Raw genomic sequence first — 54,410 nt, 5'->3', positions numbered from 1 at the left:
AAGGCCAAGGGTGCCAAGGTGGTTCTGGGCGGCGCGCGGCATGAGCTGGGCGGGTCGTTCTTTCAGCCCACCGTGCTGACCGGCGTGACCGATGCGATGGCGGTGACCAGCGAGGAAACCTTTGGCCCCGTCGCCCCCCTCTTCAAGTTCGACACCGAAGAGGAAGTGATTGCCAAGGCCAATGACACGATCTTTGGTCTGGCCAGCTATTTCTACGCCCGCGACATCGGCCGCATCACCCGCGTGCAGGAACAGCTTGAATACGGCATGGTCGGCGTGAACACCGGCCTGATTTCCACCGAGGTGGCGCCGTTCGGTGGCGTCAAGCAATCGGGTCTGGGACGCGAAGGCAGCCATCACGGCATGGAGGACTATCTGGAGATGAAATACATCTGCCTGTCGGTCTGATCTGGAAATTCCAAGGAAAACGGGGGCTTCAGCCCCCGTTTTTCATATCTGACGGCCATGGTTTACGCCTTGATAGGTGATAACCAGCCGCCGATTTTGTCTAGCACCGCCTTTCGCCCCATCTGTTTGGTCATGGCCCGCTGCCAAGGGCCGCTGCGAAAGGACAAGATATGTCACACCCTATCTTCAAGACCGCGCTGGCCGCTGCAACCGCGCTTTCCATTGGCCTGACGGCCGCCCCCGCTCTGGCCTGGGGTGACCGCGAGCAAGGCATCGTCACCGGCATCGCCGGGACGCTGCTGTTCCAGCATGTGCAGCGTGATATCCGCGAACATCAGCAACCGCGCCGCTATCAGGGCGACGGCTATTACGAACGGCCCGCCTATGGCTATCGCCAAGCGCCGCGCGAGTATTACCAGCCGCAGCGCATTTCGGTCTATCAGACCACGCTGGGGCAAGCCTTCAACAGCTATTCCTCGTCCGAGCGTCGCGACATCCAGCGCGAGCTGCGCAATCAGGGCTACTACAATGGCCGGGTCGATGGCTCTTTCGGGCCGGGAACCTATGAGGCGGTGAATTCCTATGCCCGCCGCAGCGGCCAGCCGGGGGCCACCCGGTCGATGGCGGCGGCTTACGGGGTTTATGACAGCCTGCTGTACTGACCCTTTTCCCGTTCCCCCTGTAACGAGTGCCAACCGGCGGCTTCCTGCCGCCGGTTTTTTTCATGGCCGGGCCAAGGATTGCCAACTGCCCTGCGTCAAAGCACTGTGATGCTGATGGATACTTCAGATGAGACGCTGGCCGAAGCCGCCCTTGGCGGTGACCGTGCGTCATTTTCAGTCCTGATCGGTCGCCATTACGACCGGATATTCGGTCTGGCCTTTCGGCTGACCGGCAGTCGCGTTGATGCCGAGGATTTGGCGCAGGATATTTGTGCCGCCCTGCCGGTAAAGCTGCGCCATTGGCGGGCCGAGGCGCGCTTTACCACCTGGCTTTATCGCGTTGTCGTCAATGCAGCCCACGACCTGCGCCGCCGTCAGGCCACCCGCACCCGCGCCGCCGATGGCTGGGGCGATTGGGAGATTGCCCGGCAGGACCAGATATCCGAAGAGGCCGAGGCGCTGGACTGGCTGGGAGCGGCAATGGCCCGGCTGACGCCTGAACTGCGCGACACCGTGGCGCTGGTTCTGGGCGAAGAACTGACCCAGGCCGAGGCGGGGCGCGTTCTGGGGATTTCGGAAGGCACGGTTGCCTGGCGCATGGCGCAGGTAAAGCGGCAATTGCGCGCAATGGCCGCCGAGGAGGCGAGATGACCGACGAACTCGACGATCTGAAAGCCGCGATGCAGCGCGCCACCCCGGTGGCCGATGACAAGGCCCGCGCCCGTGCGCTGGCGCAAGCGATGGAAAATTTTGACCGGCTCCAAGGATCGGCCAATGGCTTGCGTTCCAATGGCAACCCGCCCGTGAAGGCGGGGATCTTTGCCGGAGCGTTTTCCATGCTGAATGCCCTGAAATCCCGCCCCCTGCTGACCGCCACCACCTCTGCCGCCGCGCTGATCGCCGGGTTTGTGGTGTTCCTGCCCATTGCCGGGCAATTGCCTGTCTCCGGTGGCAAGCCGGAGGTTGCGCAGACGTCTGACCCCGCGCCGCAGGTCCAACCCGCCAAGCCCAAGGCGCGACCTTCTTTGCCGCCTGAAACCAAGACCGAACCCGCGCTGACCGAAGATCTGGCCGCGCCGAGAAACGCCATTTCCGCGGCGCTGCCCGAGGCCCCACCCCCGCTGGAAGCCGAAGGCCGTCTGCGCATGGAAAGCGACTCTGCCATCGCCGCCGCGCCGATGGCAGAGCGTGCAGTCGGCGGTGCCATGCCCTATCTGGTGGACCCTGCGCCCGTGCCGGTGGAAAATAGCGAGGCCTTCTCGAACGCGCCGGTGAACCCCGTGCATGTGACGGCAGAGGAACCCGTTTCCACCTTTTCCATCGACGTGGACACCGCCTCTTATGCTGTCGTCCGTTCGTCCCTGATGGCGGGGATGTTGCCAGATGCGGATTCGGTTCGGGTCGAGGAAATGGTGAACTATTTTCTCTACAGCTATCCCGCACCCGAGGCGGGGCAAGCCTTTCGCCCGACGGTTACGGTGATGCCGACCCCGTGGAACGCGGGCACGCGGCTGGTGCATATCGGCATTCAGGGCGCGGTGCCTGCCGTGGAACGGCCGCCCCTGAACCTTGTGTTCCTGATCGACACCTCTGGCAGTATGGAAGATGCAAACAAGCTGCCCCTCTTGAAGCAATCCCTTGCGCTGATGCTGCCGCAACTGCACCCTCAGGATCAGGTGGCCATCGTCGCCTATGCCGGGTCGGCGGGGCTGGTGCTGCCCCCCACGGCGGCCAGCGACAAGGCGGCCATTTTGGCGGCGCTGGACAATCTGGATGCCGGTGGTTCAACCGCCGGGGCCGAAGGCATCGCGCTGGCCTATCAGGTGGCCGAAGGCATGAAGGCCAAGGGAGAAGTTTCCCGCGTGCTGCTGGCCACCGATGGTGATTTCAATGTTGGCATCGACGACCCAGCCGACCTGACCAAGATGATTGAAAAACAGCGCGAGACGGGCACCTACCTGTCGGTTCTTGGCTTTGGCCGGGGCAATCTGGATGATGCCACGATGCAGGCGCTGGCCCAGAACGGCAACGGCACCGCCAGCTATATCGACACGCTGAACGAAGCGAGGAAGGTGCTGGTCGATCAGTTGACAGGTGCCCTTTACCCCATTGCCGACAATGTGAAAATTCAGGTCGAATGGAACCCTGCCGCCGTCGCTGAATATCGGCTGATCGGCTATGAAACCCGCGCGCTTGCCCGCGAGGATTTCAATAACGACAAGGTGGATGCGGGCGACATCGGCGCAGGCACACAAGTAACGGCAATCTACGAAGTCACCCCGCCCGGCAGCCCCGCGCTGCTGAACGATCCGCTGCGCTATGGTGCCGCCCCGGCGACGGGCAGCACCGCAGAATTGGGGTTCCTGCGCCTGCGCTCGGTCGCGCCGGGGCAGACGCAAAGCACCCTGCTGGAAACCCCGATCCCGCAGGAAACCGCCGCTCCGTCGCAGGATGCGCAGTTTGCCGTGGCGATTGCAGGCTTTGGCCAGAAACTGCGCGGGGCCAAGTATCTGGGCGACTGGGGCTGGGATCAGATGATCGCGCTGGCCACCAAGGCGCGTGGCGAGGATGCCTTTGGCTACCGCGCCGAGGCGGTGAACCTGATGCGTCTGGCGGAAAGTCTGTCGGCACGCTAACCCGATCACCCTTGCGTGATTTTTGCCGATGCGGGGGATGAACCCCGCATCGGCGGCGTCATTCTGATCAGGTGACCACAAGGGCCACCCGTCCCGGTTTCGGACCTGCGAAACCAAATTGGAGAAAAACCATGATCCGCATTGCGATTGCTGCAACCTGTCTGGCGCTGGCCGGACTGCCCGCATTGGCCGAGACGGGCATCATGAAAACGAATGGCGTGCTGACCGATGCCAAGGGCATGACCCTTTACACCTTTGACAAGGACGAAGGCGGCAAATCGGCCTGCTATGACGCCTGCGCCACCAACTGGCCGCCGTTGCTGGCCGAAAAAGGCGCTGCGGCGACGGGCGACTATGGCCTGACCGAACGCACCGACGGCACGATGCAGTGGACCTATGACGGGATGCCGCTGTATCTGTGGGTCAAGGACACCAAGCCCGGCGACATGACGGGTGATGGCGTCAAAGGCGTCTGGCACGTCGCCAAGTAAGGTAGGAAATGCCGGTTCTGGACGAGATAGAGGCGGCCATCCCCAGCCTGCGGGCCTATGCCCGCGGGCTGCTGCGGGATCGCGACGGGGCCGATGATCTGGTGCAGGACACGCTGGAATCTGCCGTGGCGCATCTGGGCCAATGGCGGGGTGATGGCGCGTTAAGGGGCTGGCTGTTCCGCATTCTGCTGAACCGCTTTCGCGATGGGCTGCGGCGGGGCAGGGGGGCGCCGGTTGTGGCGCTGCTGGCCGAACCCGCCGTTCCACCCGCCGCCGATGGCCGGTTGCAACTGGCCGAGGTTCACGCCGCCATGGGCCGCCTGCCCGAAGACCAACGCGCCGCCCTGCTGCTGGTGGGGTTGGAAGGGATGAGCATTGCCGAGGCGGCAGAGGTTCTGGGCATTGCCCAAGGCACCCTTGCCTCTCGTCTTGGGCGGGCGCGGGCGGCATTGCGGCAGATGACGGGGCGCGACGATGACAGTCGCCCCAGAAAGGGAAATGGGCCGTGAGCGGGCAAGCGATCCTGTCAGACGAAGACCTGCTGTTGCTGCGCCACGGCAATGCGGCAGACCGCGCCACGCTGGCCGGGCATGCGGCAAAGGACGGGCAGGTGGCGGCAAAACTGGCCGAATGGGACCGGCAGGACGCCGCTCTGCGCACGCTTTACGCCCCTGTGGCCGAAGAGCCGGTGCCCCCGCGCCTGATTGCAGCACTGCGCCCGCCGCAGCCTGCCAACCGCACTGCGGCGTGGCAATTCGCGGCGGCAGCGGTGGTGCTACTGGGTCTGGGGTTTGCGGGCGGTTGGGGGATGGCGCGGTTGCAGGCCCCGCAGGGCCAGACATTGGCGATGGCGGCGCTGGGCAGCTATGCGACCTATGCAGTCGAGGTGGCCCATCCGGTCGAGGTGCCCGCCAGCGACGAGGCGCATCTGGTCAAATGGTTGTCCAAACGTCTGGGCCAGCCGATCCGTGTGCCCGATCTGGCGCGCGACGGCTTTCGCCTGATTGGCGGGCGGTTGGTGCCGGGGCAGGCCTCGCCCGCCGGGCTGCTGATGTACGAAGATGCCATGGGCCGCAGGCTGACCATCTATGTCACCCGCGCCGAAGGGGCCGAGACCGATCTGGCCTTTGCCGAGGCGCCGGGCGCGCAGGCCTTTTGGTGGGTGGATCGCGGGTTGGGCTGTGCGCTGGTGGGTGACCTGCCGCGCGATACGCTGCGGCGGCTGGCCTTGCAGGCCTATCACGACCTGACCGAGGTATGAAAAGGCCCGCCGCAGGGTGCGACGGGCCTATCGGGAATGCAGACCAGATCAGACCAGATCAGTTAACGGTTTCCGCCTTCGCCTCTACCTGCTTCACCTCGGTCCGGGTGGGTCCGGCAATCTCGATCCGGCGGGGCTTCAGCGCCTCTGGCGTTTCGCGCACAAGATCGATGTGCAGCATGCCCAGCTCATGCGTGGCGCCGGTGACGCGGACATGATCGGCCAGCGCAAAGCGGCGCTCGAATGCGCGGGTGGCAATGCCGCGATGCAGATAGGCCTTTTCCGACGCTTCGGGTGCTTTGCGGGCCACCACGAACAAGGCCCCCTCTTTCACCTCGACCGACAGCTCCTCGGGCGCAAAGCCCGCAACGGCGATCGAGATACGATAGGCATCTTCGGCGGTTTTTTCGATGTTGTAGGGCGGGTAGCTGGGTTGAACGTCAGCGGTCAGCGCGCGGTCCATCAGGTCGGCGATGCGGTCAAAGCCGACAGTGGCACGGTACAGGGGGGCAAGATCAAAGGTTCGCATGTCATCCTCCGAAAGCGATGTCAGATCGGCCTGCCCCGGCACGGGCACAGGCCACAAGGGTTGCCCCGGCCCATAGCGGCATCCGGGGGTCTCCATGATCTGGGGGTGATTTTGCGGGTTTCAAGCCCCCGCCTGCGCCGCTGGCCTGCGTTATGGTTTGACGAACTTGGCGCCGCCGGTGCCCGACAAAAGCCGCACCTTGCCCGGCTTGCCAAGGCCCAGCTCTGCCTTGAGAAGCGGCAGCGCGGTTTCGATGCCAACCCCCAGCGCGATCTTGCGGCCCTGCGATTCCGCCTTGGCCGAGATCACCGACACCACACGCGGCCCCTCGGGGCCCATCTCGAAGACCGGAGAACCGGAGGCCCCGAAATCGACATCGCAAGACAGCACCAGAATGTCGCCGCCCCGGTCCAGCACCTGGCAACTGCGCTCTAGCGAGGGTGCCTCGGAGCGGTCTTGCGCATAGGAAACCACGCCCACATCGGTGTTGGCATCCGGTTCCGGCCCGGTGGGAAAGGGCTGAACCTGCGGCAGCTTGACCGGCCGGTCCAGTTGCAACAGGGCCACGTCATAGCCCACCCGCTCAAGATCCTCGGCACCGGAATAGACGTAATCTGGATGCACCACGGCGGCGCGCAGATTGCGATAGGCTTCGGCTCGGCCATTGCGCCACCCGGCGCGGAATTCAATGGTTTCAATCGGCAGACGCGCGCCGGTTTCCTTGTCGAACAGGCAATGCGCGGCGGTCAGCACCAAATCTTCGGCGATCAACGTGGCGGTGCAGAACCCCCGGTCGCCAAGCTGCAACCGCCCGACCGCCTGCCAGCCGCGCGAGTCATCGCCCGTCTGCATCGCCACCAGCGGGCTTTGCTGGGCAGTCGAAGGCGCGGCCTGCAACGCCAAAATCAGGCCCAACAAGGGCAAGGTGCGTATCACAGGGAAAACCGCTTTCAACATTTATTGGAACGCTCTGGTTCGGGGTGGCAGATCAGCGCAAGGTCTAAAGCGGCTTTCCGGCGCATTTGTGGCGCCCGCGATTGGTCTCTGTCACTCCAGTCTATGCCAGCCCACTCAGCCCCGCAACGCGCCACGTCGGGGGTGCGGCGTGCAGCCAGCCAGCGTATGTCCCCGCCTTTGTGCCACTTTCAGCCCGCAACGCCGGTCTGAGGCAGAGAGGACAAAGCCCGCGGCCTTGGACCGCCGGTCGCCCAATCGAGCAGTTCCACCGTATGCACCACAGGCACCCCGGTGCCCGACCCGATCTGCATCATGCAGCCGATATTGCCTGCTGCGATAAGATCGGGGGCCTTCGCCTCCAGCGTGGCCACTTTGCGCCGCTTCAACTCTGCGGAAATCTCTGGCTGCAACAGGTTGTAGGTGCCCGCGCTGCCGCAGCACAGATGGCTGTCGGCTGGCTCGACCACCTCGAACCCCACGCGCTTCAGCAAGTCTTTCGGGGCCGTCTTGACCTGCTGGCCATGTTGCAGCGAACAGGCCGCATGATAGGCCACCCGCAGGCCCTTTGGCGTGCCCGGCGGCAGGCCGATTTTCACCAGAACCTCGCTGATGTCTTTCGCCAGCCCTGCCACCTCTGCCGCCTGCGCGGCAAGGGGAGTGCTGCGCAGCATGTGGCCGTAATCCTTCACCGTCGTGCCGCAGCCAGAGGTGTTGATGACGATGAAATCCAGTCCCTTGGCCTTTTCTGCTAAAAAGGCGCGGATATTCGCCCCGGCAAATTCATGCGCTTCGTCCTCGCGGCCCATGTGATGGGTAAGCGCGCCGCAACAGCCCATGCCGGGCGGTATGACCACCTCGCAGCCCAGCCGCCGCAATAGGCGGATCGTGGCATCATTGATATCGGTGTTCAGCGCCTTTTGCGCGCAGCCGGTCATCAGCGCCACGCGGAAGCGCCGCTCTCCATTGGCCGGAAAGGTTTGCGGATTATCGTTGCGGCTGACGGCGGGCACGGTTTTCGGCGCCATGGCCACCATCGCCCGCAACCGGGCATCGGGCAGAAACCGCGCGAAAGGCCGCGCCATCTTGGCCCCCAGCAGCGCCAACCGGAAACGCCCCGGATAAGGCAGCACCTTGGCCAACACCCAGCGCAACATGCGGTCGGTCAGCGGGCGGCGATAGGTCTGTTCCACATGGGCGCGGGCATGGTCGATCAGATGCATGTAATGCACGCCGCTGGGGCAGGTGGTCATGCAGGCAAGGCACGACAGGCAACGATCAATATGCTTGACCGTCTTTTCATCGGCGGGCCGCCCGGTCTCCAGCATCTCCTTGATCAGGTAGATACGACCGCGAGGGCTGTCCAATTCATCGCCCAGCACCTGATAGCTGGGGCACGTGGCGGTGCAGAACCCGCAATGCACGCAGGCGCGCAGAATCTCGTTGGCGCGTTTCAGGCCAGGGTCGGTCAGTTGTTCGGGGGTGAAGTGGGTCTGCATCAGGCGGTGCCTCCGGCGAACAGGCCTCTGGGGTCAAAGCTGGCGCGCAGCCGCGCGGTCAGGGTGGCAACAGCGGGGGCTTCTGGGGGCAGCAAGGGCTGCGCCATGCCGGGCAAGGAGCGCACCAGCGTGGCGTGGCCATGGCCACCCACAGCGCCACGCACATCCGCGTCCGCCTCGGTCAGCAGCCAGACCAGCCCGCCGCCCCAATCGTAAATCGCCTGTGCGGCCCCCAACTGCGCCACGATGCCCGCCGCCGCCGTCGGCTTCACCACCAGCCGCCACACCGCCCCCGGCTTGCCCGCAAACGCCGCCACATTGCGTACATCGCGCCAGATCTTGGTGCTTTCGGTTCCGTCGGCCAATCGCCAATCCCCCGCCAGCGCCGTGCGCAAGGCCCCGGCGCGATAGGCAACCGACCCTGCCAGCCCTTCAACCCGCAGAAATACCCGCCCCCCGGCCCAAGCGGCGCCGCTCAGATCAAACGGTGTTTTCAGCGCGGCATGCAGCAGCGCCAGCCCTGCCACCTCGCCCGCCTCGCAGATCAGCGTCGCCTCGGCCTCCGGCACCGCCTGAACCTTCAGGCTGACCTCGGTGATCACGCCCAAGGCCCCCCGGCTGCCAGCCAGCAGCTTGACCAGATCATAGCCGGTGACATTCTTCATCACCCGCCCGCCGTTCTTCACCACATCGCCGCGCCCATCGACAAAGCGCAAGCCCAGCATCGCATCGCGGCACGCCCCCACCTGCACCCGGCGCGGCCCGCTGGCATTGGCCGCCGCCACCCCGCCAAGGGTTGAACTGCCGCTGCGTCCCAACAGCCCGCGCAAATCCGGCGGCTCAAACGCCAGTCGCTGCCTCTCGCCCGCCAGCAGGGCCTCTACCTCGGCCAAGGGCGTTCCGGCCCCGGCTACCAAGGTCAGCGCCCCCGGTTCATAAAGCCGCACTCCGGCCAGCCCGCCGGTTTCCACCACAGCCCCGGAGACCTCGCCCAGCCGCCGCGTACCGCCGCCGACAATCGCCAGCGGTCCCGCCGCCGCGCGGATCGCCTCACTCACCTCGGCTTCGGACCTCGGGCGCATCGCAGCCCCTTTCATCTTGGCATAAATATCCTCGGGGTCCGGGGGCAGACAGCCCCCGGCGCTTTCAACCTGCGCGCCGCCCGGCGCTTGCATCCAACGGAAACACCTTGGCCGGGTTCAACAGCCAGCGCGGGTCGAACACATCCTTTACGCGCATCTGCACCTCAAGATCGGCGGGCGTATATTGCACCCCCATCAGATCGCGCTTTTCGATGCCCACGCCATGCTCGCCGGTCAGGCAGCCGCCAACCTCGACACACAGCTTCAAGATTTCTGCGCCCAGCGCCTCGCAGGTTTCCAACTGGCCCGGCGTGTTGGCGTTGTAGAGGATCAGGGGGTGCATGTTGCCGTCGCCCGCGTGAAAGACATTCCCGACCTCCAGCCCGAAATCGCGCGACAATTCGCCGATCCGTTTCAGCACATAGGGCAGGCTGGAAACCGGAATTGTCCCGTCCAGGCACATGTAATCATTGATCTGCCCCATCGCGCCAAAGGCCGATTTGCGCCCCAGCCAGATGCGTCTGGCCTGATCTTCATCAGCAGCCTCTCGAAATTCCACCGGGTCATGCGACAGGGCGATGGATTTGATGCGGGCAAGCTGTTCGGCAATTTCGGCGTCAGAGCCTTCGACCTCGATGATCAAAAGCGCCTCGCAATCGGGATAGCCCGCCTTGGCAAAGGCCTCGCAGGCCCGAATACAGGGGCGGTCCATGAATTCGATGGCGACGGGCAGGATGCCCGCCTTGATGATGTCAGACACGCAGGCCCCCGCCACCTCGTTCGAGGCAAAGCCCACCAGCACCGGCCGCGCACCTTCTGGCTTGGGCAGGATGCGCAGGGTGGCCTCGGTCACCACGCCCAACTGCCCCTCGGACCCGCAAACCACGCCCAGCAGGTCAAGGCCCGCCGTTTCGGCCCAAGGGCCGCCCAGTTCCACCACCGTGCCGTCCATCGTGACCAGCGTCACGCCCAACAGATTGTTGGTGGTGACGCCGTATTTCAGGCAATGCGCCCCGCCCGAATTCATCGCCACATTGCCCGCAATCGCACAGGCCAACTGGCTGGACGGATCGGGGGCGTAAAAGAACCCCTCGGCTTCAACAGCGCCGGTCACCGACAGGTTGGTGCGGCCTGATTGCACGCGGATAAAGCGGTTGTCGTAATCGGTCTCCAGCACCGCGTTCATCCGCGCCACGCCCAGAACCACGCTGTCGGCCGTCGGCATCGACCCGCCCGACAGAGAGGTTCCGGCCCCGCGCGGGACCACCTGCACCCGGTTGTCATGGCAGAACCGCAAGGTCGCTGCCACTTCGGCGGTGGTCCGGGGCAAAACCACGGCCAGCGGCGCGCAGCGATAGGCGGCCAAAGCATCGCATTCATAGGCCCGTGTCTCAGCCGGATCATCGATGACGGCATCGCCGGGCAGCAGCGCACGCAGCCCCGCTACGATCTGGTCGCGGCGCGACAGGATGGCCGGGGAAGGGTGCGGCATGTCCATGATGTTCCTCCGTGGTAAGAAATTATAACCAATTATGACGAAATACAAGCCCAACTGCGCTTTCCATTCGGTGCCACCGCGCTTTAGACTGCAAGCATGACAGCATTGATGCAAATCGGCCCCTTTGGCCTGCCTGACCTTTTGGCCTTTGCCCTGCTGCTGGCGGTGTGGCTGGGCGTGGGCTGGTGGATCGAACATCCGCCTGCCGGTCACCCTTCGGTCAGCGTGATCGTTGAACGCTATCGACGCGAATGGATGCAGCAATTCATCACCCGCCAGCCGCGCATCTTTGATGCCAGCATCATCGACAACCTGCGGCAGGGCACGGCGTTCTTTGCCTCGGCCTCGATGATCGCGATTGGCGGCGGGGTGGCGCTGATCGGCAATCCGGGGCCGCTACTGGGGCTGACCCATGATCTGACGCAGACCGCGACAACGCTGGAGTTTCAGTTGCGCATCCTGCCGATGCTGGGGTTTCTGGCCAATGCGTTGCTGAAATTCATCTGGTCGCACAGGCTGTTCGGCTATTGCGCGATTCTGATGGCGGCGGTGCCGAATGACCATACCGACCCGATGGCCGGATTTCGCGCCGCGCAGGCGGCCGAGGTCAACATTCATGCCGCGCGCAATTTCAACCGCGGAATGCGGTCGATCTATTTTGCCCTTGGGGCTTTGGGCGCGCTGATCGGCCCTTGGGTGTTGATTGCGACGACATTGGCGGTGTCTGGCGTGATCGTGAGGCGCGAATTCGCCTCGCAATCGCGCGAGATCATGTTGCGGAAAGGCCCAGCGGAATGACCCGTCCAGACGAGATGGCCACCTTTCTTGCCGAGGCTGCGCTTGCCCTGCGCGCCGCGACCACCGGCCCCGCCGCCCGTGCGGCAGAGCGGTGCATCGCGCTGTGGCAAGGGCGTGAGGGCAAGATTTCAACCACCCTGCCGCAACGTCCACCCGTGTGTGACTGGCTGGCTCCGGCGTTTGCGGCGGCGGCCAACGGGCCGCGTGCCCGGCTGGCGTTTGCCTTTGCCGGGGTGGCCGACCGGCTGGTCTGGGTGCCCAGCACCCGGTCGGGCGGCGCGGCTGATTTTGCCCTGCGCAATGCAAATGCCGGCCTTGTCGGTCAACAGGGCTATGAGCAGCGCGATGATCTGTGGATCGGCGCGACGGTCATGGCGCCCGATACCGCGTACCCGCTGCATTCCCACCCGCCGGAAGAGGTGTATCTGGCCCTGTCACCCGGCGAATGGTGGAATGAGGCGATGGACTGGACCGACCCCGGCCTGAACGGGTCCGTCTATAACCCGCCCGGCATCGGCCACCGGATGCGGTCTGGTGCCGCTCCTTTCCTTGCGCTGTGGTTCCTGCCGCTTTGAAGCGGCGCTTCAGGCGCGCCGTCTGCGCCCTTCAACCAACCAGGCCGCCAGCGCCAAACCGGCGGCCAGCAGCAGATAAAGCCACCCCGGCGCCAGCGGGGATACCCGCAGATCCTCGGTCTGATAGGCCCCGCGCGGGGTGATGCCGATCCAGCCGCGCCCGGCTGCCGGGCGCCCCTCGCGCACGGTGCGCAGTGTGGGCGCGCCGTCTTCAACCCGCAGAACGCCGCCCTGCATCGGGGCCAGCACCGGGGCCAATGCCCCGGCATCGGCCAGTGTTTCCACGAATTCGCGCGGCGCAGGCGGGCCAACCGCGATCACCCGCACCAGATCGCCCTGTTCCAACCGGAACAGGCCAAGACCGGGGGCCTGCCAGGTCGCCTCAAAATGGCCGGGCGATTTTTGCGGCAGGGGCAGGGCGGTCTTGCTGCCATCGGGCGCGATGATCGTCACATCGCCCGGTGGTTCGGCCTTGAGCGTGCGGCGCGTGATGGTCAGCACATCGCCCTTGGCACTGGCCGACAGCGATTCCTCTTCCAACTCGGGCTCTTTCAGCATCCAGTGCGCAAGACGGCGCAACAGTTCCAGTTGCGGCCCGCCGCCTTCGTACCCACGCCCCCAAAGCCAGGCCTGATCGGATGCCAGAACCGCGATGCGGCCCTGATCCACCCGGTCCAGCACCAGCAGGGGTTTGCCCTCTGGCCCCGACATCAGCACCTGACCCGACCTCTGGATCACCTCGATCAGGCGGAACCAGCGGCCCCAGCCGCCTGCGGGGGCCAGCGCCTCCAGCCCCTCGGTCACCGGATGGCGGCGGCCTACATCGGTCAGGGCCGGGCGATAGCCGCCCTCGATCACCTGCGACGTGGGTTCCACCGGCAAAATTTGCGCCAAGGGCGACCGCCACAGGCTGTCCACCTGCCCGAATTCCGGGCCTGCGGCCACCAGAACCGTGCCGCCCTCACGCACATAATTGACCACGTTTTCAATGTATTCCGGTGGCAGGATGCCGCGCATCCGGTAACGGTCAAAAATGATCAGGTCGAAATCCTTGATCTTTTCCACGAACAATTCACGCGTGGGAAAGGCGATCAGCGACAGCTCTTCCACCGGCACGCCATCTTGCTTTTCGGGCGGGCGCAGAATGGTGAAATGCACAAGGTCAACCGAAGGGTCGGATTTCAGCAGGTTACGCCAGACCCGTTCGCCCGCATGAGGTTCGCCCGACACCAGCAGCACGCGCAAGCGGTCGCGCACGCCGTTGATCTGCACGGCGGCGGCATTGTTGCGGTCGGTCAACTCTCCCGCCACCGGCGCGACCGAGAATTGCAGCACGTTCTGGCCCGCATGGGGCAGGGTCACGGGCAGTTCCAGATCCTCATTCACCGGAACGGTGAAGGTGACCGGCTCATCGGCATCAACCGCGATGGTCAGGTCCACATCGGGGCCAAGGCTGGCGGGGGCAGCGCCCTGATCGTCGATCCGCAGCTTTAGCTTGAACTCTTCGCCCAGAATGGCAAAGGCGGGGGCGTTTTCGATCACCAGCCTGCGATCCCAGTCGGTGTTGCGCCCCGTCAGCAGCACATGCAGCGGCGCGGGCAGGGCCGGGGCCAGCCCAAGGTCATGCACCCGCCCGTCGGTCAGCAGAATGGCGCCGGCAATCCGGGCGCGGGGTTCGTTGGCAATGGCATCGGCCAGCGCGGTCATGGCAAGGGTGCCCGCATCCTCTGGCCCGTCGCCAAAGCGGACAATTCGCAGCTCGGTGTTGCCAAGGGCCGCCACTGCCGCCTGCACATCGGCCACCGCCTTTGCCGTCTGCGCCGCGCGGTCGCCCAGATGTTGCGAGGCGCTTTCATCGACCACCAGCAGAACGATGTCATTCAGGGGTTTGCGCAATTCTTCCTGCAAGGTCGGGTTCAACAGCGCCAGCCCCAGAACCGCCGCCGCCAACCCGCGCAGGGGCCAGCCCTTCAGCCCCCGGACCGCGCCAAAGGCCAGCAGCAGCGCCGCCAGACCAACCAGCACCCAGATCAGCGCCAGCGGCACCAGCGGATCAAACACCAAGGTGCGGGTCATTGGCCCAGCCTTTCCAGCAGGGCCGGCACATGGACCTGATCGGATTTATAATTGCCGGTCAGGACATGCATGATGACATTGACGCCAAAGCGGTAGGCGATCTCGCGCTGGTCCTCGCCTGCTTGCCCGCGCCCCACCGGGAACATCGGGCTGCCGTCGCCGTTCACGGCCCAGGCTGCCGCCCAGTCATTGCCGCCGATGATCACCGGCGTCACCCCGTCGTTCAGGTTGCGAAAGGGCATCCCCTCGGCCTGTTCGGCATCGGGGGGGGCCGCCTCGACCCAGAGGTCGGGGGTGTTGAAACGGCCCGGAAAATCTTGCAGCAAATAGAAAGTGCGGGTCAGGACGTGATCTTTCGGCAGGGGTTCCAAGGGCGGAATATCAAGGCTGGCGGCAATGGTTTGCAGCGCCAGCGCCTCGGGTGTCGCACTGCCGCCAAAGCCCGCGATGTCGCCGTCGCGGGTATCGAACAAGATCATCCCGCCGGTGCGCAGAAAGCGGTTCAGCCTTGCATAGGCGGCGGGTGAGGGCAGGGGCTGGTCGGCGGTGACGGGCCAGTAGAGGAAAGGGTAAAAGGACAGATCATCCTTTTCCAGATCAACGCCCATCGGCGGTTCCGGTTCCACCGAAGTGCGCAGCCACAATTGGTCACCCAGGCCACGCAGGCCCGCATCGGCGATGTCATCGACCTGAGGGTTCCCGGTCAGTACATGGGCCAGCACGATGCCGCGCGTCGCCTCGACCGCGCGGGCATCGGCGGCGGGGTCGGGGGTGGTGGGCGTTTGAGCGCGCGCTTGCGGCAGCGGCATCAGCGCCAGCAGAACCAGCACCGCCGCCGCCCGGCCAAGGCGTGGCAAACGGCCCGAAAGGGCAAGCGCCGCCACCACATCAACCGACAAAAGTGCCAAGGCCAACGCCATCAGCCAGCCGCCCAAGGCGCGCGCGCCGGGGGCATCCAGCCCTTCGACCACGGTTCCGGCGGGCCATGTGGCGGCAGTCAGCTTGGCATCGGCGGGCAGGGCGTTCACGGCGATCAGGCGATCCTCGTTCCGGTAAAGGCCGGGGGGCACATCGGCATCGGGGCCGGATGTCAGGGCGGCGGCCAGCGCCTCGCCCTTGATCCCGGCCATCTGGCCTGCATCGGCGGGCTGTCCGTATCCGTCCAGCATTTTCTCGGGCGCCCAGGTCAGCCCGGCAAGGTCTGGCCCACCGGAAACCGCCTCGGCGCGGGTCGAAACCGCCAACCGCTCCAGCATCTGCACGAACAGGCCCGACAGGGGCAGGTTCGACCAATCGGCATTGGCGGTGACGTGAAACAGCACCACCTGGCCCTGTCCCAGCGCCTTGCGGGTTACCAGGGGCGTGCCGTCGGTCAGTTCGGCAATCGTATGATCGGCCAGATCGGGGCCGGGTTGCGCCAGCACCTGCTGTGTCACCGCCAGATCGGCGGGCACAGCCAGCCCGTGAAACGGAGAGCTTTCGGCAAAGGGTGCCAGAGTGCGCGGCTGATCCCAGCTCATCGCGCCGCCGACCGACCGGCCCCCTTCGCGCAGTTGCACCGGCAGCAGAGGGTCATCGCCCGTGGTCACCGGATCGACCGAGGCCAGCCTTGGCCCGGCAAAGCGCAAAAGCAGCCCGCCCTGATCCAGCCAATCCAGCACGCCGTCCTGTTCGGTCTGGGTCAGGCGGGCGATATCGGGCAGGATGATGACATCGGGCTTGGCGGGCAACAGGTCGGACAGCCCGCCCTCAATCACCTCGGCCGTGGGCGCAAGGGCCTGTTTCAGGAAATGGTCGGCCGACAGGATCTGCAAGCCCTCACGCTCGGCGCTGGCGGTGACAATGGCCACCTTGCGCCGTTTCAGGCTGTCATCCGACAGGGCCACGGCACCTGCCGTGCGCTGGCCGATAATTTCGAACCGCGTCAGCCGGTTGCGCAATTCGGGCGGCAGGTCCAGCGCCAGCTCGGCGCGGTCCGCCCCCGGTGCAAAGGCCAGAATGCCGCGCGCCAGTTCGCGGTCCACGCCCGAAGGGTCGGGGCCACGGGCCGAAACCTCAAGGCTGGTTTCCTGCGACACGGGCAGGCGGCTGGCCGACAGCCGCACCTTGCCATCGGCAAAGCGCGCCGGGTGCAACGCATAGACCGGGCGCGGCGAGGCGACGATGGTCACGCTGCCATGCCCGCCCAGCGCAGCCATCAGCGCGGCTTGCCCCGGATGGTCCAGCCCATCGGACAGCCACAAGGTATCAAACCCGCCCTCGGGCAAAATTTTCGCCCAAGCCTCGGCCTTGCCGGGCAGGAAGGGGCGCGGCGCAAGGCCAGCCAGCTTGCCCTGCCAGTCGGCGGGATTGCGAAAGGCGATCAGGTCAGGCGTATCGGTCAGCGTCGCAATGGCAAGGGGGCGGCCCATCCGTGCCGCCTCGTCCATCGCCGCCTGCGCACGGTCGATCCGGCGCGGCCAGTCGCGGGCATCGGCCCAGCCGCCATCCAGCAGCACCAAGAGCGGCCCGGTGCCCGCCTGCCGCGCGGGCGGGTTCACCACCGGCCCGGCAAAGCCGACAATCGCCGCCCCCACTGCCAGCGCGCGCAACGCCAGCAGCCACCACGGCGTCTTGTCGGCCTGCCGCTCATCATCCTGCAAGCCCAACAACAGCGCCACACCGGGAAAGCGGCGGCGGATCGGGGCGGGGGGGATGGCGCGCAACAGCAGCCACAGCACCGGCAGCGCAATCAGCGCGACCAGCAGCCAAGGGGCGGAAAAGGCCAGATTGGCAAACATCAGCGCCCGCCCTCCAGCGCGCTATACAGCCACAAAAGGGCAGATTGCGCCGGGGCGCCGGTGTGGTGGCAGGCATAGTGCCAGCCGGTGGCACGGGCAAGGCCTTGCAACTGGTCCTTGCGTTCGGCCAGCCGCGCCAGATAGCGGGCGCGCAATTCACCCGCACTTTGGGTTTCATGGGTCAGCGTGCCGCCCATCGAATCAAAGATCGTGCGGCCGGAAAACGGGAAATCCTCTTCTGCCGGGTCCAGCACCTGACACAACACACCCCGCACACCCCGTTCCGAGGCTTGGGCCAAAGCCTCCTGCAAGGGGGCCAGTGGGCCAAGGAAATCCGACAGGAACACCGCGCGGCCATGGGCCACCAGCCCAGCGGCATCGGGCACGCCGTAATCTTCCGCGGCGTCATCCGACAGGTTCGCCGCCAGCGGCACCACCTGTGCCCGCCCCGGTTTGGGCGGATCGCCCCCGGCCACACCCACACGCTCGCCCGCGCGCAGCAGCAGAACGCCGGTCGCCAGCGCCAGCAGACGGGCCCGGTTGGCCTTGGTCTCTCGTCCCTTGGCCCCCGAAAACGCCATGGATTTCGCCCGGTCCACCCAAAGTGAGACCGATTGCGCCGCCTGCCATTCACGTTCGCGTACGAAATGCGCATCTGACCGGGCTGATCGGCGCCAGTCGATGCTGCGCGCGGCATCGCCCGCATGGGCGGGGCGATATTGCCAGAACTCATCGCCTTGCCCGGCGCGGCGGCGGCCATGTTCGCCCATCATGACCGTGCGGGCCAGATGGTCCGCCGCAGCCAGAAGGGCGGGCAGCGATTGCCCCAGCGCCTCGGCCTTGGCGCGCAAATCGCCTGTGATCGGGGCGGGCTGGTTCAAGCCGCCGCCTCCAGCCGCAAGACCTGCGAAACGGTGCGCTGGATCAGCCCGGTCAGGGTTTCACCCCGCGCGCGGGCAGCGAAAGACAGGGCCATGCGGTGTTCCAGAACCGGCTGCGCCATGGCGGCAACGTCGGCAATCGACGGGGCAAGACGGCCCTCCAGCAGCGCCCGCGCCCGCACGGTCAGCATAAGGGCCTGCGCCGCGCGCGGCCCCGGTCCCCAGGCCAGCGAGCCTGCCAGCGCCGCCCCTTCGGGTTCGCCCGGACGGCAGGCGCGCACCAGATCCAGAATCGCCTCGACCACCGCCTCGCCCACCGGCATCTGGCGGATGATGCGTTGGGCGGCAATCAGCCCCTCGGCGTCAAACACCGCATGGGCCTCGGCCTCGGTCGCGCCCGTGGTGGCCAGCAGAATCGCCTTTTCGGCGTCGCGGGTCGGGTAATCGACATCGACTTGCAGCAGGAAACGGTCCAACTGCGCCTCTGGCAGGGGGTAGGTGCCCTCCTGCTCGATGGGGTTTTGCGTCGCCAGCACATGGAACGGGCGGCCAAGGGGGCGGTGCTGACCGGCGATGGTCACCTCACGTTCCTGCATCGCTTGCAGCAGCGCCGACTGGGTGCGGGGGGATGCGCGGTTGATTTCATCCGCCATCAGCAACTGACAGAACACCGGCCCTTCCAGAAAACGGAAGGCACGGGCGCCATCGGCAGCGGTTTCAAGGACTTCCGACCCCAGAATATCGGCGGGCATCAGATCTGGCGTGAACTGGATGCGGTTGGCTTTCAGCCCCATCACGGTGGACAGGGTATCCACCAGCAGCGTCTTGCCCAACCCCGGCAGACCCACCAACAGCGCATGGCCGCCACAGATCAGCGCGGCAAGCACCTGATCCACCACCTTTTCCTGCCCGATGAACCGCCCCGCGACCGAAGCCCTTGCCCGGCCCAGCCGTTCGGCAAGGCTTTCGATCTCGGACACGAGCAACTGGGGATCGGACATGACATTTCTCCACTGGGTCTTATATGTTGCCATAAAAGCGAAATCCGGGGTCGGGCACAAATGGCAAACGCCAAAGATGCGCAAATGATTGTGAAGCCGTCGGCGGACGGGCTGGTGGCGTCGGTGAAAGCGGCCTCGAAAAAGGGGCCGCCGCCGGTTCACCTGTGGAATCCGGATTTTTGCGGCGATCTGGACATGCGGATCGCGCGCGACGGAACGTGGTTCTACCTTGGTACGCCGATTGGCCGCGCGCCTTTGGTCAAGCTGTTCTCCTCAATCCTGAAGCTGGAGGACGGGAAATACTACCTTGTCACCCCGGTCGAAAAGGTCGGCATCAAGGTGGATGACGCGCCCCTGCTGGCCGTGGATTTCGAGGTGACGGGCGACGGCCCCACACAGGAGATACGGTTTTTCACCAAGACCGAGGATGAGGTGGTGGCCAGCGCCGAAAACCCCCTTCGCGTCGTGCGAGACCCGGAAACAGGCGAGCCGTCGCCTTACGTTCACGTCCGCCGGGGGCTGGAGGCGCTGATCGACCGCAAAAGCTTTTACCGTCTGGTAGAGCTTGGAACGCAGGAAAGGCTTGACGGCACCGATTGGTTCGGCCTCTGGTCTGGCGGCCAATTCTTTCCGGTGATCCCAACTGCCGAGTTGACCTGATACATGCCCCGATATGCCGCCAACCTGACCATGCTGTTCACCGAAGTTCCGCCGCTTGACCGGCCGGGCCTTGCGGCGCAAGCGGGCTTTGACGGAGCCGAAATCCTGTTTCCCTATGACTTTCCGGTCAAGGAATGGGAGGCGGCACTGGCCGGCCTGCCGCTTGCCGTGATCAACACCCACCCCGGCGATTGGGCCGCAGGCGACCGTGGTTTCGCCGCTGTGCCGGGCGACGAAGGCCGCTTTCGCGACAGCTTTTTGCGTGCCGCCGATGTGGCCACGCGGCTGGGGGCGGGGCGCGTGCATGTGATGGCAGGGGTGGCCAAAGGGCCGCAGGCCGAACAGACCTATAGCGAAAACCTGACATGGGCGGCGACCGAAGCGCCCGATCTGCTGTTGCTGCTGGAACCGATCAACCCTGATGACATGCCCGGCTATTTCCTGAACGATTTCGATCAGGCGGCGCGGATTCTGGATGATCTTGGGTTGCCGCAGGTGGGTCTGCAATTCGATCTGTGGCACGCCGCGCGCATCCACGGCAACGCCGAGGCGGTGTGGCACCGCCACCGCGACCATATCGCCCATGTCCAGATCGCCGGGTTCCCGGCCCGCAATGAGCCGGGCGGCGGCGGGTTCGACCTGACCGCGCTTTGCACCGAACTGGACGAGGCGGGCTATGACGGCTGGGTTTCCGCCGAATACCGCCCGGCGCGGGCCACGGTGCATGGGTTGGGCTGGCTTTCCGCCCTTCAGGCACGGACCAAGCCCATCGGCGGGTGATTTGAGGGGGGGCGGCCATCCGCCGCCTTGCCATTTTGCGCCGCTGGCCCCAGATAGGCGAGAAAGCTCAGGAGGCTGCCATGAACCCCGGCAACAAGTTCTTTGATGACATCTCCAAGGTGATGACCTCGGCCATGGGCGTGGCCCAAGGGGCCAAGACCGAAGCCGAAACCGCGATGAAAAGCTGGATGGACCGCTGGCTGGCCGACCGCGATTTCGTGACACGGGAAGAGTTTGATGCCGTGCGCGCAATGGCCCAGAAAGCACGCGAGGAAAATGCAGCGCTGGAGGCCCGGATTGCCGCGCTGGAGGCGAAACTGGCCAAGTAACGGCCAGTTCTCGCGCATCTGGCAGCTAGGTTTCGGCGGCCCCATGCCGGACAGTTGGGGCGCAGATTATAATCGGCGAAGCGGCCCCCATCTTTCATAAAGCGCCCAAAGCGCGAACAGGAGGATGACATGCAACAGCAAGCCTTGATGACCGAAACCGCCCGCAGCATTCGTGCGATGGTATCCAGTGTCGATGTGAACGGAACCAGCGTGTTCAGCCCGTCTGGCGACCACCTTGGCCATATCGCCCATCTGATGATCGACAAGGCCAGCGGGCAGATTGGCTATGCCGTGATGGCCTTCGGCGGATTTCTGGGGCTGGGGCAGGACGAAACGCCCGTGCCTTGGCGCAAGCTGCGGTTTGACACCAATCTTGGCGGCTATGTGACCGACATCACCCGCGACCAATTGTCAAACGCACCAAAGCCGCCTGCCAATTGGTCGGAAAGCCACGAATGGCGCAAGCAAAGCTATGATTACTATGGGCAGGGGTATTACTGGTAAGGTCGCCCCCGACCTGTTGGCCCCGCGCCGATTGGGCGGGGTTCAATGTTTCAGGCGCCCCCAAAGATCATATTCCCCAGCCTCTTCCACTTCGACCGTCACCAGATCGCCAGCCGACAACCCCTCGAAACCCTCATCAATGAACAGGTTGCCGTCTATCTCGGGCGCATCGGATTTGGTGCGGCAGGTGGCGCCGTCTTCATCGACCTCATCAACGATGACCTGAATTGTCTGGCCCACCTTGGCGGCCAGCTTCGCCTCGGAAATCGCTTGCGCCTTGGCCATGAAACGGTCCCAGCGATCTTGCTTGACCTCATCGGGCACATGGTCGGGCAGAGCATTGCTGCGCGCCCCGGCGACGTTTTCGTATTGAAAACAGCCCACGCGGTCCAGTTGCGCCTCGTCCAGCCAGTCGAGCAGGGTCTGAAACTCGGCCTCCGTCTCGCCCGGATAGCCGACGATGAAGGTGGATCGCAGGGTGATCTCGGGGCAATCGCGGCGCCAGGCGGAGATTTCGTCCAGCGTTTTGGCCGAGGCCGCCGGGCGGGCCATGCGTTTCAGAACGTCTGGGTGGGCGTGCTGGAACGGGATGTCGAGGTAGGGCAGCACCAGCCCCTCGGCCATCAGCGGAATCAGGTTGCGCACATGGGGGTAGGGATAGACGTAGTGCAGCCGCACCCAAGCCCCCAGCGACCCCAGATCACGGGCAAGGTCGGTGATATGGGCGCGGTGTTCGCGCCCGTCGCGGCCCGATGTGGTGGCGTGCTTCAGGTCCAGCCCATAGGCCGAGGTGTCTTGGCTGATGACCAGCAGTTCCTTGACCCCAGCCTCCACCAGCTTTTCCGCCTCTCTCATCACCGCATGGGCGGGACGGGACACCAGTTTGCCGCGCATGTCGGGGATGATGCAGAACTTGCAGGCGTGATTGCAGCCTTCGGAGATTTTCAGATAGCTGTAATGGCGCGGTGTCAGGCTGACGCCGGTTGCCGGAAGCAGGTCAATGAACGGATCGGGCGCGGGGGGGACCGCCTTGTGAACCGCGTCCAGAACCGCTTCGTACTGGTGCGGCCCGGTGACGGCCATCACCTTGGGGTGGGCGCCGGTGATGTATTCGGGGTCTGCCCCCAGACAGCCGGTGACCAGAACCTTGCCGTTTTCGCGCAGCGCCTCGCCAATCGCATCAAGGCTTTCGGCCTTGGCTGAATCCAGAAAGCCGCAGGTGTTCACGATCACCGCATCGGCCCCCTTGTAATCGGGGCTGATCGCATAGCCCTCTGCCCGCAGGCGGGTCAGAATGCGTTCGCTGTCGACCAGTGCCTTGGGGCAGCCAAGGCTGACCATGCCGATGGTCGGCTGGCCCTCGCGCCGCAGGGTGTCGGGCACAAAGCTGCGGGCAAGATCGGGGCGGAGGTTGGGCGGGTTCTGGGACATTGGCAGCATATAGCCGCGAATCGGTCTGGCGTTAAGGGGAGGGATTTCGCGCGTGAAGCGATAGGCATCCTATTGATATCATATATAAATTATAATATTTTACCCCGTTTTCGGGCCTGCTAGGCCGCGAGCGGTTCTCTCCCGAAGCGGGTTTTGCTGGTTGATGCGATTCTGCCCTCCCGCAACGCACGGAAAGGCAAGGCGGGGCAGACCGGCAGCATGACGAGCCGAGTGCAGCTGCTCTGGCTGCGCGATAGGCAAAAAATACCCCTATGACGGGTAGAAGGCAAAAAAGACTCGCTTCAATTGTGTGCTCATGGCGTTATGGTGCCAGCGAATTAACCATTTTTCATGCAATTGATGCGGTGAGGGAAACAATGAAGATTTTAGCTGTGGCGGCGGCAATGGCGCTGGTAGGGCTGGCGCAGGCAAAGGCTGCGGTGGTCGATGTGGTCTACGCTTCTGGGCCGCTGGCGGTTCAGAAAAGCTGCCTTACCTACTATCTGGAGGATACCTGCCAAGGCCCCGCGATGGCCGGGCCCTTTGCCATGCAATGGGCGCTGCATGTTGCGGTTGAAACGGCAGAGCTGACCTTTCTGAACGGCAGTGCGCATGTCGAATGGGATGGTGTAGCACCCAAGATTGCAGAGCCGGGCATCTATCGCTGGACCGGCACGGATTGGGCCGCTGAGGCGGCGACACCAGGCTATGGCTTTGCGTTGCTGCTTCTGGGTTTTGATCTGAGCGATACGGGCGTGGCAAGCAACTGGCAGATTTCGTCAGAGGTCTATCAGGATTTCGGAACCTGGTATCTGGATGCCTGGGGCGGCACGGCAACTGCGACGCTGTGGCAGCATGAGGATGGTGATCTGGCTGTTATGGCGCGGTATGCCGCCGAGGGCATCGCCCCGGTGCCCCTGCCCGCAAGCGCGCCGTTGCTGGGTGGCGCGCTGATGCTGATGGCCGCCTATCGGCGGAGCCGGGCGCGCGGATAAGTTTGTCGGCGGCACGCGCCGGGCTATAACTGAACCCAAGGCCCGGCGGGTTTTGGGTCAGGTATGTCAGGAGGGTGTGTGATGCGCTGGATTTTTCGGCTGCTGGGCGCGGTTTTGGTGCTGGCTGTGCTGGGGGTGGCGGCGGTGTTTCTGCTGCCCGCCGAAAAGATCGCCGGGGTGGCGCTGGGCAAGCTGGAAACGCTGACCGGGCGCAAGGTGACGCTGGAGGGCTCGGTTCGCCCCTCGGTCTGGCCGGTTCTGGGGGTGGAAACCGGGCCGGTCAGCATGGCCAATGCCGATTGGTCGGAGGAAGGGCCGATGTTCCGCGCCGAGGCGCTGGAGATTGGCGTCGATCTGGCGGCGCTGATCGGAGGCGAGGTCAAGATCACCAAAATCGCGGCGACCGGGCCCAAGCTGGTGCTGGAGCGGGCCAAGGACGGGCGCGAAAACTGGGTGTTCGGTGGCCGCAATGGTGGCAGCGTAACCACCGAGACCCCCGGTGTGGGTCAGCCCTTCACACTGGACAAAGGCGTGATTTCGGATGGCGCCTTGATCTTTGTTGATCATGGCACCGGCCAGCGGTTTGATCTGACCAACATGGGTATGACGCTGGCGGTGCCCGAGTACGAGGGCAAGGCCACGGTTGAAATGACTGCGACGCGGGGTGGGCAAGCCTTTGCGTTGAATGCAGAAATTGGTGCGTTCCGTAGTTTTCTGGATGGCAAGCTGGGCACGTTGCGCGCCGATTGGTCGGCGGGCAGGGCGAAGGCATCGTTCGAGGGCCGGGCGGGGTGGAACCCGATGGCGGCAGAAGGAGCGCTAAAGGCCGATCTGGGCGCGCTGACCGAGGTTTCGGCGGTGGCGGGCGTGCCTGCGCCCCGTCTGCCTAAGGGTCTGGGCGCGGAAGAGGTTGCGCTGGCCGGGCAGGTTACGCTGACCGAGGCGGGGTCGGTGCATCTGCGAAAGGGCAAGGTCACGCTGGACGGGGCACCCCTGTCGGTTGATGCCGACATGACGACAGCGGGCCCGCGACCGAAACTATCGGCGCAGGTCACCGCCGGGGCGCTGGATCTGAGCGGAATGACCGGCGGCTCTGGTGGCGGGGCACAGGGCGGGGCCAAGGCCACCGGCTGGCCCAAGGACCGGATTGATGCCAGCGGTCTGGGCGCGCTGGACGCCGAGGTGGCGCTGACGGCTGACAGTCTGGATCTGGGGCTGGCCAAGTTTGGCGCGGTGCAGGCGATGGTGACGATTGACCGGGCGCGGGCGGTGTTCGACCTGCGGCGTGCGACGGGATACGATGGCACGGTTGCCGGGCAATTCGTGGTCAATGCGCGCAAGGGTCTGTCGGTCGGCGGTGATCTGACCTTTGCCGGATTGCAGTTGCAGCCGCTGTTACAGGACTTTGGCGGCTATGACCGACTGATCGGGACGGGCGATTTGCGGGTGAAATTTCTTGGCTCGGGCGGGTCAGTCGATGCGATCATGCACAGCCTTGAGGGGGAGGGCAGCCTTTCACTGACCAAGGGCGAGTTGCGGGGGCTGGATGTCGCGGGGATGCTGCGCACGCTGGACACCGGCTACGTCGGCGAGGGGCAGAAGACGATTTTTGATTCGGTCGCGGGCAGTTTCGTGATGCGCGGCGGCGATCTGTTCAACGACGATCTGGCGTTGCTGTCGCCCTATGTCACGGCCAGCGGGCAGGGTCGGGTGGGCCTTGGCGCACGCGATCTGGAATACCGGATCAAGGCGACCGCGCTGGCCGATGATCAGGGGCAGGGCGGGCTGACCGCGCCCCTGCTGATCAGCGGCACCTGGGCCAAGCCGAAGTTCTCGCTGGATCTGGAGGCTTTGGCGCAAGAGCGGCTGGATGAACAGAAAGCCAAGCTGGAGGCCGAAGCCGAGGCGAGGGCGGCGGAATTGCGGGCCAAGGCCAAGGAAAAGCTGAAGGACGAGCTGGGGATCGAGCAATTGCCTGACGAAAGCCTGGAAGATGCGGCAAAGCGCAAGCTGAACGAGGCCGTGTCGGACGAGGCGCAAAAGGCGCTTGAGGATCTGTTGGGCGGCAATTAGGCCCAAAATGGAAAACGCCGCCCGGCTGGGCGGCGTTTTCGCTCCAAGTACTTCGGCCCGTGTCCTGCGATCAGCGGCGGCGGTCGCGCCGCGCGCTCATCGGTTGGAAGGCCACGCCGACATGCGCCTCGCAATAGGGTTTTCCGGGTAGGCTGGGCAGGCCACAGAACCAGAAATCATCGGTGGCGGGGTCGCCGATCGGCCATTTGCAGGTGCGTTCGGTCAGTTCCATCAGCGTCAGCTTGCGGGCACGCTTTTCCACCTCGCGCACCGAAGCCAGAGCCTCGGGGCTGATTTCGTTGATCGAGGGTTGCGGCGGCAGGGGCTGACCGGCGGGCACGATGGCCTTGCGGATCGGCAGGGGGGTGACGTTGCCCGACGGCGCGGCAGCAGCGGCGGGTTGCGGCACTGCGGGGCGTTCTGGCGCGGGCCGCGCGGCGGCCGGTTCAGGCGCGGGGCGGGCAGCGGCGGGTTCGGGGGCGGCGCGCGCAGGCGGCTCTGCCCGCGCGGCGGCGGTGGCCGGTGCTTCGGGCGCCTCGTCCCGCTCTGTCGCGCCATCACCGGCGCGGTTCGACAGGCCCAGGCGGTGGACCTTGCCGATCACCGCATTGCGGGTGACACCGCCCAGTTCCTTGGCGATCTGGCTGGCGGATTGGCCTTCGGCCCACATCCGCTTCAAAAGCTCGACGCGCTCGTCGGTCCAGGACATGACAAACTCCGGGGGTTCTGGCCTTTTGGGGGCCGTTCTAGTGGTAGCGTCACCGGATACATGGCGGCGGGCAGAGAATCAAGCGCAGGGCTTGCAGCGCGGCCTGCGATATCGCACAGGGGAAGAGAAGGGAACCAAGATGCACGATTACCGAACCCAGCGCGCCGATACGTTCGAGACCTTTCGCCTGGTCAGCAAAGGCGTCCGCGTGCCCCCCACTGCGGTGGTGGTGTTTCAGTTCGTGGCCGAAGATACCGACACCGACTGGAAGGGTGTGGAAAAGGCGCTGCGGGCCAAGGGCTACAAGACCTATAACGACGGCACGGTGCTGGAGGCGCGGGTTGGCCCGATTGCGGTGAACCCCGAGACGATCTGGGATTGGGAGCGCCGCGCGACCGAGATCGTGCTGCCGTTCAACTTCTGGCCAGATGGCTGGGAACTGGCCGACTGATCAGGCCGCGACAGGCGCAGATGCCACGGCGGGGCGGGTCAGCAAAGCGCGCCACACCAGCACCAAAAGCGCGATATGTCCCAGTGACCCCAGCGAAATGGCGGTATCGATGCCCTTTTGCGAGGCCAGATGCTGCCCGCTGGTCAGCGCAGCATATTGCCCCCAGCCACAGCACAGCCAGGTAAAGGCGAACAGCCCGCGCCGCCCCCACAGGCCCAGCCGGTCTGACAGCTCGGGCAACAAAAGGCCAAGGCCAAGGATCAGGATCGGCATGTCGTAATCGTAGTTGTAAGGGCTGATGCCCATGCTGGCGATCAGCGTGACGCCCAGCACACGGCCCGCAGGCCAGCCCATCCGCGAAGCGGCGATGATGCTGCCGACCGAGATCAGCGCGGCCCCCGCCTGCATGGCCAGCGCAAGGCTGGCGTTCACGCCAAAGGTGGCCAGCATCGCGTAAAGCGAGGTCATGCGGTACAGGGGATAATAGCCCAGCTTCAGCCCGTCGGCCGCAGTCGCCGTGCCATCAAGAAAGGCGCGCCAGACCGCTGGCCCCAGAATCGCCGTGGCCAGCGCCGATGTCAGACCAATCACCGCGAAAGTCACCGCCACCAGCCGCCAGCGCCCGGAGACAACGGCCAGAATGCCGGACCCAAGCGCCAAATGCGGCTTGATCACCATCAGACCCAGCGCCACCCCGGCGCGGCTGCGGTGCCCCAGCCAGCCCAGCGCGAACAGCCCCATCAACGTGCCGGTCAGAAAGCCGTTCTGGCCGACGGCTGCGGTGATCAGGAACGCAGGCAGGCCCAGAAACAGCGCATCGTTCAGCGAGGGGCCGGCTATGCGGCGCAGGACCAGCAGATAGGTGGCAAAGGTTCCTGCGGTGAACAGCAGATAAGACAGCCCTCGTGGCAGAAAGGTCAGCGCCATCGACACAAGGTCAAACTGGGGCGGATAGGTCCAGGGCATCCAGATTTCCTGCCCCGCCAGCGCGCTTTGCCGCCCCAGCATGGCAACCTTGTCATAGGCTGCCACGATCTGGCCTTCACGCCCCATCTGGCCCGCGATGTAAAAGGCGTCAAAATCCAGCACGGTCTGCCCCGCACCAAGGGTGGGCACCTGAATGGCCAGAACCACGATCAGCACAAGGCACAGCGCGACCACGCCCGCCCCGATCAGAGGCGAGGCAAAAAGGGCGGGGGACGTGGGCCGGTCGGTCACAGTTTCAGCCTTTTAAAGATCGGTTCGGGGATGTTGCGGATGATCGCCATGACCAGTTGCCACACGGGTTTGACATAGATGACGTTGCGTTTGCGGGCAACGGCGCGGTGGATCGCCTCGGCAACCTGATCGGGCTGGGCGGTGAGCTTGGCGGGCAGGTCCATGCCTGCGGTCATCTTGGTATCCACAAATCCGGGCAGGACGGTCACGACATGAACGCCCTTTTTCGCCAGCCGGTTGCGCAGGCCCGACAGCCAGGCGGTAAAGCCTGCCTTGGCCGAACCATAGATGTAATTCGTCGCCCGCCCCCGGTCGCCCGCGACCGAGCTGATGCCGACGAGGGTGCCATTGCCCCGCGCCTCCATCCGGTTGGCGATTTCGCCCAAGATCGCGGCGGGGCCTTCGAAATTCGTGCGCAGGACAACGGCGGCGGCTTGCGCATCCCGTTCGCTGGCGGCTTGCTCACCCATCAGGCCGATGGCGGAAACCGCCACGACGGGCAGGGGGCCAAGGCTGTCGAGAAAGGCGGCGTGGCTGGCGGTGTCCAGCACGTCGAACTCGGCCAGCGTGACGGCGACCGAATGGCGCAGCGTCAGGTCGGCCTTGGCATCGGCAAGGCTTGCGCTGTCGCGGGCTGCAAGCACAATCGGGTGCCCCTCGGCAGCAAAGCGGCGGGCGACGGCAAGGCCGATGTCGGAACGCGCACCAAGGATCAGAACGGCGGGTCGGGTCACAGATATAGCCTTTCGGATTGCAGCGAGGCGAAGCGGCGGGTCAGCCCCTCGGCGCTGCGAAGCTGGTGGAAACGGTCGGCGCGCGGATCGGACTGGCGCAGGGTGTCGGCGGTCAGCCGCGCATCCTTGGCAAGGTAATAGCGGCCGCCATGGGCAAGGGTGATCTGGTCCAGCCGTCGCAGCAGGGCAAAAGTGGCGCGGCTGGCGGGGAAATCGAGGGCAAGGGTATGCCCCTCCATCGGGAAGGACATCATGCCCCGCCCCTGCGGGCCAAGGCGTTTCAGCACGGCCAGAAACGAGGCGAGGCCGGAGGCGGAGATGGCTTCCAGCAGCTCCCGCAGACCCGCGCTTGCATTGGCAAGCGGCAGAACCGTTTGATATTGCACGAAGCCCCGGCGGCCATACATGCGGTTCCACGACAGGATGGAATCAAGCGGATAGAAATATTCGTCCCAGCCGGTGACAGAATGGCCCGCCTTGGCGGCCCCGCGTTTGTAGTAGAGGTGGTTGAAGGCCCGCACCGTATGGCGGTTCAGCGCAAAGCCCGGCGCGTTGAACGGCATGGTGCGTTTCTTGCGGGCAGGGGGCGCGAAAGGGGCGGCGCGGTGGTGCTGGGGCAGGTCGCCCACCGTCGCATGTTCGCCAAGGGTGATCAGCGACCGGCCAAGGCTGTCGCCCGTGGCAAGGCAGTCGATCCAGGCGACGGAATAGGTGGACTGCTGATGCGCCTCAAACGCGGCGAGCGTCTCGGTCAGGTTGGCGGTGGGAATGGTTTCCTGACGGATGAACCCGGTTTCCACCCGGCGCAGCCGAAAGGCGGCGCGCAGGACAACGCCGGTCAGGCCCATGCCGCCCAGGGTGGCGGCGAACAGGTCGGAATTGTCCAAGGGGCCACAGCGGCGCACCTGCCCGTCCGCGCCCATCAGGTCGATCCAATCGACAAAGGCGCCGAAACTGCCGTGCAGGTGGTGGTTCTTGCCATGAACATCGGCGGCGATCATGCCGCCAAGGGTGACAAAGCGGGTGCCCGGCGTGACCCAGGGAAACCAGCCGCGCGGCAGGAAGGTGGTGATGATGTCATCCAGCATCACGCCCGCCTCGGCCACCAGTTGCCCGGATTCAGGCTCGAAACCCAGCATTCGGTCAAAGCCGCGCATGTCCACGGTATTGCCGCCCGACATGGCGCTGTCGCCATAAGACCGGCCATTGCCGCGCGCGATCAGGCCGCCCTCGGCTACGCGGGCGCGCAGGGTTTCCTCATCCCGCGGTTTCGTGACGCGGCAGTCTTGCGGATTGTGGCGGCCCCAGCCCGACAGTTTCATGCCAGCGCCTGCGCGGTGAAGACAAACCGGCGGTCGAGCGCATATTTGACCGCGTAGCCGATGCCAAGGCCCAGAACCGCCCCAACCTCGCGGGCCATCTGGCTCTGGCCGATGTGCCAGAACGCAGCCTCAAAACCCCAAAAGATCAGCGTCGTTGCAACGCCCATAAGGGTGTAAAGCGAAAAGCGGCGCGAATGGGCGGCAATGCCAGAGCTGCGGTCGTCAAAGATCCAGCGCTTGTCTAGGGCGTACTTCACCACCAGCCCAAGGCCGGTGCCCGCCACCATCGCCAGCAACAGCGCGCCGCCAAGCCCCAGAACCACGCGCTGCGCGGCCAGATTGGCAAGCGTGGCCAGCACGGCAAAAGCCGCATAGCGCAGTGCTAGGGTGGCAGTCATCAGCCAATCCCCCCCACCGCACCCAGCGCGATGATGGCGGTGACGGTGGCAAAGCAAAGCTGGCTGGTGCGGTCGGTCACGGCGAAAACCACCGGGTCATCGTGCATCTGGCCGCGATGGGTCAGCATCACCAGACGGTTGACCCAATAGAACATCACCAGACACACGCCCCACAGCATCGGCGGATTGGCATAAAGCTCCAGCACCGCAGGCGAGTTGATGTAAAGGCCCAGAACCAGGATCGAGACATAGCCCGAAGCGGTCGCCATGGCGGTGACCACGGGCAGGTCAGCCCCGGTATAGCCGCGCCCATGGGCTTTCTCGCGGCCCGAGGCAACCACATCGACCAGTTCCGCCTGCCGCTTGACCGCCGCCAGCGAGAAGAAGAAGAACCCCGAAAATGCCAGCAGCCAGACCGAAATCGGGATGCCCGCCGACACGCCGCCCGCGACGATCCGCGCGGTGTAAAGCCCTGCCAGCATGACGATATCGATGATCGGCTGGCGTTTCAGTGCCAGCGAATAGGCCATCGTGGCCATGTAATAGCCCAAGACCGCCAGCACGAACATCTTGCCCAAGGCCAAAGACAGCCCCAGCCCGATGAACAGCAGCGCGGGCGCAAGCAGCGTGCCATGCGACAGGGGCAGCGCGCCCGAGGCGAAGGGGCGGTTTTTCTTGCGTGGATGGGCGCGGTCGGCGGCAAGGTCCAACAGGTCATTCAGCACATAGACGCTGCTGGCGACAAAGCTGAAGGCGACAAAGGCAAGGGCGGCCAGCGCAAGGCTTTGGCCGTTGATCTGGTGGGCTGCCAGCAGGGGCAGGAAGACCAGCAGGTTTTTCAGCCATTGATGCGGGCGCATGACGCGCAAGGATGCGCTGGCCACCGGCATGTTGGCCGGCAGATCGACAATCTCGCGGCCAAAGGCCGCGACGCGGGCGCGCAGGGCGGCGGGAACACCTACCATGATGGCGCAGGCGGCACGCTCCCACACCGGCAGGTCGGCCTGCGCATCGCCGATATAGTCAAAGCCACGGCGGCCATAGCGCGCCTCGAGGAAACTGGCCTTGTTCTCGCCCTTCAGGTTCAGCACGGCGTCCGATCCATGCACCTCGTCAAACAGGCCCAGATGTTCGGCGATCTGGTCGGCCACCTGCTGATTCGCCGCCGTGACAAGCGCGGTGCGCCCACCGCCCGCACGCCAGCGCGCGATGTAATCCAGCACCGAAGGGTTATAGGGCAGCGACCCCACATCCACCGGCCCGACCTGCGACATGCGCTGTTTCAGGGCGGCGCGGCCAGCAATCAGGCTATGAGCCGCCTCGAACGGGGTGCGCCAATTGCGCGAAACGCCCGACCAGAAGGTTTCGAACAGCATATCCGACCGGATCAGCGTTCCGTCCAGATCAACAACCAAGGTGCGTTCGGCCGCCATGTCTCACCCCTGAAAACCGAAAGGGGCAAGCAGAATGCCCCTTCTCTTTGGGGGAACCATTGTTTCCGAAAGGGGCCAAATCTTGACCGAATTTCAGCAACGCCGGGGTTTCACGATTTGACCGGAATTCCACCGATCCAAGTGGCGCGGATCGCCCGATCATCGCCCATCATGATGGTGGGAAAAATCGCCTGCCAGATGTCACCCGCGCGCCGTGTGGCCTGTTCGATGGCGGGGGTCGAGGCGAGGTCGATCACCACCAGATCGGCCTCCAGCCCCGGGGCGATATTGCCGATCAGGTGGTCAGCCCGCAGCGCCTGGGCCGAACCTTGGGTGGCCAGCCACCAAAGCTGCGCGGGGTGCAGCGCGCTGCCCTTCAACTGCGCCACCTCATAGGCCGCCGCCATGGTGTGCAGCATGGAAAACGACGATCCGCCGCCCGTGTCGGTGGCCAAACCGATGCGCTGACCCTCGGCCTTCAGCCCCGCCATGTCGAACAGGCCCGATCCGATGAAGGTGTTCGAGGTCGGACAGTGGATCAGGCTGGCCCCCGTTTCCTTCAGCCGGGCGCGTTCGCGGGGGGTCAGGTGAATCGCATGGCCGAAAATCGCCCCTTCGGCCAGCAAACCTTGCGCTTCGTAGGTGTCCAGATAGTCGCGCGATTGCGGAAACAGGCCCTGCACCCAGTCAATCTCGTCCGTCTGTTCCGACAGGTGGGTCTGCATCAGGCAATCGGGGTATTCGCGCCACAGCCCGCCAAGGGCTGCCAGTTGCTCGGGCGTTGAGGTTGGCGAAAAGCGCGGGGTGATGACATAGGACAGCCGGTCAACGCCGTGCCACTTTTCCAGCAGGGCGCGGCTGTCGTCATAGGCCGATTGCGGGGTATCGCGCAGCCCTTCGGGGGCGTTGCGGTCCATGCAGGTCTTGCCCGCCCAGATCCGCATGTTGCGGGTTTGGGCGGCGGTGAAGATGGCATCCACGCTGGCCGGATGGATCGTGGCATAGGTGCAGAATGAGGTCGTGCCATGGGCCAGCGCGATGCCGGTATAGCGGGCGGCGATGTCGGCGGCATAGGCGGGGTCGGAAAACCGCATCTCCTCGGGGAAGGTATACATGTTCAGCCAGTCGATCAGTCGTTTGCCCCAAGAGGCGATGATCGCGGTTTGTGGATAATGCACATGGGCATCGACAAACCCGGCCGAGATCAGCGCGCGGCCGTAATCGCTGACCTGCGCTTGCGGATAGGCGGCGCGCAGCGCATCGGCAGTGCCGGTGGCGCGGATTTTGCCGTCTTGCACCAGAACCGCACCATGGGATTCGTGATGCGCGGCCTCTGGCCCCAGAGCGAAGGGGTCGCCGGTAAAGGACAGCACCTGCCCAAGAAGTAGATCGGCCATCAATGCCTCCGTTTGGTCAGGGCCACCCTAACCACGGATCGGTTTCGGGTAAATTTCCCATCGCCCCCTGTTTCCCGGAAACAGCTTTCGCTAAGCATGTGGCAATCGGAGGGCGGCGCATGACAGAAGAACAGGCAATCCGGGAAGAAGACGGGCTGGAGCCAGAGCGCGTCGAGGCGATTCTTGAGGCGGTGGAGGCGGGCGATGGCGCGGGCGTGACCCGGCTGTTGGAACCGCTGCACGCCGCCGATATTGCCGACCTTCTGGAACAGATCAGCCCGTCGGAGCGCAGCGCGCTGCTGGCGCTGTCTTCGGGCGAGATCGACGGCGACGTCCTGTCGGAAATTGACGAGTCGATCCGCGAAGAGGTGATCGAGGCGCTGCCCGACAATGTCGTGGCCGACGCCGTCCGAGAGCTGGAATCCGATGACGTCGTGGACATTCTGGAGGATCTGGACGCCCCACAGGTCGGCCGCATCCTGTCTGCGCTGGACCGCGCCGACCGGGTGGCGGTGGAACAGGCGCTGTCTTATCCCGAACATTCTGCCGGGCGACTGATGCAGCGCGAGGTGGTGGTGGCACCTGCCCATTGGACGGTGGGCGAGGCGATCGACTTTCTGCGCGGGGCCGACCATCTGCCAGACCAGTTTTACCACGTCATCCTGACCGATCCGCGCATGAAGCCCGTGGGTTACGTCACGCTGGGGCGCATCCTGTCCTCGGCCCGAGAGGCGCGTCTGACCACGATTGTCGAAGACAGTTTCCGCACCGTCGAGGCAGCGGACCCAGAGGCCGACGTGGCCTATATCTTCAACCAGTATCACCTGATTTCCTGCCCGGTGGTCGATGCCGATGGCCGTCTGGTGGGCGTGATCACCATCGACGATGCGATGAACGTGCTGGATGAAGAGCATGAGGAAGACATGCTGCTGCTGGCGGGCGTGGGCGAAGAAAGCTCTATCAGCGATGGTGCGCTGGAGACGGTGAAACAGCGGCTGCCGTGGCTGGTGGTGAACCTGTTCACCGCCTCGATTTCCGCCTTCGTGATTTCGCAGTTCGAATCGACGATTGCGGCGCTGGTATCGCTGGCTGCCGTGATGCCGATTGTTTCATCCACCGGGGGGATTGGTGGCACCCAATCGTTGGCCGTGGCGGTGCGGGCCTTGGCGACGCGCGATCTGACGGCGTCGAACGCCAAGCGCGTGGTGTTGCGCGAATTGGGGGCCGGGGTGATGAACGGTCTGGGCTTGGCGCTGATCCTTGGGTTCGGCGGGGCGCTGGTTTACGGCGATGTGCGGTTGGGCATCGTGCTGGGGCTGGCGATGATCACCAACCAGATCGTGGCGGCGATGGGCGGCGTTCTTGTGCCGCTTTCGTTAGAGCGGTGGGGCCTTGACCCTGCTTTGGCTTCGGGGACGTTCGTCACGACACTGACGGATGTGATGGGATATCTGGCCTTTCTGGGCCTTGCGACATGGTTGATGCTATGACCGATCTGACAGTGCTGAAGGCGGCGGCCCGCAAGGCGGGCTTTGCCGCAAGAAAAGAGGCATTTGCCAAGGGGCAGGGGCAAGCCGCTGAAATACTGGCGGATTTTCTGGCAAGTCATGCCGGAAAGCCCTTGGCCGGTTACATGGCGATGCGGACCGAGATTGATCCTTTGCCCGCGATGGCGGCGCATCAGGGGGCTGTTGGCGTGCCGGTCATTCTGGGGGCGGGGCAGCCGGTAAAGTTCCGTGAATGGTCGCCCGGCTGCGCAATGGTGGCGGGCGAATTCGGTGCGTTTATTCCCGCCGAAGGGCTGTGGGTCGAACCCGAAGTGGTGATCGTGCCGATGGTGGCCTTTGATGCACTGGGTTACCGGCTGGGCTATGGCGGCGGGTTTTATGACCGTACGTTGGAGGGGTTGCGGGCCAAGCGGCCCACGTTGGCCGTGGGGTTCGCCTTTGCCGCGCAGGAAATGGATGCGGTGCCGATTGAAGCGACCGACCAGCGGTTGGATGCGGTGGTGACAGAACAAGGCGTGCGGTGGTTCGGGGAATAACGATGCGGTTCGTGCTGGTGGTGATTGTGGGTTTGACGGCAGGCCATGCAACGGCGGCCTGTTTGCCCGAGGGGCAACTGGCCAAGGTGGTTCATTTTTCTGGTGGGGCCGTGCTGAACCAGATTTCGGTCAAGGATAGCGTGCTGGATTACACCGCCGTAGCCGAGGGCAAGGAAAGCCGGGTGCGGGCCGCGCGGGGCCTTTATCCGCTGCAACAAAGCACCGGCGCCAATGCAATGTCGATGGACTGGGGCGCCCAGCCGCTGCTGCCGGTCGAGGTGCTGCCGGTTGGCGAAGAGGTGTCCGTCGAGGCGATTATAGATGGCAAAGAAAGCGACGTGCTGCGCGCGGCCTATCTGTCGCATGGCGAGGAAACCGTCATGGTAGGCGAATGCGCCTATCGGACGATCCACCTGACGCGGACCTTTTACCGCAAAGACGTGGCCTTTGTGAAAGGCGACCTATGGCTGGACCCGGTTCGCCTTATCGCATTGCGGACCGAGCTTGACCTGCTGAACAAGGATGGCAGCGTACTGCGCCACCAGTCCACCCAGGCCGAAAGCCTGGAGTGAACTGACGGGCGCTTACTTGGCGATTTTTTCGTCGCGCACGAACATGTTGCCCCAGGCCCGGTCGATCAGATCGGGTGTCATCTGGTTGGGGATGCCCTCGAACTCGCACATTGCGATCATCTGGTCGATCAGGAAGACCGGCTGATAATTCGCGAAATTGTTGTTGATGGTCGGGTATTTGGTTTTCAAAAGGTGCAACAGGGCCGCTTCGTTCAGCGGCATCTTCTTTTTCTTGGCGATCATGGCAAAGATTTTCAGGAACATCTCCTGATTGGGGCCATCGATCTTGATCTTGAAGAAAATCCGCCGCAGGGCCGCGCCGTCAAAGATTTCGTTGGGGTGGAAGTTGGTCGAGAAAATCACCAGCGTGTCGAAGGGCACGGTGAACTTCTCGCCCGATTGCAGGGCCAGAATGTCGCGCGCCTCTTCCAAGGGAACGATCCAGCGGTTGACGATTTTCTGTGGCGGTTCCGACTGTCGGCCAAGGTCGTCGATGATGAAGATGCCGCCGGTCGCCTTGAGTTGCAGCGGCGCCTGATAGGTGCGGGCGGTCGGATTATACTTCAGGTCCAGCATGTCGAGCGTCAGTTCCCCGCCCGTGATCACACTTGGCCTTTCGCAATAGACATAGCGGGCGTCATAGCGCGCGCCGGTGCGGCGCAGGACGGTGGGGTCATCCATCGGCTCTTCGGCCTTGGAATGCACGATAGGATCGTAAACGGTGATCACCTGACCGGAATATTCGATCGCACGGGGCACATAGATCTTGTCGCCCAAAGCGGCGCGGATACCGTTGGAGATGGAAGATTTTCCATTGCCGGGCGGGCCATACATCAGGATTGATCGGCCAGAGGTCACCGCAGGGCCAAGGTTTCCGATCAGATCGGGTGGCAGGATCAGATGGCCCATGCCTTTCAGCAGTTCGGGCCGCGTCAGCTTGATGTCGCGCACCGACTGGCGCTTCATCTGTTCGGCATAAAGCGCCAGCGGCACCGGCAGCGCGCCGTAATATTCCGATTGTGACAGCGCATCCAGCGCGCGGGCCTTGCCACCCTCGGTCAGCTGATAGCCCATCTCGTTGCCGGATGTGGCGTGCAGCGTGCCGGTTGCCTCCAACATCCGCTGGCCGCGTGCAATGTCGATCAGCTCTTGCGTCAGCACCACGGGCAGGGCGATGGTACGCGAGATTTCGCTGGCCAAAGACAGGTTGGTGCGGAACATCGTCTTCAGCAGGATTTCCCGCATCATCACCATCGAAAGCCCGGTTTCTGCCAGGCTTTTGGGTTGTGGCGGCGGGGTAACCCCCGAGGTCGGCGGCGTGACTTGCACGTTCATTGTGGGCATCCCAGCGTTTGCCACCTATTGGCGGCAGGGCGTCAACAATGAAGGGAATCCCTTAGAAAAGTGGCTTAAGTGCGGCCAGAAGAAAGAAGATCAGTGTTCCCGCCAATGCGAGGCCCATCGGAAAATCCTTGTGGGTCCAGCTTGCCCAGTCCTCGGTGGCGCGGCGGATCGGCGGGATCAGGCGGGCAAGTCGGTGGCTGGCAAAGGCGCCAAGCAGGCAGGCAGCGTAAAGCCCAAGGATAAACCGTATGTCGCCAAAGGCGAAGAACGGCGCCATGACGGCGGCGAATTTCGCATCGCCCGCGCCCATCAGGTTGATCTGGTTGGCGATGAAGCCCGCAACCAGAACCATTGCGCCGACGCCCAAGGCCCAAAGGTAGGCCTTGAACGGCAACAGCAGCAGGCCAAGGATCAGGAACACCAGCCCCAGTGCCAGAACGGCCTTGTTGGGGATTTTCATGAACTTCATGTCGGACCATGCCACCCACACGCCGATGGCAATGGCAAAGGGCAGGAAGACAAGAGCGGCGGTGGGGGAAAGCCCGGTGATCATCAGCCTTGTCCATCCAGTGCGGCAAGGCTGCGGGTCGCGGCCTCGAAATGTTGGGGGCTGGTGTCGATGGCGTCCTGCAACAGACCCTTGCCAACGGCGATGTCGCCCTTTTTGATCGCGGTAAGCGCCAGCGTGTACAGCAATTGCGCCCGTTCGCTTTGCGTCATGTCCACCACAGGCATGTCGTATTTGCGCTGCGCACCGCGGGCCAGAACCAGATTGTTCTTGGCGGTGAACAGGGTGGGTTCATAGGTCAGGGCCTCTCCGAACAGCTTTTCGGCACCGGGGTAATCGCCGCGCGACAGTTTGGAAAAGCCCCAGTTGTTCAGCACGCCGGCAGGTTTTGTGGTCAGCCCGGTGGCGACCTCGTAAAAGCTGTCGGCCTTTTTCCAGTTCTTTTTGGAATCGGCGACCATCGCCTCCAGCCGGTAGCGTTCAAAGGTCTCGTAGGTCGGAGGGATGAGGTTCAGCTCTGCCTCGGCGCGGGGCCAGTTGTTGGTGCGGATCAGCGCATCAACCAGACCAAGGCGGTCTTCGGGTGTGGCACCGGGCATCGTCAGAACCTGGGTCCAGGTGGCGGCGCCCTCGGTCGGTTTGTTGGCGCGCACCAGCGATTTCGCTAGCCCGCGTTTCAGGTCGATCCGGTCGGGGTTTTGCTGCGACGAGCGGGCGAAATAAGCCACGGCTTCGTTCGGGTCACCCACGGTCAGCATGATGTCCGACAGGTTCGATTCGTCGATGACGTTGACGTCCTTGATGGCGCGCTGAACCTCAGCGTCGCTGGGGCCCTTGCCACAGGCCGCAAGGGCCAGAAGGCACGAAAGCCCCATGGCCACCGACAGGCGGCCCACGGAAACGGGTTGGCGCATTTTGCGTCCTTTTCACTGCTCGTCTGCTGCGGCTTGCCGCCTAGAGCTGCGACAGGAGGACGTATTCGCCATACCCGCGCCGAACCAGGTTGTACCGCGGTTCTTCGTTTTCGCCGTCAGAATAGCTGGTTTTCTCGGTCTCGGCGATAGCGACGCGCAGATTTTGGCGGATGGCGTCCGTTTGGCCACTATCCAGTTGGAATGCCTGCTGAAAGACGACCCGTGCCTCGCCAAATTTGTTCTCTTCCATCAAGACCACGCCCAGATTGTTCAGGGCGGGCACAAAGGCGGGGTCGGCGTCGGTCGCGCGGCGCAGCACCTTTTCGGCCTGCCCCAGACGCCCCAGTTTCAGGTTGGCGGACCCGATGGCCGACAGCACATCGGCGTTCATGCCGTGCTGTGCGGCGGCGCGATAATAAGAGGTCAGCGCCAGATCATACTCGCCAGCTTCCATCAGGCGGTGGCCCACCAGCAGGCCATCAACCCCCTCTTTTCGCGGGTCAAATCCGGGCGCAGTGCTGCCGGTGCGGTCGGTATTGCCCAGACCATTTCCCAAGGAGCAGGCCGCCAGAAGAGGCAAAACCACAATCAGCCGACCGGCCTTTGAAAACACTTAATTCAAGCCCCCACCCCCCAGAACCTTTGCGATGCCTGCAACTGAGGGGCCAATGAGAATGATCATCAAGGGCGGCACCGTAAACATCATTGTGCCCAGCGTCAGCTTGGTCGGCAAGGTGTTTGCTTTCTCTTCGGCGCGCATAACGCGCTTGTCCCGCATTTCGGCGGAATAAATCCGAAGCGCCTCGGCGATCGAGGTGCCGAAGGTGGCCGATTGCACAAGGGTCGTCACAAAGCTGGCCACGTCAGGCACGCCCACCCGTTCGGCCATGTCTTTAAGAACCTGAACCCGTTCCTTGCCTGCCTTGGTTTCCTGCGAGACGATTTCAAACTCATCGGCAAGGGCCGGGTAACCGGCGCGGCTTTCGCGGGCGACGCGGTTGATCGACTGGTCCAGCGACTGGCCCGCCTCGACGCAGACCAGCATCATGTCAAGCGCATCGGGAAAGCCCTGGATGATTTCGACCTGACGGGTTTGCACCCGGCGCTGAACCCAATATTGCGGCAGGTAATAGCCAGCAGCACCGGGGCCAAGCGTGGCCATGATCATGAACTGGGTGCTGACTTCCTGATGGGCCGAAACCAGCATCGAGTAAACCACGCCCAGCAGCAGCATGCCGATCCCCAAGGCAAACTGGGCAAAGTGGAACATCCGCACCGCATTTTTCGACCGATAGCCCGCGCGCATCATGCGCAGCTTTGATGCGGTCATCTGCTCGACATCCTGTGGTTCCAGGAAGCCTGCGAATTTCTCCAGCTTGTCCACCTTGTCGCCGCCACGGCGCAGATCCGGCCCGGCAGCCTTGCTGGATTTGCCGCCGGATTCGCGCTGTTCCTTCAGCTTGGCCAGCGGGTCCGCCTGCTTTTTCAGCATCATCGGCAGGGTGGCGATGATCAGGATCAGGCCCAGAAGGCCAACCGCCAACAGCGGGCCAAGCGGGCCGAACTGGTCGGTCAGAGGTTGGAAGAGGCCGGACAGGAATTCCATGATCCACTAGACCTTGATGTTGACCATGATCTTCATGAAGATCACGTTGATGACCAGAAATGCCCCGACGACCAGCGCCATCGGAATGAAATAGGGCGAGTCCTTCACCCCGTCGTAATAGTCGGGTTTCAGCATCTGGATCATCAGAAGCGCGCCGATGGGAAAGCCCGACAGGAACATGCCCGACCATTTCGCCTCGGCCGTGATGGCCTTGACGCGGCGGAACAATTTGAAGCGGGCGCGGATTACCTTAGCGAGACCATCAAGGATCTCGGCCAGGTTGCCGCCCGACTGCTGCTGAATGGTCACTGCCACCGCAAGAAAGCGCAAATCCTGATTATCCATCCGCTCGGCAAAGGCCTTGAGCGATTCGGCCACGTCCCGGCCATAGGCGGCCTCGTCGGCTATCAGGCCGAATTCGGTGCCAAGGGGGTCGGGCACTTCCTTGGCCACGATACCGATGGCGTTGGAAAACGGGTGGCCGACGCGCAACGACCGCACCATCAGTTCCACCGCATCGGGGAGCTGTTCTTCCAGCAAGGAAATGCGCTTTTTGGCTTTGCGGTTGACCCAAGTGTAAACCCCGCCAATCCCCATACCGACCGCCACCAGAATCCGCACCGGCGTGCCGGCGGCGGTGCCTATGGTCAGACCCAGATAGGCAATAATGCCGACCAGACCCATCACCATGATCAACTGGCGGGGCGTAAAGGCGATGTTGGCCTTTTGCGCCCGGTCGGCCAGAATTGAGTAAAGCGGGATGCCCTTGGAGTTGAGGTGCTGGCTCATCTCCTTGCGGAGCTGTTCCAGAACCTCTTCGCGGTTATGGTTTTTTTCCAGCAGCGCAAGGCGGCGCGACATCCGGCTGTTCAGGCTGATCGATTTGCCGAAAACCGTCAGATACAGGCCCTCGACCAGAACGACGACGGCGACGAAGATCAGGATATAGATGAGAGGGGCTGCGGAAAGCTGCATGGTCGCACCTAGATGATCGGTTCATAGATCGAAGCCGGCAGGTCATAGCCCCACTGGCGAAAGCGGTCAGAATAGTGGCTGCGCACGCCGGTCGCGTTGAAGCGGCCAATGATCTTGCCACTCGGCTCGACCCCCAGGCGCTCGTAGCGGAAGATTTCCTGCATCGAGATCACCTCGCCTTCCATGCCGGTGATTTCTGTCACCGACACCATGCGACGAGAGCCGTCTTGCAGGCGGTTTGCCTGCACGATCAGGTTGACGGCGGCGGCGATCTGGCTGCGTACGGCTTTCAGCGGCATTTCGATACCGGCCATGGCGACCATGTTTTCCAGACGCGAAATGCCATCACGGGCAGAGTTTGCGTGGATCGTGGTCATCGACCCGTCGTGGCCGGTGTTCATGGCCTGCAACATGTCGATCACTTCTTCGCCGCGCGTTTCGCCAACGATGATACGGTCAGGGCGCATCCGAAGGGCGTTGCGCAAACAGTCGCGCTGGGTGACGGCGCCCTTGCCTTCCACGTTCGGAGGGCGGCTTTCCATCCGACCGACATGAACCTGTTGCAGTTGCAATTCGGCGGTATCTTCGATGGTCAGCACCCGTTCGCGGTTGTCGATGAACGACGACAGCGCATTCAGCGTGGTGGTTTTCCCCGAGCCCGTACCGCCCGACACGATCACATTCAGGCGGGTGGAAACGGCGGCCTGCAAATACAGGCCCATCTCTTCGGTAAAGGCACCAAAGCGGACCAGATCGGGGATGCCCAGCTTTTCTTTTTTGAATTTCCGAATCGAAACAAGGCTGCCGTCCACCGCGACGGGGGGCACCATGCAGTTGAAACGGCTGCCATCGGCCAGACGGGCGTCGCAATAGGGGTTCGATTCGTCAACCCGGCGACCCACGGCAGACACGATCTTGTCGATGATCCGCAGAAGGTGGCGTTCGTTCTTAAAGGTGATGTCGGTCAGTTCCAGCTTGCCCGCGCGTTCGACGAACACGCGGTTCGGGCCGTTGACCAGAATATCGTTGACTGATTCATCTTTCAGCAACGGCTCCAGTGGGCCAAGGCCCATCACCTCGTCATACAGTTCCTGATTCAGGGTGGCGCGGTCGTCCTTGTTAAGGGCAACCGACATCTCGTCCAGCGCCTCGGCGGCGATCGAGGCGATTTCCTGTTTCAGACTGCCTTCGGTGGCATGTTCAAGGGCAGCAAGGTTCAGGTTGTCCAGGAGGCGCTTGTGTAGTTCGGTCTTCAGTTCCTGAAGGCGGTCCTTGCGCTTTTTCTCTTTGTCTTGTGCGGCCACTTCGGCGGGCAGGCGCGGGGTGGCAACTCCGGCGGGGCGGGCAAAACCCGCCTTGGGGGCTGCGGTGGCCGCAGTTGCACCGGGCCGCGCCGCAGCCGGGCTGGCTTGCGTAACCGCTGCCGTTGTTGCCGGACGCGCCGGTGCCCCGTCGGGTTTCTTGAACCGTGAAAACATTTATGCCCCCAAAAATGTGCCGTGATCGAAATACTCGATCAGGCCTTGCCGGATTCCACGGCCTTGTTCAGTTCGTACAAAGATTTCGCCAGCTTCTGGATGTCGCGGCGCAAGACGTTCTTGCCCGCGCTTTCAGCCAGCGGCAGGCCATGGTCATTGGCTTGCGTGACCTGGGCACCGCCATCGGACAGTTGCACCTCAAAGCTGATATCCAGGCTTTCAGCCATGCGCTTGACCCGGCTTTTCGCCGACAGGTCGGTGAATTTCGGTGCGCGGTTCAGCACATAGCGCAGCTTTTCATGCGGCAGCCCTTCGGCCTTGAGTGCGCGCACCAGCCGCAGCACGTTCTGGGCAGAGCGCAGGTCAAGCTCCAGCAGCGCAAAGTACACATGCGCGCGGGCGAGAACCGCCTCGGTCCAAGCGACGATAGTTTTCGGCATGTCGATGATGACGAAATCGAAATTTGCCTGCGCCATGTCGATGATGCGGCCAATGTCATCGGGTGTGACGATATCCAGTGGCAGCATGTCCGGCGGCGCGGTCAGCACATGCAGGCGGTCGTTGAAGGTCAGCATGGCATGCAGCAGGGCATCGCTGTCCAACTGGCCTGCTTCCGACAGAACCTCGAACACGGTTTCCTTGCGCGGCAGGTCCAGATAGGTCGCGGCAGAGCCATACTGAAAGTCAAAGTCGATCAGGCAGACCCGCGGGCCACCGCTTTTCTCGATGCTGGCCAGTTCCCACGCCAGGTTGGTGGCAAAGGTCGAGGCGCCGCAACCACCCGCCAGGCCATGGACCGGCAGAACCACGGCGTTACGGTCACCCTTGGCCTTGAAGGTCGGGTGCTGACCTTCGGTCGCTTCGGCTTGTGCTGAAGCGGAGGCGGATGCCCCGGCAGCAGCAGCCTCGGCGGCGGCAGGCTGTGGCGCAGGTTTGCGAATGCGCTCGATCGCTTCGTGCAGGGCGCCGGGCGGCAGCGGATAGGGCACAAAGTCATCGGCCCCCAGTCGCAACATCTGATGCAGCGCAATCGGGCTGACCTGATCGGCAATCAGGATTACTTTGATCGAAATTTCCTTGGCGGCCTTGATGATGCCGGTGATCTTGTCCAGATCGGCCTCATCCTGATCGTTCACGGCAAGGGCAATGAATTCCATCCCCGATGCGTCGGGTTGGCCGAGGAAAAGGGTCGCATCTTCAAAGCTCAGGTCGCCCCAGGCTTCGCCAAGTTCCTTCTCCATCTCGTCGATCAGAAGATCGAAGTTCTGGACGTCACGCGATACCGTGCAGGCCAGAAGCGGCGCCGGTTCAGGTTGCAAACTAGCCACGCTCGTCATCTCGCCTCGTGTCCTTCCATGTACGGCCCAAGGCTGCCCGATGGCAGTGCCCCGAAGGCCGGCCGCAGATCCATGCGGCAGACTGATCCCATTGATGCGAACCTGTCGGGGGAAGTTGGCGAGATTGGGGCTAAAAAATCGTCAATCTTTGAATTTTAACGGTTTGAGATCAAATGTCAGAAACGAAAAGGGCCGCCGAAGCGGCCCTGACCAGATTTGCGCAGCGATTCTGCTACTTGCTGGGGTCGACCTGAGTCTGAACCTGCGCATTTTCGGGATGCACCCGCACGCCCAGTTCCAGGTAGTTGCGCATGATGATCGCGGCGTATTTGCCGTTGATGACCATGGCATTGTTTTCAACAAAGCCCGACACTTCGGTGACCGTGCGGCGATTGCGCTGCTCGGGTCCGGGGGTCTGGATGACGGGACGGGTCTTGCCATAGGACACCACCGCCTCCAGTCGCGAGGTGCTGATGCCTTCGCTGGCCAGATAGGCGACAACTGCCTTGGCCCGACGCAGGCCAAGCGCCTTGTTATAGGCGTTCGACCCGACCAGATCGGTGTGACCGTAAACGCGGAACCGCACTTCGGGGAACTGGCGTATCCAGTTCGCCTGCTGATGCAGCACCGCGCGGGTTTCCTGGGTCAGCTCGGATGAGTTGAAGGCGAAGGTGATGGTGGTCGGCACTTCGTTGGCAAAACGCTGGCCCAGGGCGACCTGAGCATCGATCTTGCCGGTCATCACCAGTTCGTTGTTCATCGTGGGGTTGCCGAAGGTGCCGTTGTCTACGTCAGAGCCAAGCTCGCTGTAGAATTCGGATGGATCGCAGGCAGCAAGGCCCATGACCATAAGGGCAGCAGAGGCAGAGAGGAAAAGCCGCGTGCGCATCATCTGCCTTACTCCATCACATAGCCATAGGAGCCGGAAAAGTCCTGTTTGGCGACTTCGCCCGCAGCACCCTTCTGCTTGCCCACGACATTGCCGAACAGGAAGAAATCCTTTTCCGACGGCAGTTTCACGCGGTCGGTCGGCAGGGCCAACGCCTCGCCACGGGTCGGGCTGACCAGATGCGGTGTGACGATGATCACCAGTTCCGACTGATTGCGTTCGTATTCAGAGCTGCGGAACAACGCGCCCAGCACCGGAATATCGCCCAGCCACGGCACTTGACCCTTCAGGTTGCGGAAGTCGTCCTGCAACAGACCGGCGATGGCAAAACTTTCGCCATCGCGCATTTCGACAGTGGTCGAGGTTTCGCGGCGTTTGAAGGCGTTCAGGCTGAACCCGTTCGATTGCAGCGAGACAGAGGTGTCGATCGACGAAACGGCAGCGTTGATCGTCAGGTTGATCTGATCACCATCGACCACGACGGGGGTGAAGTTCAGCTCAACACCAAAGGGCTTGTATTCCACCGCAAGGCCGCCATTTCCGTCCACCACCGGGATCGGATATTCGCCACCGGCAAGGAACTTGGCCTCTTGCCCAGACAGGGCGGTCAGGTTCGGTTCAGCCAGCGTGCGCACGGCACCCTTGGATTCCAGCGCCTCTAGCAGCACGGCAAATTCAAGCGAGCCTGCGGTGAAGCCCAGGCTCATCCGGCCAAAGGCCTCGTTCGGCGAGGTGATCGTATCGCCGTTGAGCAGACCGGCCAGCTTGCTGCCATCGGACAGCACGCCCGACCCGGCCGTGATACCGGCATCGGTGCCACCCGCCACGCCCAGCGAGGCGCGCAGGTTCTTGGAGACAGAGCGCTGCATTTCGGCAAAGCGCACCTTCAGCATCACCTGCTGCGTGCCACCCACCGTCATCAGGTTTGACACCCGCTCTGGCGCATAGCGGTTGGCCAGATCCAGCGCGCGGTCCAGCTTCGCGGTAGAAGAGACGGTGCCCGACAGCACGATGCCGTCATTTGCGGTCCGCACCTCGATCCGTTCGCCCGGCAAAATCTGTTGCAGGCGTTCCTTGAATTCGGCGATGTCGGGGGTGACGTGAACATCGATGTTGGTCAGCAGCTTGCCGTCGGCGCCCAACAGCGTCAGCGTCGTGCGGCCCGGCGTCTTGCCCAGAACGTAAATCGATTTCTCGGACAGGGTAGAGATGTCGGCGATGCCGGGGTTGGCAATCGAAAGCTCGGCAAACGGCGTGTCGCTTTCAACGACGACCGCGCGGTTCATCGGCACGTTCAGTGGCGCGCTTTCGCCCCCCGTCAGAACCCGAAGGGTCGGACCTGCCGCAACCGTCATCGGCGCAGCCGCCAGCGCAAGCCCAAACATGGCTGCCGTCACTAGGCTTCGAATCTGCATGTGATCTGCCCTTTCGATCACGCCTCATTGCGGGTCTTTTCGCCCGTTCGTTCAACAATACTGCCGGAGTTGCGCTTTTTTTGCAAGAATCAAACGGTTGTCGGCGTTTCCTGATGTGGATAACTGGCAACAGCGCAATCGGTCGCGCAAGGCCGTGCGGCCCTCTACAGCATATGGGGCCACATCTTGCGATGCGGCCCCCAGCCATTCAAGACCTTCAGTTGGTGCAGGGGATCGGAATATCCACCACATCTGCGCCCTTGCGGGTGCGGATGGTGCAGACCTTTTCCTGAACCGGAGCAGGGGCGGGGGCGGCGTCGGTCATGCCAAGCAGTTTCTTGCCATCCACCTCTACCATGCCGTTTGCGGAGGTATCGCCGATGCCGACCAGCGACATGACCAGACGGCCGGTCGCTTGCGCCTGCGCCAGACGGGCCACCTGTTCGGGGGTCGCGGCCACGGTCATTGTGCGGTTGGTGATCTGGCCTTCGCTGGCGGCCTGCTTGTCCTTGCGGTCCACCGCAATCACCTTCATGCCGCTTTCGATCAGGCGGGTAATGTCGCCTTGCGTGCCCTCGGCCGTGCCGGTCCAGTAGATGTCCACATGGTCGCTGGGTTGCAGGAAGTCGGCGGCATCGACGCGGATTGCAAAAGCCCGCATCCCTTTTTCAAGGTTGCCTGTCAGGCCGGGTGACACGCCCGGATCGGTGACGGTCACGGCCAGAAGGGGTTCGAATTTTTCAATGTCGCGGGTGATGAAGCGGTCACCCTTGGCGTTTTCGGGAAACAGCGCGGCTTCCTCGGTAAACGCGCCTTCTGGCAAGGCGTTGTTTTGCCAGTAGACCAGTTGCACATCTTCTTTGGCGAGGGTTTCGCCATAGGCCTTGGCTTTGGTCACGACATAAATCTTGGACAGACCGCCGGTTTCAGCAATCAGCGCCTGTTCGCGTTGCGCGGCGCTTTGTTGCTGATTGATATAGTTTTTTGCCAGAAAGACGGCGGCACCCGCAAGAGCGACACCGACAATCAGCACCAGTCCAAAAATCATACGCATCTTATTCGTGCCTTTGCCTGCTCAGGTCTGCTTGTCGCACGGTTGCTATGGGTTGCTGCCGTAACCGACGTTGACCGACGTAATATAGTCTGCGGTTCCCTGTGAAACGCTGCCCGTTCCGTAGGCGATCGGCGTCAGAACCAGTATGGCCATGCCGACGATGGCAGCGGTCAACACAACCCAGTCGACTGTTACGGCCCCCGACTCATCGGACAGCAGAAAGTGTTTTGCTGCGTTCATCATGCCGTGGCATCTCCTGCGACGATGGGTTCAACGGTGGGGCGACTGGTACAACACATCGGTACATAGGGTGGTCAAGGAATACGGCGCTGAAATGGCGGTTCTGCGAAAGTCTCTAGACCTTTGCAAAGCCGCCGGGACGGTTTTCTGACCGGGGCCGGTGGCGCGTTTTCGGCATCTGGGTCCGCGATGCACACCCGGCTTAGCAAAAGGCCGCCCTCAAACGAAGGCGGCCCATTTTGTAAGACCGTTGCCGGAATTACGGGTTGGTGCCGTAGCCAGCGTTGGTCGAGGTCAGCTGGGCGTTGATCTTGGTCGACAGGCCGGTGATGCCGCCGCCAACGGTGTTCATGACAACGATGCCCAAGCCAACGATTGCAGCGGTCAGCACAACCCAGTCAACGGTCACGGCACCGGATTCGTCGTTCTTGAAAGACTTGAAGATGTTCAGCAGTTTCATGGTGTACCCTTTCTTGGGTGATGATGATCTGGTCTCACCGGTGCGACGTTTTCTTTGCTTCGGGTCTCTGGTCCGTCGCCATCGCATCGGCTTGAGACGAATACACCCCTCTTTCGTGGCCCAAGTTTGGAAAGAGATGGGCAGTTTTGCCGTAATTTAAGAAAACGGTAAGAATCTGTGTATCATTATGAAAATAAACAAAACATTTCTGTGTTCGGTGGATTTTCAGGGTGGGCAGGCGTGTCCTTGTCGCCAGATCTGGCCACATTTGATATCTTCAGGTTGCGAAATGCTGGTGCAAGGTGCCGGATTCGGGAAGAATGGGGCCAACAAGAACGAAGCAGGCATCCAACGCGATGCGAATATTGGCAGGCACCGTTTCGGCGATTCTTCTGGTTGGCTTGGCCCATGGGGCAGGGGCTGAATCGACTGTGCCCACCGATTTCACGTTCAAGCGGGTCAAGGTGGGGCAGGGCCTGCCGGGCAAGCGGATCACCGTGCAGATCGATCCTGCCGAACAGGCGCGCCTGTTGGCCACGCTGCCCAAGGTTGACCCCGATGGCGTTGATGTACCCGCCGCCGACCCCAAGGCACCCGAGGGGCCGATGCAACCCGCCGCACCCGCCGGTGCCTCTTATGACTGGTTCTGGAACACTGTGCCCGTCGCGCGCGATCAAGTGGACGGGCGTTTTGTGCTGGCGATGGCCACCCTGTCACAAGGCCCGGCGGGCGCGCAGGTGGCAGCCCCCCGGATGCAGCATATGCAAGAGATTGCCGACAGCTATGGCACTGAGATTCTGAAGGCCACCATCGGCACCGAGGTGTCGCCTGCACTGGTTCTAGCGGTGATTGGCGTGGAAAGTGCGGGCAAGCCCAAGGCGTTGTCTACTGCGGGGGCCGTGGGGCTGATGCAGTTGATCCCCGATACAGCCAGCCGCTTTGGCGTGACCGACTCCACCGATCCGGGCCAGAACATCAAGGGCGGCGTCGCCTATCTGGACTGGTTGATGAAGCGGTTCAACCGCGATCCGCTGATGGTGATTGCCGCCTATAACGCCGGTGAGGGCGCGGTGGATGCCAACAACGGCGTGCCGCCCTTTGCCGAAACCCGCGACTATGTGCCCAAGGTGCTGGCCGCCTGGCAGGTGGCGCAGGGCCTGTGCCTGACGCCGCCCGAACTGGTGACCGACCCTTGTGTGTTCAAGGTGATCAGCGCCGATGCAGCGGCAGGGGCACCGAAGGGCTAGCGCTGCGGCCAAGCCCCCCACCCAACAAGGGGGAGGGGGCCGTGAGTGATCTACGCTCCGCGTTAAACCGCGAAAACATCCGCCCATTCGGGGTGCTTCTTGCGCGTCGCATTCACAAAGGGGCAAAGCGGCATCACCTTGTACCCGTTGGCCCGCGCATCTGCGACCAGCGCCTCGACCAGTTTCAGGCCAACACCCTGACCGCGAAACGCATCCGGCACGCCGGTATGATCGGCGATGATCAGCGTGGGGGTGGTGACGGAAAAGGTCAGTTCCGCCTCGGCCCCGTCGGCCCGGATGACGAAGCGGCCCTTGGTGGGGCCGCTTTCCTTTTCAACGATGAAATCAGTCAACGAGCGTTGCCTCGGTTGCGGCGCGCAGTTCGGCCTCGGTCACGCCCTCGGCGCATTCGACGATGCGCAGCCCACCCGGCACCACATCCAGCACGCCCAGATTGGTGATGATGCGGTCCACCACCGCCTTGCCGGTCAGGGGCAGGGTGCAGGCCTTCAGCACCTTTGATTCGCCGTGTTTCGAGGTGTGGTCCATCACCACCACGACGCGGCCCACACCGGCCACAAGGTCCATCGCGCCGCCCATGCCTTTAACCAGCTTGCCGGGGATCATCCAGTTCGCCAGATCGCCGTTCTCGGCCACCTCCATCGCGCCAAGGATCGCCATGGCGATCTTGCCGCCGCGGATCATGGCGAAAGACTGTGCGCTATCGAAATAGGCGGTCTGCGGCAGTTCGGTGATGGTCTGCTTGCCTGCATTGATCAGGTCGGCATCTTCCTCGCCCTCAAACGGGAACGGCCCCATGCCCAGCATGCCATTTTCCGATTGCAGCGTCACCTCGATGCCCGCCGGGATGTAGTTGGAAACCAGCGTCGGAATCCCGATGCCAAGGTTCACATACCAGCCGTCTTGCAGTTCCTGAGCGGCGCGCGCCGCCATCTGGTTGCGGTCCCATGACATCAGACGGCCTCCCGCTTTGAGATTATTAGATATTCTTCCTGCTCTTGACCCACGGATCGGCCGACCATCACCTCGCACCCGGCCTCAGTGGCGAGTGCGTTGATATCTATTGGGGATCCGTACTGATGTACCATGTCGTCGAATACTTCCATGGGGATATGAAGTTTCCCATCTAAGCCAGAGAAAAGTTCCAAAAGAACCGCATTAAAATCCATGGCTTAAACCTCCCGCTTGCGGACAGTCCGCTGTTCGATGCGTTTTTCGTGATCGCCCTTGATCAGGCGATGCACATAGATGCCGGGCAGGTGGATCGTATCGGGGTCAAGGCTGCCCAGCGGCACAATCTCTTCGACCTCGGCGATGCAGACCTTGCCTGCCGTCGCGGCGGGAGGGTTGAAGTTGCGCGCCGTCTTGCGGAAGACGAGGTTGCCCGAAGGGTCGGCCTTCCACGCCTTGACGATAGAGATGTCGGTGACGATGCCGGTTTCCAGAATATACTCCTGACCGTTGAAGACCTTCACATCCTTGCCCTCGGCAATCACGGTGCCGACGCCGGTCTTGGTGTAAAAGCCCGGAATGCCCGCGCCGCCCGCCCGCAACCGTTCGGCCAGCGTGCCTTGGGGGTTGAACTCCAGCTCCAGCTCGCCCGACAGATATTGGCGCATGAATTCGGCATTCTCGCCCACATAGGACGAGATCATTTTCTTGACCTGCTTGGTCGCCAGCAGCACGCCAAGGCCAAAGCCATCCACGCCCGCGTTGTTTGACGCGATGGTCAGATCCTTGGTGCCCGCATCGCGGATCGCGGCAATCAGCAGTTCGGGAATACCGCACAGGCCAAAGCCCCCGGCGGCAATCGTCATGCCATCAAACAGCAGGCCATCCAGCGCCGTTCGGGCATCGGGGTAGATTTTCTTCATGGGCAAGCTCCTCCCGACCCAGCCGTTGAATATGGGGGGCGGTCGAGGGTGATCCTGAGAGATTGCCATCTCGGGCACCATCCGTAAGAATACTTAGATGGCTAAGTAGAGAGGCATGATGCGCGATCCTGAGCGGCTGGCATTTCAACACGCCCCCGACGCAACACTGATCCTGGCGGACCGGGTGATCCTGCGCGCCAGCCTGCGGGTTGAGGCGGTGTTCGGCTGGGCCCCGCGCGAGGTGGAGGGGCAGTCGATCCGCCTGCTTTACCCGGGCCAGACGGATTACGAGGTGATCGGCGCACGGGCTCGGCAAGCGATGCAGGAAACCGCCGTCTATCATGACGAACGCTTCATGCGCCGCAAAGACGGGCAGGTGGTGTGGATGGAGGGGCGCGGCACAGCACTGGACCGGGACGACCCGCAGCGGTTGGCAATCTGGACCTATCGGCCACTGGAAGGGCAGCCGGGGCCAGACAGCGCCCTGACCGCCACCGAAAAGCGCATCGCCCGCTATCTGGTGAACGGCTTCACCAGCAAAGAGATCGCCCTGACGCTGGACTGTTCCCCCCGCACGGTCGAGGTGCATCGCGCCAACATGACCCGCAAGATGAAGGTCAGGAACAGCGCGGAACTGGTCAGCCGGTTGCTGGCAGCGGTGGGCAGCGCCGAGGGGTAACGCCCTGCCAGCCGCAATATCGCTGCCAACCCTTTTCCCCGCCGCTTGGCGCGGATATGGTCAGCGCTCTGGGCCCGCGTGGTGGAATGGTAGACGCAGGGGACTTAAAATCCCTAGCCGCAAGGCGTGCCGGTTCAAGTCCGGCCGCGGGCACCAGATTGAATTTACTAGACTTTCTGCCAATATTTTGACCCCTTCTTGATTGCGAATCTGAACTGTAGCCCACAGGGCAAGCCCACATTCACGTTTCGTTTCTGTTCTGGTCCCGATGGCGTTGGGCGGCCATCGAGAGGCGCTTCTTGCTGGCTTTGGCGCGGTAGTACGCCACCATTTCTGCGGATTGGTTTGTCACGGCTTGGATTTCAGCGTCGCTGCACCCAGCCTCAGCAAGCTGGATGATCGCCAGCTTCCGCAAGCCGTGCAGGCTGTACGGCTTGGCATTCTCTCCGAGCTTTTCGCGCCACCGGCGGAACTGATGCTCTACGGCGCTGTAGCCTTTTTCTTCTGTCAAATTCTTGGGCAGGATGTATGCGCCACGTTTCCTTGTGCTGGCGATGAACGTGCGCAGCCGATCTGGGCAGTAGACTTCGCAACGAACATTGTTCTTCTCGTCGAGAACCCACATCCACTCCCCTTTGAAATCAGCGTGGCGCATCTTGATCGCGGCACTCGGTCGCTGTCCGGTTCCCAGAATGAGCTCGGCCGCCGCCTGGACATCAGATGGCGCGGACGGCAGGGCATTCACCATCCATTCCGGCCAAGGCTCAAACTCTCGCTGTTTGCCGAACAGGTCGATGCCCGCGGCTGGATTTTCACCGATGGCCCAGTCGATCTTGGTTTTTCCATAGTTCCACAGGAGACGGATCACCTGGAGCATGTGGTCGGCCTTACGGGGCGTCTCCGACAGCTTGTCATGGATGGCCCGCACATCTTGCCGTGATGTCCTGCGCACGTCCTTGTCGGCATTCTTGACGAGAAGAGCGTCCATGGTGCGGCGATAGCTGGTCTTGGTCCCTTCGCTTAGTTTTCGCTGAATCCTGGGGTCTGAACGCCAAGCGGTTACCAGCGCCTTCCAACTCGTGGCTGGGGCTTTGGGTTTCTGGTTCGGATGCTGTCCGCGCTCGCACATCCAGTATAGGCGATCCAGCTCTTGCGGGTCGCCTTTCCAGTCCAATGTGATCACCCGCTCTCGACGCTTGCCGCCGTCCGTGAACGTAACCCGGTGTCTTGGAACGAGGTCACCCCGAGCCGTCTCTTTCCACTCCAAGTGGGGCTTCTCGATCCTTCGGGTCAAATTTCGAGGCCCTCCTGCGGCCTTGCGGCTTTGCCATCCGCGACAGCTTTAAGCTCTTCAAATGACCAGCGATCCATGCCCATCACTTGCTTCGGCTCGGGGAAGAACCCAAGGGCAACGCCCTTTCTGAACTCAGTGGGTTTCATGTCGAAAAGACCAGCCGCTCGGCGATCTCCAACCATTAGGGGAGGGTGGTCATGTGCCATCGACATCCTCCCCCTCAAGAATCTGGAAAAGTTCCTCTAGAACATCGCCAAAGAATTGCTCCACCGGCAGAACGACGATGGGGCGCCTGGTCCAGTCGCTGCCCTGACCACGATCCGTGGCCGACAGTGTTAGTATGTCACGTTCAAACAGCGTCATGACCGGGGTCCGGCCGTCATCTCCCAGATGCAGCACAAGATTCGTCTCGCGCTTGAATCCGTCTTCTGTCCTGTGAAGGTGCTTGTTATCGCGCCGCAGCCAGGCGGCGCAGTGCTCCATTACATGCTTCGCAATGGGCAGCGATGCCGAAGGATCAGTTCCCAAAAGCTTGTTCATGTCGCCGATTACCTTGAGCTGTACGATGTCCAGCGCGGTGAACATGATCCGGCCGAGGCGATTTTTGGCCCCGACTGAAATGACATCCCGGCGCATCCAGTTGCGAATATCGAGTTCCGTGTTTCCGGAAACGCGAGCAGCTTCGGCAACGGTGAACGCTGGTTCGGTAGGGGAGAATGGGGTGTTGCCGAAGGCTGTCATTGGATGGCTCCTTGTGTCTATAGACAATTGCATGTGTCATATGACAAATGCAAGCCATCAAATTTGATCTGAACGGGGTCGCGCAAACCTTACCCATCACATGCCCGCTAGCCATCTGACTTCTTGCCAAAATGCATCGCCCCAAGATGGCTG

The 54,410-nt window shown here is 63.3% G+C and carries 59 protein-coding genes and 1 tRNA gene (2 of these 60 running past the window's edge); 22 read left to right on the top strand and 38 right to left on the bottom strand.

Annotation, left to right across the window (positions count from 1 at the left end):
- The 7 genes from JI744_RS12150 to JI744_RS12120 all read left to right on the top strand — a co-directional run.
- Positions 1–408 carry the 3' end of an NAD-dependent succinate-semialdehyde dehydrogenase gene (locus JI744_RS12150; protein WP_202661292.1) on the top strand. Its footprint begins 1,071 nt before the window's first position, so 408 of the gene's 1,479 nt are visible here — the last part of the coding sequence; the start codon falls outside the window, past its left edge; the stop codon is at positions 406–408.
- A 170-nt stretch (positions 409–578) separates the two neighbouring features.
- Positions 579–1,070, top strand: a complete 492-nt coding sequence (locus JI744_RS12145; protein WP_202661290.1) for a peptidoglycan-binding domain-containing protein — start codon at positions 579–581, stop codon at positions 1,068–1,070.
- Between the two features lie 114 nt (positions 1,071–1,184).
- Positions 1,185–1,721 carry an RNA polymerase sigma factor gene (locus JI744_RS12140; protein WP_202661279.1) on the top strand — a complete coding sequence of 179 codons (537 nt, stop codon included), beginning with the start codon at positions 1,185–1,187 and terminating at the stop codon, positions 1,719–1,721.
- A complete protein-coding gene (locus JI744_RS12135) occupies positions 1,718–3,706 on the top strand; it encodes a YfbK domain-containing protein (RefSeq protein ID WP_202661277.1) in 1,989 nt (662 codons plus the stop codon). Before JI744_RS12140 ends, JI744_RS12135 begins: the two co-directional genes overlap by 4 nt.
- A 131-nt stretch (positions 3,707–3,837) precedes the next feature.
- Positions 3,838–4,197: a COG4315 family predicted lipoprotein gene (locus JI744_RS12130; protein ID WP_202661275.1), complete on the top strand. Its 360-nt coding sequence runs from the start codon at positions 3,838–3,840 to the stop codon at positions 4,195–4,197.
- 8 nt (positions 4,198–4,205) lie between these two features.
- The gene (locus JI744_RS12125; protein WP_202661273.1) at positions 4,206–4,706 is read left to right on the top strand and encodes a sigma-70 family RNA polymerase sigma factor; all 501 of its coding nucleotides are present in this window, start codon (positions 4,206–4,208) and stop codon (positions 4,704–4,706) included.
- Positions 4,703–5,458 carry an anti-sigma factor family protein gene (locus JI744_RS12120; protein WP_202661271.1) on the top strand — a complete coding sequence of 252 codons (756 nt, stop codon included), beginning with the start codon at positions 4,703–4,705 and terminating at the stop codon, positions 5,456–5,458. The genes JI744_RS12125 and JI744_RS12120 overlap by 4 nt, the downstream gene beginning before the upstream one ends.
- 58 nt (positions 5,459–5,516) lie before the next feature.
- Here the strand turns inward: JI744_RS12120 and JI744_RS12115 are convergent, their stop codons facing one another.
- The 5 genes from JI744_RS12115 to JI744_RS12095 all read right to left on the bottom strand — a co-directional run bounded on the left by JI744_RS12115 (position 5,517) and on the right by JI744_RS12095 (position 11,020).
- Positions 5,517–5,987, bottom strand: coding sequence for an Hsp20 family protein (locus tag JI744_RS12115; RefSeq protein ID WP_202661496.1), 471 nt, complete (start codon positions 5,985–5,987; stop codon positions 5,517–5,519).
- Between the two features lie 150 nt (positions 5,988–6,137).
- Positions 6,138–6,920 carry a trypsin-like serine peptidase gene (locus JI744_RS12110; protein WP_202661495.1) on the bottom strand — a complete coding sequence of 261 codons (783 nt, stop codon included), beginning with the start codon at positions 6,918–6,920 and terminating at the stop codon, positions 6,138–6,140.
- Positions 6,921–7,132: 212 nt separating this feature from the next.
- Positions 7,133–8,440 (bottom strand): glycolate oxidase subunit GlcF, encoded by a 1,308-nt coding sequence (gene glcF, locus JI744_RS12105; protein ID WP_202661269.1) that lies wholly within the window; start codon positions 8,438–8,440, stop codon positions 7,133–7,135.
- On the bottom strand, positions 8,440–9,522 hold the full coding sequence (locus JI744_RS12100; RefSeq protein ID WP_202661494.1) for an FAD-binding protein: 1,083 nt from the start codon (positions 9,520–9,522) through the stop codon (positions 8,440–8,442). Before JI744_RS12100 ends, glcF begins: the two co-directional genes overlap by 1 nt.
- Positions 9,523–9,586: 64 nt before the next feature.
- A complete protein-coding gene (locus tag JI744_RS12095; protein WP_202661267.1) occupies positions 9,587–11,020 on the bottom strand; it encodes an FAD-linked oxidase C-terminal domain-containing protein in 1,434 nt (477 codons plus the stop codon).
- A gap of 96 nt (positions 11,021–11,116) precedes the next feature.
- Between JI744_RS12095 and JI744_RS12090 the strand changes: the two genes are divergently transcribed.
- Positions 11,117–11,818 (top strand): DUF599 domain-containing protein, encoded by a 702-nt coding sequence (locus JI744_RS12090; protein ID WP_202661265.1) that lies wholly within the window; start codon positions 11,117–11,119, stop codon positions 11,816–11,818.
- The gene (locus JI744_RS12085; protein WP_202661263.1) at positions 11,815–12,393 is read left to right on the top strand and encodes a dimethylsulfonioproprionate lyase family protein; all 579 of its coding nucleotides are present in this window, start codon (positions 11,815–11,817) and stop codon (positions 12,391–12,393) included. Before JI744_RS12090 ends, JI744_RS12085 begins: the two co-directional genes overlap by 4 nt.
- A gap of 9 nt (positions 12,394–12,402) precedes the next feature.
- On the opposite strand, the gene JI744_RS12080 is transcribed toward JI744_RS12085, so the two are convergent.
- The 4 genes from JI744_RS12080 to JI744_RS12065 are packed head-to-tail and all read right to left on the bottom strand — an operon-like array spanning position 12,403 to position 19,131.
- Positions 12,403–14,469 (bottom strand): hypothetical protein, encoded by a 2,067-nt coding sequence (locus JI744_RS12080; RefSeq protein WP_202661261.1) that lies wholly within the window; start codon positions 14,467–14,469, stop codon positions 12,403–12,405.
- Positions 14,466–17,249 (bottom strand): DUF4159 domain-containing protein, encoded by a 2,784-nt coding sequence (locus tag JI744_RS12075; protein WP_202661259.1) that lies wholly within the window; start codon positions 17,247–17,249, stop codon positions 14,466–14,468. The genes JI744_RS12080 and JI744_RS12075 overlap by 4 nt, the downstream gene beginning before the upstream one ends.
- Positions 17,249–18,130: a DUF58 domain-containing protein gene (locus tag JI744_RS12070; protein WP_236019407.1), complete on the bottom strand. Its 882-nt coding sequence runs from the start codon at positions 18,128–18,130 to the stop codon at positions 17,249–17,251. The genes JI744_RS12075 and JI744_RS12070 overlap by 1 nt, the downstream gene beginning before the upstream one ends.
- Entirely contained in the window at positions 18,127–19,131 is a 1,005-nt protein-coding gene (locus JI744_RS12065; protein ID WP_202661257.1) for an AAA family ATPase, read from the bottom strand. Before JI744_RS12065 ends, JI744_RS12070 begins: the two co-directional genes overlap by 4 nt.
- A gap of 60 nt (positions 19,132–19,191) precedes the next feature.
- On the opposite strand from JI744_RS12065, the gene JI744_RS12060 reads away from it, so the two are divergent.
- The 4 genes from JI744_RS12060 to JI744_RS12045 all read left to right on the top strand — a co-directional run bounded on the left by JI744_RS12060 (position 19,192) and on the right by JI744_RS12045 (position 21,404).
- Positions 19,192–19,791, top strand: coding sequence for a DUF1285 domain-containing protein (locus JI744_RS12060; protein ID WP_236019406.1), 600 nt, complete (start codon positions 19,192–19,194; stop codon positions 19,789–19,791).
- Between the two features lie 3 nt (positions 19,792–19,794).
- On the top strand, positions 19,795–20,571 hold the full coding sequence (locus JI744_RS12055) for a hydroxypyruvate isomerase family protein (RefSeq protein ID WP_202661255.1): 777 nt from the start codon (positions 19,795–19,797) through the stop codon (positions 20,569–20,571).
- 80 nt (positions 20,572–20,651) lie between these two features.
- Positions 20,652–20,900, top strand: a complete 249-nt coding sequence (locus JI744_RS12050; RefSeq protein WP_202661253.1) for an accessory factor UbiK family protein — start codon at positions 20,652–20,654, stop codon at positions 20,898–20,900.
- Between the two features lie 129 nt (positions 20,901–21,029).
- The gene (locus JI744_RS12045) at positions 21,030–21,404 is read left to right on the top strand and encodes a PRC-barrel domain-containing protein (protein ID WP_236019405.1); all 375 of its coding nucleotides are present in this window, start codon (positions 21,030–21,032) and stop codon (positions 21,402–21,404) included.
- A gap of 42 nt (positions 21,405–21,446) precedes the next feature.
- Here the strand turns inward: JI744_RS12045 and rimO are convergent, their stop codons facing one another.
- The gene (gene rimO / locus JI744_RS12040) at positions 21,447–22,835 is read right to left on the bottom strand and encodes a 30S ribosomal protein S12 methylthiotransferase RimO (protein ID WP_202661250.1); all 1,389 of its coding nucleotides are present in this window, start codon (positions 22,833–22,835) and stop codon (positions 21,447–21,449) included.
- A 377-nt stretch (positions 22,836–23,212) separates the two neighbouring features.
- On the opposite strand from rimO, the gene JI744_RS12035 reads away from it, so the two are divergent.
- Positions 23,213–23,830, top strand: a complete 618-nt coding sequence (locus JI744_RS12035; protein WP_202661241.1) for a hypothetical protein — start codon at positions 23,213–23,215, stop codon at positions 23,828–23,830.
- Positions 23,831–23,911: 81 nt separating this feature from the next.
- Positions 23,912–25,903, top strand: coding sequence for an AsmA family protein (locus JI744_RS12030; RefSeq protein WP_202661239.1), 1,992 nt, complete (start codon positions 23,912–23,914; stop codon positions 25,901–25,903).
- A 70-nt stretch (positions 25,904–25,973) separates the two neighbouring features.
- On the opposite strand, the gene JI744_RS12025 is transcribed toward JI744_RS12030, so the two are convergent.
- On the bottom strand, positions 25,974–26,612 hold the full coding sequence (locus tag JI744_RS12025; protein ID WP_202661230.1) for a GcrA family cell cycle regulator: 639 nt from the start codon (positions 26,610–26,612) through the stop codon (positions 25,974–25,976).
- Positions 26,613–26,751: 139 nt separating this feature from the next.
- On the opposite strand from JI744_RS12025, the gene JI744_RS12020 reads away from it, so the two are divergent.
- Positions 26,752–27,063: a hypothetical protein gene (locus tag JI744_RS12020; protein ID WP_202661228.1), complete on the top strand. Its 312-nt coding sequence runs from the start codon at positions 26,752–26,754 to the stop codon at positions 27,061–27,063.
- On the opposite strand, the gene JI744_RS12015 is transcribed toward JI744_RS12020, so the two are convergent.
- The 6 genes from JI744_RS12015 to guaD form a co-directional block, all read right to left on the bottom strand.
- Positions 27,064–28,281, bottom strand: coding sequence for a glycosyltransferase family 87 protein (locus tag JI744_RS12015; protein ID WP_202661226.1), 1,218 nt, complete (start codon positions 28,279–28,281; stop codon positions 27,064–27,066). It lies immediately after the preceding gene.
- The gene (locus JI744_RS12010; RefSeq protein WP_202661224.1) at positions 28,278–29,015 is read right to left on the bottom strand and encodes an SDR family oxidoreductase; all 738 of its coding nucleotides are present in this window, start codon (positions 29,013–29,015) and stop codon (positions 28,278–28,280) included. Before JI744_RS12010 ends, JI744_RS12015 begins: the two co-directional genes overlap by 4 nt.
- Positions 29,012–30,337, bottom strand: a complete 1,326-nt coding sequence (locus JI744_RS12005; RefSeq protein ID WP_202661222.1) for an FAD-binding oxidoreductase — start codon at positions 30,335–30,337, stop codon at positions 29,012–29,014. Before JI744_RS12005 ends, JI744_RS12010 begins: the two co-directional genes overlap by 4 nt.
- Positions 30,334–30,735, bottom strand: coding sequence for a GtrA family protein (locus tag JI744_RS12000; protein ID WP_202661220.1), 402 nt, complete (start codon positions 30,733–30,735; stop codon positions 30,334–30,336). Before JI744_RS12000 ends, JI744_RS12005 begins: the two co-directional genes overlap by 4 nt.
- Complete coding sequence (locus tag JI744_RS11995) at positions 30,735–32,168, bottom strand: UbiA family prenyltransferase (RefSeq protein WP_202661218.1); 1,434 nt, start codon at positions 32,166–32,168, stop codon at positions 30,735–30,737. Before JI744_RS11995 ends, JI744_RS12000 begins: the two co-directional genes overlap by 1 nt.
- A 110-nt stretch (positions 32,169–32,278) precedes the next feature.
- Positions 32,279–33,565, bottom strand: coding sequence for a guanine deaminase (guaD, locus tag JI744_RS11990; RefSeq protein ID WP_202661216.1), 1,287 nt, complete (start codon positions 33,563–33,565; stop codon positions 32,279–32,281).
- A gap of 119 nt (positions 33,566–33,684) precedes the next feature.
- Between guaD and mgtE the strand changes: the two genes are divergently transcribed.
- From mgtE to JI744_RS11975, 3 genes are read left to right on the top strand one after another with little or no spacing between them, the layout of a single operon-like run.
- On the top strand, positions 33,685–35,055 hold the full coding sequence (mgtE, locus tag JI744_RS11985) for a magnesium transporter (RefSeq protein ID WP_202661214.1): 1,371 nt from the start codon (positions 33,685–33,687) through the stop codon (positions 35,053–35,055).
- Positions 35,052–35,609 carry a 5-formyltetrahydrofolate cyclo-ligase gene (locus JI744_RS11980; protein WP_202661207.1) on the top strand — a complete coding sequence of 186 codons (558 nt, stop codon included), beginning with the start codon at positions 35,052–35,054 and terminating at the stop codon, positions 35,607–35,609. Before mgtE ends, JI744_RS11980 begins: the two co-directional genes overlap by 4 nt.
- 2 nt (positions 35,610–35,611) lie before the next feature.
- Positions 35,612–36,181 (top strand): hypothetical protein, encoded by a 570-nt coding sequence (locus JI744_RS11975; RefSeq protein WP_202661205.1) that lies wholly within the window; start codon positions 35,612–35,614, stop codon positions 36,179–36,181.
- A gap of 12 nt (positions 36,182–36,193) precedes the next feature.
- On the opposite strand, the gene JI744_RS11970 is transcribed toward JI744_RS11975, so the two are convergent.
- The 13 genes from JI744_RS11970 to JI744_RS11910 all read right to left on the bottom strand — a co-directional run bounded on the left by JI744_RS11970 (position 36,194) and on the right by JI744_RS11910 (position 48,401).
- A complete protein-coding gene (locus JI744_RS11970; RefSeq protein ID WP_202661490.1) occupies positions 36,194–37,516 on the bottom strand; it encodes an ATPase in 1,323 nt (440 codons plus the stop codon).
- A 61-nt stretch (positions 37,517–37,577) separates the two neighbouring features.
- The gene (locus JI744_RS11965; RefSeq protein WP_202661203.1) at positions 37,578–38,078 is read right to left on the bottom strand and encodes a prepilin peptidase; all 501 of its coding nucleotides are present in this window, start codon (positions 38,076–38,078) and stop codon (positions 37,578–37,580) included.
- Entirely contained in the window at positions 38,078–38,947 is an 870-nt protein-coding gene (locus tag JI744_RS11960; RefSeq protein WP_407927589.1) for a tetratricopeptide repeat protein, read from the bottom strand. The genes JI744_RS11965 and JI744_RS11960 overlap by 1 nt, the downstream gene beginning before the upstream one ends.
- Before the next feature lie 40 nt (positions 38,948–38,987).
- The gene (locus tag JI744_RS11955) at positions 38,988–39,539 is read right to left on the bottom strand and encodes a tetratricopeptide repeat protein (protein WP_407927592.1); all 552 of its coding nucleotides are present in this window, start codon (positions 39,537–39,539) and stop codon (positions 38,988–38,990) included.
- A gap of 21 nt (positions 39,540–39,560) precedes the next feature.
- Complete coding sequence (locus JI744_RS11950; RefSeq protein WP_202661201.1) at positions 39,561–40,553, bottom strand: type II secretion system F family protein; 993 nt, start codon at positions 40,551–40,553, stop codon at positions 39,561–39,563.
- A 6-nt stretch (positions 40,554–40,559) separates the two neighbouring features.
- Entirely contained in the window at positions 40,560–41,528 is a 969-nt protein-coding gene (locus JI744_RS11945) for a type II secretion system F family protein (RefSeq protein WP_202661199.1), read from the bottom strand.
- 8 nt (positions 41,529–41,536) lie between these two features.
- Positions 41,537–43,006, bottom strand: a complete 1,470-nt coding sequence (locus JI744_RS11940) for a CpaF family protein (protein ID WP_202661189.1) — start codon at positions 43,004–43,006, stop codon at positions 41,537–41,539.
- A gap of 38 nt (positions 43,007–43,044) precedes the next feature.
- The gene (locus JI744_RS11935; protein ID WP_202661187.1) at positions 43,045–44,343 is read right to left on the bottom strand and encodes an AAA family ATPase; all 1,299 of its coding nucleotides are present in this window, start codon (positions 44,341–44,343) and stop codon (positions 43,045–43,047) included.
- Positions 44,344–44,575: 232 nt separating this feature from the next.
- Positions 44,576–45,232: an OmpA family protein gene (locus JI744_RS11930; protein WP_407927587.1), complete on the bottom strand. Its 657-nt coding sequence runs from the start codon at positions 45,230–45,232 to the stop codon at positions 44,576–44,578.
- An 8-nt stretch (positions 45,233–45,240) separates the two neighbouring features.
- The gene (locus JI744_RS11925) at positions 45,241–46,647 is read right to left on the bottom strand and encodes a type II and III secretion system protein family protein (RefSeq protein WP_202661185.1); all 1,407 of its coding nucleotides are present in this window, start codon (positions 46,645–46,647) and stop codon (positions 45,241–45,243) included.
- Between the two features lie 217 nt (positions 46,648–46,864).
- Positions 46,865–47,701 (bottom strand): Flp pilus assembly protein CpaB, encoded by an 837-nt coding sequence (gene cpaB, locus JI744_RS11920; protein ID WP_202661183.1) that lies wholly within the window; start codon positions 47,699–47,701, stop codon positions 46,865–46,867.
- Positions 47,702–47,746: 45 nt separating this feature from the next.
- Complete coding sequence (locus JI744_RS11915) at positions 47,747–47,944, bottom strand: hypothetical protein (RefSeq protein WP_202661181.1); 198 nt, start codon at positions 47,942–47,944, stop codon at positions 47,747–47,749.
- Positions 47,945–48,200: 256 nt separating this feature from the next.
- Complete coding sequence (locus JI744_RS11910) at positions 48,201–48,401, bottom strand: Flp family type IVb pilin (protein ID WP_202661179.1); 201 nt, start codon at positions 48,399–48,401, stop codon at positions 48,201–48,203.
- Between the two features lie 356 nt (positions 48,402–48,757).
- On the opposite strand from JI744_RS11910, the gene JI744_RS11905 reads away from it, so the two are divergent.
- Positions 48,758–49,648, top strand: coding sequence for a lytic transglycosylase domain-containing protein (locus JI744_RS11905; protein WP_202661177.1), 891 nt, complete (start codon positions 48,758–48,760; stop codon positions 49,646–49,648).
- A gap of 62 nt (positions 49,649–49,710) precedes the next feature.
- Here JI744_RS11905 and JI744_RS11900 read toward each other — a convergent pair whose 3' ends face one another.
- From JI744_RS11900 to JI744_RS11885, 4 genes are read right to left on the bottom strand one after another with little or no spacing between them, the layout of a single operon-like run.
- Positions 49,711–50,001 (bottom strand): GNAT family N-acetyltransferase, encoded by a 291-nt coding sequence (locus tag JI744_RS11900; RefSeq protein WP_202661175.1) that lies wholly within the window; start codon positions 49,999–50,001, stop codon positions 49,711–49,713.
- Positions 49,994–50,623 carry a 3-oxoacid CoA-transferase subunit B gene (locus JI744_RS11895; protein WP_202661173.1) on the bottom strand — a complete coding sequence of 210 codons (630 nt, stop codon included), beginning with the start codon at positions 50,621–50,623 and terminating at the stop codon, positions 49,994–49,996. The genes JI744_RS11900 and JI744_RS11895 overlap by 8 nt, the downstream gene beginning before the upstream one ends.
- Positions 50,623–50,838, bottom strand: coding sequence for a hypothetical protein (locus JI744_RS11890; RefSeq protein WP_202661171.1), 216 nt, complete (start codon positions 50,836–50,838; stop codon positions 50,623–50,625). The genes JI744_RS11895 and JI744_RS11890 overlap by 1 nt, the downstream gene beginning before the upstream one ends.
- Positions 50,839–50,841: 3 nt before the next feature.
- Entirely contained in the window at positions 50,842–51,543 is a 702-nt protein-coding gene (locus JI744_RS11885; protein ID WP_202661169.1) for a CoA transferase subunit A, read from the bottom strand.
- Between the two features lie 118 nt (positions 51,544–51,661).
- On the opposite strand from JI744_RS11885, the gene JI744_RS11880 reads away from it, so the two are divergent.
- Positions 51,662–52,222, top strand: coding sequence for a LuxR C-terminal-related transcriptional regulator (locus JI744_RS11880; protein WP_236019404.1), 561 nt, complete (start codon positions 51,662–51,664; stop codon positions 52,220–52,222).
- A 72-nt stretch (positions 52,223–52,294) separates the two neighbouring features.
- Positions 52,295–52,378, top strand: a tRNA-Leu gene (locus tag JI744_RS11875).
- Between the two features lie 85 nt (positions 52,379–52,463).
- Here the strand turns inward: JI744_RS11875 and JI744_RS11870 are convergent.
- The 4 genes from JI744_RS11870 to JI744_RS11855 form a co-directional block, all read right to left on the bottom strand.
- Positions 52,464–53,405: a tyrosine-type recombinase/integrase gene (locus JI744_RS11870; protein WP_202661165.1), complete on the bottom strand. Its 942-nt coding sequence runs from the start codon at positions 53,403–53,405 to the stop codon at positions 52,464–52,466.
- Positions 53,406–53,512: 107 nt separating this feature from the next.
- On the bottom strand, positions 53,513–53,662 hold the full coding sequence (locus JI744_RS11865) for a hypothetical protein (RefSeq protein ID WP_236019403.1): 150 nt from the start codon (positions 53,660–53,662) through the stop codon (positions 53,513–53,515).
- Between the two features lie 49 nt (positions 53,663–53,711).
- Positions 53,712–54,257, bottom strand: coding sequence for a MerR family transcriptional regulator (locus tag JI744_RS11860; RefSeq protein ID WP_202661154.1), 546 nt, complete (start codon positions 54,255–54,257; stop codon positions 53,712–53,714).
- Positions 54,258–54,364: 107 nt separating this feature from the next.
- Positions 54,365–54,410, bottom strand: partial view of a hypothetical protein gene (locus tag JI744_RS11855; RefSeq protein WP_202661152.1) — the end only. Its footprint extends 215 nt past the window's final position; 46 of the gene's 261 nt are visible here — the last part of the coding sequence; the start codon falls outside the window, past its right edge; the stop codon is at positions 54,365–54,367.

It is taken from the genome of Fuscibacter oryzae (assembly GCF_016765795.1).
GTDB lineage: Bacteria > Pseudomonadota > Alphaproteobacteria > Rhodobacterales > Rhodobacteraceae > Fuscibacter > Fuscibacter oryzae.
This window is presented reverse-complemented; position numbering and strand designations above follow the sequence as displayed.

What these genes read in the sequence shown, in the direction of transcription:
- JI744_RS12145 (WP_202661290.1), top strand. Translation starts at nt 579, where the DNA reads ATGTCACACCCTATCTTCAAGACCGCGCTGGCCGCTGCAACCGCGCTT.
- JI744_RS12140 (WP_202661279.1), top strand. Translation starts at nt 1,185, where the DNA reads ATGGATACTTCAGATGAGACGCTGGCCGAAGCCGCCCTTGGCGGTGAC.
- JI744_RS12135 (WP_202661277.1), top strand. Translation starts at nt 1,718, where the DNA reads ATGACCGACGAACTCGACGATCTGAAAGCCGCGATGCAGCGCGCCACC.
- JI744_RS12130 (WP_202661275.1), top strand. Translation starts at nt 3,838, where the DNA reads ATGATCCGCATTGCGATTGCTGCAACCTGTCTGGCGCTGGCCGGACTG.
- JI744_RS12125 (WP_202661273.1), top strand. Translation starts at nt 4,206, where the DNA reads ATGCCGGTTCTGGACGAGATAGAGGCGGCCATCCCCAGCCTGCGGGCC.
- JI744_RS12115 (WP_202661496.1), bottom strand. Translation starts at nt 5,987, where the DNA reads ATGCGAACCTTTGATCTTGCCCCCCTGTACCGTGCCACTGTCGGCTTT.
- glcF (WP_202661269.1), bottom strand. Translation starts at nt 8,440, where the DNA reads ATGCAGACCCACTTCACCCCCGAACAACTGACCGACCCTGGCCTGAAA.
- JI744_RS12100 (WP_202661494.1), bottom strand. Translation starts at nt 9,522, where the DNA reads ATGCGCCCGAGGTCCGAAGCCGAGGTGAGTGAGGCGATCCGCGCGGCG.
- JI744_RS12095 (WP_202661267.1), bottom strand. Translation starts at nt 11,020, where the DNA reads ATGGACATGCCGCACCCTTCCCCGGCCATCCTGTCGCGCCGCGACCAG.
- JI744_RS12090 (WP_202661265.1), top strand. Translation starts at nt 11,117, where the DNA reads ATGACAGCATTGATGCAAATCGGCCCCTTTGGCCTGCCTGACCTTTTG.
- JI744_RS12085 (WP_202661263.1), top strand. Translation starts at nt 11,815, where the DNA reads ATGACCCGTCCAGACGAGATGGCCACCTTTCTTGCCGAGGCTGCGCTT.
- JI744_RS12080 (WP_202661261.1), bottom strand. Translation starts at nt 14,469, where the DNA reads ATGACCCGCACCTTGGTGTTTGATCCGCTGGTGCCGCTGGCGCTGATC.
- JI744_RS12075 (WP_202661259.1), bottom strand. Translation starts at nt 17,249, where the DNA reads ATGTTTGCCAATCTGGCCTTTTCCGCCCCTTGGCTGCTGGTCGCGCTG.
- JI744_RS12065 (WP_202661257.1), bottom strand. Translation starts at nt 19,131, where the DNA reads ATGTCCGATCCCCAGTTGCTCGTGTCCGAGATCGAAAGCCTTGCCGAA.
- JI744_RS12060 (WP_236019406.1), top strand. Translation starts at nt 19,192, where the DNA reads ATGGCAAACGCCAAAGATGCGCAAATGATTGTGAAGCCGTCGGCGGAC.
- JI744_RS12055 (WP_202661255.1), top strand. Translation starts at nt 19,795, where the DNA reads ATGCCCCGATATGCCGCCAACCTGACCATGCTGTTCACCGAAGTTCCG.
- JI744_RS12050 (WP_202661253.1), top strand. Translation starts at nt 20,652, where the DNA reads ATGAACCCCGGCAACAAGTTCTTTGATGACATCTCCAAGGTGATGACC.
- JI744_RS12045 (WP_236019405.1), top strand. Translation starts at nt 21,030, where the DNA reads ATGCAACAGCAAGCCTTGATGACCGAAACCGCCCGCAGCATTCGTGCG.
- rimO (WP_202661250.1), bottom strand. Translation starts at nt 22,835, where the DNA reads ATGTCCCAGAACCCGCCCAACCTCCGCCCCGATCTTGCCCGCAGCTTT.
- JI744_RS12035 (WP_202661241.1), top strand. Translation starts at nt 23,213, where the DNA reads ATGAAGATTTTAGCTGTGGCGGCGGCAATGGCGCTGGTAGGGCTGGCG.
- JI744_RS12030 (WP_202661239.1), top strand. Translation starts at nt 23,912, where the DNA reads ATGCGCTGGATTTTTCGGCTGCTGGGCGCGGTTTTGGTGCTGGCTGTG.
- JI744_RS12025 (WP_202661230.1), bottom strand. Translation starts at nt 26,612, where the DNA reads ATGTCCTGGACCGACGAGCGCGTCGAGCTTTTGAAGCGGATGTGGGCC.
- JI744_RS12020 (WP_202661228.1), top strand. Translation starts at nt 26,752, where the DNA reads ATGCACGATTACCGAACCCAGCGCGCCGATACGTTCGAGACCTTTCGC.
- JI744_RS12005 (WP_202661222.1), bottom strand. Translation starts at nt 30,337, where the DNA reads ATGAAACTGTCGGGCTGGGGCCGCCACAATCCGCAAGACTGCCGCGTC.
- JI744_RS12000 (WP_202661220.1), bottom strand. Translation starts at nt 30,735, where the DNA reads ATGACTGCCACCCTAGCACTGCGCTATGCGGCTTTTGCCGTGCTGGCC.
- JI744_RS11995 (WP_202661218.1), bottom strand. Translation starts at nt 32,168, where the DNA reads ATGGCGGCCGAACGCACCTTGGTTGTTGATCTGGACGGAACGCTGATC.
- guaD (WP_202661216.1), bottom strand. Translation starts at nt 33,565, where the DNA reads ATGGCCGATCTACTTCTTGGGCAGGTGCTGTCCTTTACCGGCGACCCC.
- mgtE (WP_202661214.1), top strand. Translation starts at nt 33,685, where the DNA reads ATGACAGAAGAACAGGCAATCCGGGAAGAAGACGGGCTGGAGCCAGAG.
- JI744_RS11980 (WP_202661207.1), top strand. Translation starts at nt 35,052, where the DNA reads ATGACCGATCTGACAGTGCTGAAGGCGGCGGCCCGCAAGGCGGGCTTT.
- JI744_RS11975 (WP_202661205.1), top strand. Translation starts at nt 35,612, where the DNA reads ATGCGGTTCGTGCTGGTGGTGATTGTGGGTTTGACGGCAGGCCATGCA.
- JI744_RS11970 (WP_202661490.1), bottom strand. Translation starts at nt 37,516, where the DNA reads ATGAACGTGCAAGTCACGCCGCCGACCTCGGGGGTTACCCCGCCGCCA.
- JI744_RS11965 (WP_202661203.1), bottom strand. Translation starts at nt 38,078, where the DNA reads ATGATCACCGGGCTTTCCCCCACCGCCGCTCTTGTCTTCCTGCCCTTT.
- JI744_RS11960 (WP_407927589.1), bottom strand. Translation starts at nt 38,947, where the DNA reads ATGCGCCAACCCGTTTCCGTGGGCCGCCTGTCGGTGGCCATGGGGCTT.
- JI744_RS11950 (WP_202661201.1), bottom strand. Translation starts at nt 40,553, where the DNA reads ATGGAATTCCTGTCCGGCCTCTTCCAACCTCTGACCGACCAGTTCGGC.
- JI744_RS11945 (WP_202661199.1), bottom strand. Translation starts at nt 41,528, where the DNA reads ATGCAGCTTTCCGCAGCCCCTCTCATCTATATCCTGATCTTCGTCGCC.
- JI744_RS11940 (WP_202661189.1), bottom strand. Translation starts at nt 43,006, where the DNA reads ATGTTTTCACGGTTCAAGAAACCCGACGGGGCACCGGCGCGTCCGGCA.
- JI744_RS11935 (WP_202661187.1), bottom strand. Translation starts at nt 44,343, where the DNA reads ATGACGAGCGTGGCTAGTTTGCAACCTGAACCGGCGCCGCTTCTGGCC.
- JI744_RS11930 (WP_407927587.1), bottom strand. Translation starts at nt 45,232, where the DNA reads ATGCGCACGCGGCTTTTCCTCTCTGCCTCTGCTGCCCTTATGGTCATG.
- JI744_RS11925 (WP_202661185.1), bottom strand. Translation starts at nt 46,647, where the DNA reads ATGCAGATTCGAAGCCTAGTGACGGCAGCCATGTTTGGGCTTGCGCTG.
- cpaB (WP_202661183.1), bottom strand. Translation starts at nt 47,701, where the DNA reads ATGCGTATGATTTTTGGACTGGTGCTGATTGTCGGTGTCGCTCTTGCG.
- JI744_RS11915 (WP_202661181.1), bottom strand. Translation starts at nt 47,944, where the DNA reads ATGATGAACGCAGCAAAACACTTTCTGCTGTCCGATGAGTCGGGGGCC.
- JI744_RS11910 (WP_202661179.1), bottom strand. Translation starts at nt 48,401, where the DNA reads ATGAAACTGCTGAACATCTTCAAGTCTTTCAAGAACGACGAATCCGGT.
- JI744_RS11905 (WP_202661177.1), top strand. Translation starts at nt 48,758, where the DNA reads ATGCGAATATTGGCAGGCACCGTTTCGGCGATTCTTCTGGTTGGCTTG.
- JI744_RS11895 (WP_202661173.1), bottom strand. Translation starts at nt 50,623, where the DNA reads ATGTCATGGGACCGCAACCAGATGGCGGCGCGCGCCGCTCAGGAACTG.
- JI744_RS11890 (WP_202661171.1), bottom strand. Translation starts at nt 50,838, where the DNA reads ATGGATTTTAATGCGGTTCTTTTGGAACTTTTCTCTGGCTTAGATGGG.
- JI744_RS11885 (WP_202661169.1), bottom strand. Translation starts at nt 51,543, where the DNA reads ATGAAGAAAATCTACCCCGATGCCCGAACGGCGCTGGATGGCCTGCTG.
- JI744_RS11880 (WP_236019404.1), top strand. Translation starts at nt 51,662, where the DNA reads ATGCGCGATCCTGAGCGGCTGGCATTTCAACACGCCCCCGACGCAACA.
- JI744_RS11865 (WP_236019403.1), bottom strand. Translation starts at nt 53,662, where the DNA reads ATGAAACCCACTGAGTTCAGAAAGGGCGTTGCCCTTGGGTTCTTCCCC.
- JI744_RS11860 (WP_202661154.1), bottom strand. Translation starts at nt 54,257, where the DNA reads ATGACAGCCTTCGGCAACACCCCATTCTCCCCTACCGAACCAGCGTTC.